Origin of the sequence: Parachitinimonas caeni, from assembly GCF_030129945.1 — a bacterium.
In the GTDB taxonomy this organism is placed as follows: Bacteria; Pseudomonadota; Gammaproteobacteria; order Burkholderiales; family Chitinimonadaceae; genus Parachitinimonas; species Parachitinimonas caeni.
In genome coordinates this window covers 345,045-402,715 of record NZ_JARRAF010000001.1, presented here as the reverse complement: position 1 = coordinate 402,715, position 57,671 = coordinate 345,045, and the positions used below count along the sequence as shown (strand labels likewise).

The 57,671-nt window shown below is 60.5% G+C and carries 46 protein-coding genes (2 of these 46 cut by a window edge); 30 read left to right on the top strand and 16 right to left on the bottom strand.

Going from position 1 to position 57,671, the window contains the following annotated elements; all coding sequences use genetic code 11:
* Positions 1 to 855, bottom strand: the 5' portion of a protein-coding gene (locus tag PZA18_RS01745; protein ID WP_284099043.1) for a hypothetical protein. 543 nt of this gene lie to the left of the window's left edge; the window shows 855 of its 1,398 coding nt (coding positions 1-855); the start codon lies at positions 853 to 855; the stop codon falls past the left edge of the window.
* A gap of 334 nt (positions 856 to 1,189) precedes the next feature.
* Here PZA18_RS01745 and PZA18_RS01740 point away from each other — a divergent pair, with 334 nt between their 5' ends.
* Positions 1,190 to 1,924, top strand: coding sequence for a substrate-binding periplasmic protein (locus tag PZA18_RS01740; protein WP_284099042.1), 735 nt, complete (start codon positions 1,190 to 1,192; stop codon positions 1,922 to 1,924).
* 17 nt (positions 1,925 to 1,941) lie between these two features.
* On the opposite strand, the gene PZA18_RS01735 is transcribed toward PZA18_RS01740, so the two are convergent.
* From PZA18_RS01735 to PZA18_RS01725, 3 genes are all read right to left on the bottom strand, one after another.
* Positions 1,942 to 2,970, bottom strand: a complete 1,029-nt coding sequence (locus PZA18_RS01735; protein ID WP_284099041.1) for a hypothetical protein — start codon at positions 2,968 to 2,970, stop codon at positions 1,942 to 1,944.
* 32 nt (positions 2,971 to 3,002) lie between these two features.
* The gene (locus PZA18_RS01730; protein ID WP_284099040.1) at positions 3,003 to 4,082 is read right to left on the bottom strand and encodes a hypothetical protein; all 1,080 of its coding nucleotides are present in this window, start codon (positions 4,080 to 4,082) and stop codon (positions 3,003 to 3,005) included.
* Between the two features lie 291 nt (positions 4,083 to 4,373).
* Complete coding sequence (locus tag PZA18_RS01725) at positions 4,374 to 5,084, bottom strand: autoinducer binding domain-containing protein (RefSeq protein WP_284099039.1); 711 nt, start codon at positions 5,082 to 5,084, stop codon at positions 4,374 to 4,376.
* 979 nt (positions 5,085 to 6,063) lie between these two features.
* Here PZA18_RS01725 and PZA18_RS01720 point away from each other — a divergent pair.
* The 13 genes from PZA18_RS01720 (at position 6,064) to PZA18_RS01660 (ending at position 24,562) form a co-directional block, all read left to right on the top strand.
* Positions 6,064 to 7,797 (top strand): fatty acyl-AMP ligase, encoded by a 1,734-nt coding sequence (locus PZA18_RS01720; protein ID WP_284099038.1) that lies wholly within the window; start codon positions 6,064 to 6,066, stop codon positions 7,795 to 7,797.
* Positions 7,798 to 7,800: 3 nt separating this feature from the next.
* Positions 7,801 to 8,754 carry an acyl-CoA desaturase gene (locus tag PZA18_RS01715; protein WP_284099037.1) on the top strand — a complete coding sequence of 318 codons (954 nt, stop codon included), beginning with the start codon at positions 7,801 to 7,803 and terminating at the stop codon, positions 8,752 to 8,754.
* 36 nt (positions 8,755 to 8,790) lie between these two features.
* Positions 8,791 to 9,810: an acyl-CoA desaturase gene (locus PZA18_RS01710; RefSeq protein WP_284099036.1), complete on the top strand. Its 1,020-nt coding sequence runs from the start codon at positions 8,791 to 8,793 to the stop codon at positions 9,808 to 9,810.
* Positions 9,811 to 9,842: 32 nt separating this feature from the next.
* Positions 9,843 to 10,121: an acyl carrier protein gene (locus PZA18_RS01705; protein WP_284099035.1), complete on the top strand. Its 279-nt coding sequence runs from the start codon at positions 9,843 to 9,845 to the stop codon at positions 10,119 to 10,121.
* Positions 10,122 to 10,247: 126 nt separating this feature from the next.
* Positions 10,248 to 11,135 (top strand): class I SAM-dependent methyltransferase, encoded by an 888-nt coding sequence (locus PZA18_RS01700; protein ID WP_284099034.1) that lies wholly within the window; start codon positions 10,248 to 10,250, stop codon positions 11,133 to 11,135.
* Between the two features lie 3 nt (positions 11,136 to 11,138).
* Positions 11,139 to 13,268 (top strand): beta-ketoacyl synthase N-terminal-like domain-containing protein, encoded by a 2,130-nt coding sequence (locus PZA18_RS01695; RefSeq protein ID WP_284099033.1) that lies wholly within the window; start codon positions 11,139 to 11,141, stop codon positions 13,266 to 13,268.
* Between the two features lie 24 nt (positions 13,269 to 13,292).
* Complete coding sequence (locus PZA18_RS01690; protein ID WP_284099032.1) at positions 13,293 to 13,550, top strand: acyl carrier protein; 258 nt, start codon at positions 13,293 to 13,295, stop codon at positions 13,548 to 13,550.
* Between the two features lie 19 nt (positions 13,551 to 13,569).
* Positions 13,570 to 14,856: a cytochrome P450 gene (locus PZA18_RS01685; RefSeq protein ID WP_284099031.1), complete on the top strand. Its 1,287-nt coding sequence runs from the start codon at positions 13,570 to 13,572 to the stop codon at positions 14,854 to 14,856.
* A 10-nt stretch (positions 14,857 to 14,866) separates the two neighbouring features.
* Positions 14,867 to 15,628, top strand: a complete 762-nt coding sequence (locus PZA18_RS01680; protein WP_284099030.1) for a thioesterase II family protein — start codon at positions 14,867 to 14,869, stop codon at positions 15,626 to 15,628.
* A gap of 705 nt (positions 15,629 to 16,333) precedes the next feature.
* Complete coding sequence (locus PZA18_RS01675; protein ID WP_284099029.1) at positions 16,334 to 19,396, top strand: type I polyketide synthase; 3,063 nt, start codon at positions 16,334 to 16,336, stop codon at positions 19,394 to 19,396.
* Positions 19,393 to 23,538, top strand: a complete 4,146-nt coding sequence (locus tag PZA18_RS01670; protein ID WP_284099028.1) for an alpha/beta fold hydrolase — start codon at positions 19,393 to 19,395, stop codon at positions 23,536 to 23,538. Before PZA18_RS01675 ends, PZA18_RS01670 begins: the two co-directional genes overlap by 4 nt.
* A gap of 58 nt (positions 23,539 to 23,596) precedes the next feature.
* Entirely contained in the window at positions 23,597 to 24,055 is a 459-nt protein-coding gene (locus tag PZA18_RS01665; RefSeq protein ID WP_284099027.1) for an acyl-CoA thioesterase, read from the top strand.
* Positions 24,056 to 24,064: 9 nt separating this feature from the next.
* Complete coding sequence (locus tag PZA18_RS01660) at positions 24,065 to 24,562, top strand: NUDIX domain-containing protein (RefSeq protein ID WP_284099026.1); 498 nt, start codon at positions 24,065 to 24,067, stop codon at positions 24,560 to 24,562.
* A 245-nt stretch (positions 24,563 to 24,807) separates the two neighbouring features.
* Here the strand turns inward: PZA18_RS01660 and PZA18_RS01655 are convergent, their stop codons facing one another.
* The gene (locus tag PZA18_RS01655; RefSeq protein WP_284099025.1) at positions 24,808 to 25,707 is read right to left on the bottom strand and encodes a LysR family transcriptional regulator; all 900 of its coding nucleotides are present in this window, start codon (positions 25,705 to 25,707) and stop codon (positions 24,808 to 24,810) included.
* Positions 25,708 to 25,834: 127 nt separating this feature from the next.
* Here PZA18_RS01655 and PZA18_RS01650 point away from each other — a divergent pair, with 127 nt between their 5' ends.
* From PZA18_RS01650 to PZA18_RS01640, 3 genes are all read left to right on the top strand, one after another.
* The gene (locus PZA18_RS01650) at positions 25,835 to 26,365 is read left to right on the top strand and encodes a hypothetical protein (RefSeq protein ID WP_284099024.1); all 531 of its coding nucleotides are present in this window, start codon (positions 25,835 to 25,837) and stop codon (positions 26,363 to 26,365) included.
* A 128-nt stretch (positions 26,366 to 26,493) separates the two neighbouring features.
* On the top strand, positions 26,494 to 27,528 hold the full coding sequence (locus tag PZA18_RS01645) for a hypothetical protein (RefSeq protein ID WP_284099023.1): 1,035 nt from the start codon (positions 26,494 to 26,496) through the stop codon (positions 27,526 to 27,528).
* Positions 27,529 to 27,643: 115 nt separating this feature from the next.
* The gene (locus PZA18_RS01640; protein ID WP_284099022.1) at positions 27,644 to 27,838 is read left to right on the top strand and encodes a YqaE/Pmp3 family membrane protein; all 195 of its coding nucleotides are present in this window, start codon (positions 27,644 to 27,646) and stop codon (positions 27,836 to 27,838) included.
* Positions 27,839 to 27,895: 57 nt separating this feature from the next.
* Here the strand turns inward: PZA18_RS01640 and PZA18_RS01635 are convergent, their stop codons facing one another.
* Both PZA18_RS01635 and PZA18_RS01630 read right to left on the bottom strand, forming a co-directional pair.
* On the bottom strand, positions 27,896 to 28,537 hold the full coding sequence (locus PZA18_RS01635) for an NAD(P)H-binding protein (RefSeq protein WP_284099021.1): 642 nt from the start codon (positions 28,535 to 28,537) through the stop codon (positions 27,896 to 27,898).
* A 163-nt stretch (positions 28,538 to 28,700) separates the two neighbouring features.
* A complete protein-coding gene (locus PZA18_RS01630; protein ID WP_308447316.1) occupies positions 28,701 to 29,093 on the bottom strand; it encodes an ArsR/SmtB family transcription factor in 393 nt (130 codons plus the stop codon).
* A gap of 193 nt (positions 29,094 to 29,286) precedes the next feature.
* Here PZA18_RS01630 and PZA18_RS01625 point away from each other — a divergent pair, with 193 nt between their 5' ends.
* The 6 genes from PZA18_RS01625 to PZA18_RS01600 all read left to right on the top strand — a co-directional run bounded on the left by PZA18_RS01625 (position 29,287) and on the right by PZA18_RS01600 (position 36,148).
* Positions 29,287 to 30,306 (top strand): efflux RND transporter periplasmic adaptor subunit, encoded by a 1,020-nt coding sequence (locus PZA18_RS01625; protein WP_284099020.1) that lies wholly within the window; start codon positions 29,287 to 29,289, stop codon positions 30,304 to 30,306.
* 10 nt (positions 30,307 to 30,316) lie between these two features.
* Positions 30,317 to 33,547 (top strand): efflux RND transporter permease subunit, encoded by a 3,231-nt coding sequence (locus PZA18_RS01620; protein ID WP_284099019.1) that lies wholly within the window; start codon positions 30,317 to 30,319, stop codon positions 33,545 to 33,547.
* A gap of 2 nt (positions 33,548 to 33,549) precedes the next feature.
* Positions 33,550 to 33,744, top strand: coding sequence for a YgaP family membrane protein (locus tag PZA18_RS01615; RefSeq protein ID WP_284099018.1), 195 nt, complete (start codon positions 33,550 to 33,552; stop codon positions 33,742 to 33,744).
* 170 nt (positions 33,745 to 33,914) lie between these two features.
* Positions 33,915 to 35,189 carry an NAD(P)/FAD-dependent oxidoreductase gene (locus PZA18_RS01610; protein ID WP_284099017.1) on the top strand — a complete coding sequence of 425 codons (1,275 nt, stop codon included), beginning with the start codon at positions 33,915 to 33,917 and terminating at the stop codon, positions 35,187 to 35,189.
* A gap of 193 nt (positions 35,190 to 35,382) precedes the next feature.
* Positions 35,383 to 35,574 carry a hypothetical protein gene (locus PZA18_RS01605; protein ID WP_284099016.1) on the top strand — a complete coding sequence of 64 codons (192 nt, stop codon included), beginning with the start codon at positions 35,383 to 35,385 and terminating at the stop codon, positions 35,572 to 35,574.
* Positions 35,552 to 36,148: a Fic/DOC family protein gene (locus PZA18_RS01600; RefSeq protein ID WP_284099015.1), complete on the top strand. Its 597-nt coding sequence runs from the start codon at positions 35,552 to 35,554 to the stop codon at positions 36,146 to 36,148. The genes PZA18_RS01605 and PZA18_RS01600 overlap by 23 nt, the downstream gene beginning before the upstream one ends.
* Positions 36,149 to 36,231: 83 nt before the next feature.
* Here PZA18_RS01600 and PZA18_RS01595 read toward each other — a convergent pair whose 3' ends face one another.
* The 3 genes from PZA18_RS01595 to PZA18_RS01585 all read right to left on the bottom strand — a co-directional run bounded on the left by PZA18_RS01595 (position 36,232) and on the right by PZA18_RS01585 (position 38,900).
* Positions 36,232 to 36,585 (bottom strand): hypothetical protein, encoded by a 354-nt coding sequence (locus PZA18_RS01595; protein WP_284099014.1) that lies wholly within the window; start codon positions 36,583 to 36,585, stop codon positions 36,232 to 36,234.
* A 95-nt stretch (positions 36,586 to 36,680) separates the two neighbouring features.
* On the bottom strand, positions 36,681 to 38,258 hold the full coding sequence (locus tag PZA18_RS01590; RefSeq protein ID WP_284099013.1) for an RCC1 domain-containing protein: 1,578 nt from the start codon (positions 38,256 to 38,258) through the stop codon (positions 36,681 to 36,683).
* 159 nt (positions 38,259 to 38,417) lie between these two features.
* Positions 38,418 to 38,900, bottom strand: a complete 483-nt coding sequence (locus tag PZA18_RS01585; protein WP_284099012.1) for a hypothetical protein — start codon at positions 38,898 to 38,900, stop codon at positions 38,418 to 38,420.
* 525 nt (positions 38,901 to 39,425) lie between these two features.
* On the opposite strand from PZA18_RS01585, the gene PZA18_RS01580 reads away from it, so the two are divergent.
* The 4 genes from PZA18_RS01580 (at position 39,426) to PZA18_RS01565 (ending at position 44,360) form a co-directional block, all read left to right on the top strand.
* Entirely contained in the window at positions 39,426 to 40,124 is a 699-nt protein-coding gene (locus PZA18_RS01580) for an aspartate/glutamate racemase family protein (RefSeq protein ID WP_284099011.1), read from the top strand.
* Between the two features lie 7 nt (positions 40,125 to 40,131).
* The gene (locus PZA18_RS01575; protein WP_284099010.1) at positions 40,132 to 40,716 is read left to right on the top strand and encodes a YqiA/YcfP family alpha/beta fold hydrolase; all 585 of its coding nucleotides are present in this window, start codon (positions 40,132 to 40,134) and stop codon (positions 40,714 to 40,716) included.
* Between the two features lie 206 nt (positions 40,717 to 40,922).
* Positions 40,923 to 43,706, top strand: coding sequence for a M16 family metallopeptidase (locus tag PZA18_RS01570; protein ID WP_284099009.1), 2,784 nt, complete (start codon positions 40,923 to 40,925; stop codon positions 43,704 to 43,706).
* A gap of 279 nt (positions 43,707 to 43,985) precedes the next feature.
* Positions 43,986 to 44,360, top strand: a complete 375-nt coding sequence (locus PZA18_RS01565) for a hypothetical protein (RefSeq protein ID WP_284099008.1) — start codon at positions 43,986 to 43,988, stop codon at positions 44,358 to 44,360.
* A gap of 198 nt (positions 44,361 to 44,558) precedes the next feature.
* Here the strand turns inward: PZA18_RS01565 and PZA18_RS01560 are convergent, their stop codons facing one another.
* Both PZA18_RS01560 and PZA18_RS01555 read right to left on the bottom strand, forming a co-directional pair.
* Complete coding sequence (locus PZA18_RS01560) at positions 44,559 to 45,905, bottom strand: DUF1501 domain-containing protein (RefSeq protein WP_284099007.1); 1,347 nt, start codon at positions 45,903 to 45,905, stop codon at positions 44,559 to 44,561.
* 3 nt (positions 45,906 to 45,908) lie between these two features.
* On the bottom strand, positions 45,909 to 47,894 hold the full coding sequence (locus PZA18_RS01555; protein ID WP_284099006.1) for a DUF1800 domain-containing protein: 1,986 nt from the start codon (positions 47,892 to 47,894) through the stop codon (positions 45,909 to 45,911).
* Between the two features lie 312 nt (positions 47,895 to 48,206).
* On the opposite strand from PZA18_RS01555, the gene parE reads away from it, so the two are divergent.
* On the top strand, positions 48,207 to 50,183 hold the full coding sequence (gene parE, locus PZA18_RS01550) for a DNA topoisomerase IV subunit B (RefSeq protein WP_284099005.1): 1,977 nt from the start codon (positions 48,207 to 48,209) through the stop codon (positions 50,181 to 50,183).
* 90 nt (positions 50,184 to 50,273) lie between these two features.
* On the opposite strand, the gene PZA18_RS01545 is transcribed toward parE, so the two are convergent.
* The gene (locus PZA18_RS01545; protein WP_284099004.1) at positions 50,274 to 50,558 is read right to left on the bottom strand and encodes a hypothetical protein; all 285 of its coding nucleotides are present in this window, start codon (positions 50,556 to 50,558) and stop codon (positions 50,274 to 50,276) included.
* A 753-nt stretch (positions 50,559 to 51,311) separates the two neighbouring features.
* Here PZA18_RS01545 and PZA18_RS01540 point away from each other — a divergent pair.
* Positions 51,312 to 52,217 (top strand): hypothetical protein, encoded by a 906-nt coding sequence (locus tag PZA18_RS01540; protein WP_284099003.1) that lies wholly within the window; start codon positions 51,312 to 51,314, stop codon positions 52,215 to 52,217.
* A gap of 192 nt (positions 52,218 to 52,409) precedes the next feature.
* Positions 52,410 to 53,093, top strand: coding sequence for an autoinducer binding domain-containing protein (locus PZA18_RS01535; RefSeq protein WP_284099002.1), 684 nt, complete (start codon positions 52,410 to 52,412; stop codon positions 53,091 to 53,093).
* Positions 53,094 to 53,199: 106 nt separating this feature from the next.
* Here PZA18_RS01535 and PZA18_RS01530 read toward each other — a convergent pair whose 3' ends face one another.
* The 3 genes in view from PZA18_RS01530 to PZA18_RS01520 are tightly spaced (each overlapping or abutting the next) and all read right to left on the bottom strand, a layout consistent with a single transcriptional unit that may run on beyond the window.
* Entirely contained in the window at positions 53,200 to 54,351 is a 1,152-nt protein-coding gene (locus PZA18_RS01530; protein WP_284099001.1) for a response regulator, read from the bottom strand.
* Positions 54,348 to 55,391 (bottom strand): HD-GYP domain-containing protein, encoded by a 1,044-nt coding sequence (locus PZA18_RS01525; protein WP_284099000.1) that lies wholly within the window; start codon positions 55,389 to 55,391, stop codon positions 54,348 to 54,350. The genes PZA18_RS01530 and PZA18_RS01525 overlap by 4 nt, the downstream gene beginning before the upstream one ends.
* On the bottom strand, positions 55,363 to 57,671 hold the 3' portion of the coding sequence (locus PZA18_RS01520; RefSeq protein ID WP_284098999.1) for a PAS domain S-box protein. Its footprint extends 1,711 nt past the window's final position; 2,309 of the gene's 4,020 nt are visible here — the last part of the coding sequence; the start codon falls outside the window, past its right edge — the gene reads right to left on this strand; it ends in the stop codon at positions 55,363 to 55,365. Before PZA18_RS01520 ends, PZA18_RS01525 begins: the two co-directional genes overlap by 29 nt.

Below are 57,671 nucleotides of genomic sequence, written 5' to 3'. Positions count from 1 at the left end.
TGCGCCAAGCCGATAACTTTCTAAAGCAATATCGGGTATTACCTCAGCACTCTGCTGGATTTTTTCATTTACTGCAGCATGATATTGTGATGAACCAAATGCATGCCCCTTGGCGATTGTTTCTGCCACCATTTCAATATACGTAGCGCTACCTTCAACAATATCTCCCCAATGTATCTGTAACACCTCTTCCGGATATTGCTGCTTCCACTTCTGATACCAATAGCTGGCATGTCCTAAATCCGCCAGATTCCCTTGTGCTGCCCTTTCCAAAGACCTGGCAAGATGATTACGCAGAACGCGTGGCTCAACCGCAATCGGCAAACGGGTGCTGCGTGAAGCCTTGTCGCCATCCAGCTGCCATTTATCCTGCAGGTAATAGTGCATTGCCTCATGGGTCGCCAGCGTGAAGATAAAGGGGATTGCGGCCGGCTCTGCCCGTATTTTTGCGAGCTCCGCCTGATCTAAGGTCTCACCAAGACTGATAAATAAAGCAAAACGTCCTTCGCGCCAGTTTTCCAATTTCTGATACGTGCCATATTCATTCGGCAGTTGTCGCGCGCTGATTTTTTCATAAGAAATGGGCCGGCTGCCATCTCGGTCTATCTCCCATGCTTGGCGACCATCCGCCACGACCAAAACAAGATTCCGGTACATGGCGTCTTTTTCATTTACCCCGCCCCATATTGCATCCAATGAAGGCCAGGCTTTTTCGGCGGCAGCAGAGATTCGCTGAATATAATAATCGGTAGAATTCTCTTCCGACTGTTTTCCCTCATTGCAACCTTGAAGAAAAACTGCAGAAGCACATAAAGAAAGCAAAGGAGTAAAGATAGACTGCTTACCATAATTCATATAACTGCCTTTTTAAAACAGGGATTGGTAGAAACCCTAATTAACAGCCCATCCTTCCTTCATAACGAAGAAGCCAATGGGAATTAAAAAGCCAAATGGGATGCCCTACCAACGATTGAATCAAACACCTGGAAAACGAAATGGCGGTTGAGTGACCCGTAATTAAATTAAAAGTTTCAACTTAATGTGGACAAAATCTCGCGAGGCAACGGCACAGCCAGATAGCCTTACAGAAAAAAGACATCGCCAATTCTTGCCGACGCGGCAGAAATTCGCCATAAAAGGTTTATAAATCAAGGATGCCGTTCGCCAAATTTCAGAGGAAAGACACATCATGAGACGCAACCTATTGCTGGCATGCCTGACGGGTTTGTTGTGCCTGTGTCTGGCTGCGCCGACCCTGGCAGACGGTCGAATCATCAAAATTGCGGCCGATGAGGAAAAGCGCGGGGGCCATCTGGCCGAGATCACCGAGGCGGCCTTCAAGAGAGTGGGCTACGAACCGCAGTTTGACTTCGTCCCCTGGGCCAGGGCGCTCAAGGGCACAATCGCTGGCAGCTATCAGGTGTTACTGGCGGCCTATTACAACGAGGAGCGGGCACGCACGATGCTGTACAGCGAGCCGATTGGAACCGTAGAAGTGTATTTCTGGGCACTGAAAGACAAGCACCTGCACTATGAAACCCTTAGCGACATGAAACCCTATTTGATCGGTTTCATTCGTGGTTCCACCGTCAGCCCCGAGTTTGATGCGGCCTTGAATACCACCCTGCAGGTCAACTACACGAGCTCTGCCGAGCTCAACCTGAAAAATCTGCTGACAGGCCGGATTGATGCGTTCGTCGAGAAAAAGCAGCAGGTTGACTACCTGCTGCAAACCACCTTCGCCAAAGACGCCTCCCGCGTCGAGACGGTCGGCGCGCCGCTCAAAGTCGGCAAGTTCCACAACACTGTCTCAAAAGCCATCCCCAACGCCCAGCAAATCCTCGACGACTTCCACAAGGGCCTCAAACTGATTCGCCAGGACGGCACAGAAAAAGCCATCCTGACCAAGCATGGGATGCGTTGAGTTTGGGTCGTGGCATTTCAGGGAATTTCCTTGATGGCCGCGTCATGTCCTTTTGCATATTCACTACAGAGCTTATAGACATACTGGCCACGATCGCCGCCCCACAGCTGGAAATTCACCTGCGTTCCAATCTGGCGCAGCAGCTTGATCAGGTTCGTGCGATCTTTTGCCAGGCAAGAGAAATAGCCATACGCATTGAGATTCCAGATATCCGGATATTGCTTGAGCATGGCATCAAAGCCATCACGCATCGAGGCCCAATTAACGCGCGATTTGGAAAATAGTGAATTACCAAACTCAACCTGGGTTAAATACCAGTAAATTCTTGCATAAATCGCCCAGCCTTCTCCCGATTTATTACGCACGACCGCTTCCTGTGCAAATTTTTCCACCGCCTCATAGCTGCCACCATTTCTTGGCAGTCGTAACTCGGCGATATCAAAATAGAGCGCCTGAAAACTGGGAAATTTCTCAAGCGCTTCATTGATAATCTGCGGCAACTCTCTGGAATTGACGTCTTTGTGATTTAGTACTTCCAGCATCGTCAGATACCATATGGGTGTCGATCTGGCAGCCGGCCCGCCTTCCATCAAAGTTTTGTAAGCCTTCTCGGTATATTGATTGATTTTCAGCCATTCATTCGCCGGAACGGCATTGGACGAACGATCGCCCCTTAATGCGTAAGATCGCTGCAAATACACTCGGGCAAGAAAAACCTGGGCAATGGCTGATTTCGGAAACTGCGTCCGCCAAGTCACTGCCCGGCGTTCCTGATCATTCCAGTATTGGTTGGTATTTTCGCCAGAAAAAATTCGCTCCAAGCCATCCCGAAAGCTGACCATTTTCCAGACACCACTCGGAAAGCGCTCTTTCGTGTCCAGACTTTTCATATGCATTTTTTCCAGCCGGGCAAAATCCTCGTATTCCAGCGCATGCTGGGTCTCTAGAAAGAACCGGCGTCTATCGCCCAACTCGTCAGCGCCGGCACTGATCAGTGGAAAGATCGCCAGCAACAGCCCCACCGCAATATTGGTTGAGATCTTCATCAGGTAACCTGCCTCGCTAAATACTTCACACCCTATTTGGTTGGCAATGACTGGACGATCTTATTCAGAAATTCGGGGAAATTGGTTCCGCCTTTTGCATAGGTTACGCAATCTTTATATACTTTTTCTCCGTCTTTGCTCCCCCACTGTTCATAGATGATATTTTCGCCCACAAGCGGCAAGATTTTCCGCAAAGTTTCATAATCAACAGCAATGCAGGAAAAATAGGCATAGGCATTTCTATTTCGGTCATGTGGATATTTCGCCAGAATATCTTCAAAACCCTGCTTCATCAGCGGCCATTTTATTCTCGAAGTAAAAAACACGGGGTGTCCATAGTGATTCGCCGTTGCATTCCAATAAATTCGGGTATAAATGGAATTACCACTTATCGGTTTCGATAATTCAATCGAGCGCAACGCCAGCTGGTCGATCTTTTCCCAAGAGCCTCCCCATTTGGGTTCAAGAAACCAGGCTGCCATTAAATATAAGGGGTGATAATCTGGAAATTTCTTTATCCCTTGCTGCACAGCTTTATCATAGGTTTTCTCATCGGTACCACTCATCTTCATGACCTTAAATGCCAGCACATACCAGAAAGGATCAACCTGTAACTGTTCCGGGTTCTTGGCGAGCACGTCATAAGATTTATCCAGATATAGTCGTATATATTTGAATGCGGCAGGATCCACCTTGTCGATAAATTCGTCGCCGCGATAAGTCCAGGCATGGCGCAAATGCACATTTGCCAGAAAGAGTGGTGCCAAAGTCGAGCGCGGGTAACGTTTGCGCCACATTGCAATTTTCTTTTCAACGGCTTGCCAGTGACCAGGATCAAGATCCGCACGCAGGATCCGCTCCAGCTGCGCATGCATCAGATCCAGCATCCAGCCACCGCTTTGCGTTCTGGTTTTGGCTGTTAAGTATTCGGCATACATCTTTTCGAGTTTGGCAAAGTCGTCATTCTCGAAGGCATACCTGACATCCAGATTCAAACGCTTGATCTCGGTATCAGACTCTGCAATCGCGCACGGTGGCGTGATCAGGATCGCGACCCAAAGCGCTTGCCAGAGCCAGGTAACGATACGGGCAGTGCGCAGGCATGTTTTCATCGGGCTATCTCCGTCCTCGGGCGGTACGGTCACCCCACAAACAAGAACCATTGATGACGCACCTCACACCAACATAGCACTCTGGCTACGCCGTTACCGGCACCGGCGACCAATGGGCGGTGCCGGCACAGGCTAGATACCGTTAGCGTTTTTGTTTCTGGTAACGCCGGGCCGGGTTTGAGGCAGGACGCGGCAGGGTGCGCGTGGTTGAGCGCGCTATATAAGCGAACCTTAACGGCGCCACGCCCCACCATCGACCCGGTGCGACCAAAGGCAAAACGTCAACAGCATCTAAAGCAAGCCCAATACTGCAGCCATGATGGCGGCGGCGGTTTTGTTGGCGGCGTTGAGTTTGGCGGTGGCGTTGTTGAGGTGGAAGTCGGCCGTGCGCTTGGAAATATTGGCGAGGTCGGCGATTTCGCTGGAGGTCTTGCCTTCAGCAGTCCAGCGCAGCATTTCGATTTCGCGGGCGGATAGTTTGGCGCGCATTTCGGGCAACAGGCGGGGCACGACGCTACGCGCCATGCCAACGTGGGCGGACTGCGCCAACCAGATCATTTCCATCTGCTTGTCAGCCAGCTCGGTGGCATGCAGGGCTTCGGCGCTGCGGGCAAGTGTCAGCATGCCGCTGACGCCCGTGGCGTCTCTGCACGGTTGCGCCCAGCCAAACGCGAGGCCAGCGGCACGCGCCTCTTCCCACAGCTCGGGCGTGCGAGCGAACAGACTATCGGACCAGACCAGCGGTTGTAGTGAGCGCAGGGCATGCTGCACGGTGGGGTCCACCGCGAGGTAGCCACGGTCGCGATAGCGCGCCTGCCAGTGGTCGGGGTAGTTGTTGATCATGACCGTGCGCGGCTGCGAAAACGGATAGGGGGCGCGCAGGCCGTAGGCGCAGTAATCGAAGCCCAGGTCGCGGGCGATGCGTGCCACGCGGTTGAATAGCTCCTGTTCGCTCAGGGCGCTGATGCTGCCTTGCAAAAGTTCTTCCTGCCATGCTTTCACGGCGTTCTCCTGGCTGGGCAGCGATCGCCGCCTGGCTTGATGCGAAAGTTCTGCTGACCTGAGGTTTGCAGTCGCGTTTCACCGGAAAATAGCCTGGCCCGGTGTTGCAGAGCGCTTGCAAAGAATGACTATGCGGCGCGCTCTGTGCCTTGTTCCAGACCGTTTTCCGGCGAAACGCAATCTGCAAACTTCACGTCAGACAGAACCCAGGCTTTTGGTCCAGCCTGCCTGTCAACGTTGACACTATGGCTGGCGGATAAATCCGGTTATCTTGCCTTCCTCTGCGACAGAATGCCGCAGCAAGATGACACCGCCTTTGCCAGCAACGTCTTGCAAGCCCTGTTTTGGGTTGCCCCTCGTTGTCGCTACCCTGCCCTCGCGTCATCTGCATCGGATGACGATCTTTTCGCTCTGGCGCCCAGCGGGCCATGCCAGAAGACGGCCTATTACAATACCAACAATTCATTTGAATATAAATCTGTCCATTTGGTCAGGCAGCCGCACAGCCAAGCAGGCCGTAAACCTGGCACCCCGCCGGCAGGACAAACGTCACTATTTATTTGTTAGACAAAAGAATTGTTACTTTTCACATCGTCTTTTCATCGGGCAAAAGTACAAAAACTGGCAACTTTGACAGTTACATCAGCCAGTTTGTCGCGCCAAACTTCGCCAGATTTTTTGAATACCCGGATCGGCTTATGTGCATTCCGGGTCGGACAAACCGGCAAATTGGCGGCTCGTCTTCCTGACCAGCCCCTCTTTTCAACTTCCGGTACCTAGCCATGCGCCCCCAATAGGCTTAGGCCTCCTGGCTGAACGCGCGCATCGGCGGGACGCTGGTATCTGGCACCGGCTTGTAGACCCCGTTGTCCTGCCCTGTGGCAGCGCAGCATGTGCGGCATCGCCCCATTTGGGCCCGATCCCACCCTGACAGCCGGCTTCATGGCCTGGCTAACCCGCTGCTTACTGGAGCTGCCATATGGACGCCTCGATCCTTGCCCGTCTGTTTCATCACGCCCAAACCTCGCCGTCGAAACGGGTCTATGCCTATCTCGAACGTGGCGAGCGGCTGGCCGCCAGCCTTGATTACGCGCAGTTGCAGCAAAACGTGCTGGCAACAGCCAGCGCCTTGATCGACCTGGGTTATGAGGGCGAACGCGCACTGTTGCTGTACGCGAATCCCTTGGAGTTTGTGCAGAGCTTTCTGGCCTGTCTGGCGGCAGGGGTAACGGCGGTACCGCTGGCGGTGCCATCGGCCCGGCATGCGGCCAGTGTGGCGGCCATTGCCCGCAACGCGACAATCGCCTGCGTGCTGGCTGGCCGGCGCGAGCAGCAGCAGTTGCAGAGCCTGCTGGAGCCGGAACTGGATGCGACGCCCTGGCATTGTTTTGACGGCATGGAACTGGAGACCTCAAGTGGCGCGATCCGGCAGGCGGAAGCGATTGCTTATGGCGGCGGTTCACGGCTGGCGTTTCTGCAGTACACCTCGGGTTCGACCGGCACGCCCAAGGGCGTGATGGTGAGCCACGCCAACCTGATGGCCAATGAAGCGGTCATCGGCGAAGCCATGCGCATGCATCGCGATTCGGTGGTGGTGGGCTGGCTGCCGCATTTTCACGATATGGGGCTGATCGGCAATCTGCTGCAGCCGCTGTATCAGGGGGCTGAGTGCGTGCTGATGCAGCCGGTCGATTTCATTCAGAAGCCCTTGCGCTGGTTACGTGCCGTGTCGGATTACGGCGGCACCGTCAGTGGCGGCCCCAACTTTGCCTACGACCTGTGCGTCGCCAAAACCAGCGAGGAAACCCGGCAAGGGCTGGACTTCAGCCGTTGGGAAGTAGCGTTTACCGGGGCAGAGCCGATCAAGGGCGAGACGTTGCGCCGGTTTGCAGCGGCTTTCGAAGCCCACGGCTTGCGCCGTTCGACGCTCTACCCCTGCTACGGCATGGCCGAGAGCACGCTGTTCATCACCGGCGAGCAGCAAGGCCGCGCTCCGCTGATTGTCAGCCTGCGCAGTGATGCGCTGACGATCGGCGCCGCCGTGGTGCCGGTTGCGGCCGACACCCCGCTGGCGGCCGAGTTTGTCGGCTGTGGCCTGCCCCGGCAGGACGCCCGCATCCGCATCGTTCATCCCGACACCCTGCAAGCCCTGCCAGAGGGTCACGTTGGCGAAATCTGGGCGCAGGGCGGCAGCATCGCCCTGGGCTATTACGCCAATCCACAAGCCAGCGAACACGGCTTTGCTGCACAACTGAGCGGCGAGGCCGGCAACTGGCTGCGTACCGGTGATCTGGGCGTGATGCATGCCGGCCAGCTGTTTGTGGTGGGTCGGCTGAAGGATGTGCTGGTGGTGCGTGGTCGCAACTATTACCCGCAAGACATTGAGCACAGTGCCCTGCTGGCCGATGCCGAAGCGCTGGCGACCGGCGGTGGCGCCGTGTTCCAGCGGCAGGCCCCGCATGATGAGGAAGTGGTTCTGGTCCAGGAGCTGACCCGCCAGGGTGTACGCCAGGCTGACCTGCCCGCCCTGCAGGCCGCCGTGCGGGCGCTGGTGATTGAACGCCACGGCATCGCGCTGGGCGACATCGTGTTCATCAAACCGGGCCAGCTGCCGCGCACCACCAGCGGCAAGGTCCGTCGCAACCGCTGCCGCGAGCTGTATGAGTGCGGCGGCTTTGAGCCGCTCGATGCCGTCGAGCCAGTCGAGGTGTAATCAATGAGTCTGCAATCGTCTTCCCCCCAAACCCCCACCAGTCCGCCCCCCCAGGCACTGGCCGCCAGCGGCGGCCGGTTGGCACAAAAGGCGCACGCCATCCTGATCGTGGCCTTGCCGACGCTGGCCGTCGCCGGTGCCATCTGGGCTGCGCTGCATGGCATGGTCCGGCCCTGGCATCTGGGCCTGATGGGCATCATGTATTTCTGCACGATTCTGGCCATCACGGTCGGCTTTCACCGATTGCTGACCCATCGTGCCTTTCTCACCGGCCCCAAAGTGAAAGCCCTGCTCACCATCACCGGCTGCATGGCGGCACAGGGGCCGCCCCTGTACTGGGTCAGCAACCATCGCCGTCACCACCGCTATGTCGACCGCGCTGGCGATCCGCACTCGCCCGTCAACGACAACGGTCAGCCCTTGGGCCGCTGGCAGGGCTTCTGGCATGCCCATACCGGCTGGACCCTGCGCCACGACTTGTCCAGCTCGCTGCAGTACTGCCCCGATCTGCTGCAGGACGCCACCGTACGCTGGGTGGGCCGCCATTACTTCAAATGGATTCTGCTGGGACTCTTGCTGCCGGCACTGGCCGGGCTGGCCATCACCGGCCATTGGCAAGGCTTGATCGAGGGCGTGTTCTGGGGCGGCTTTGTCCGGCTGTTCGTGACCTATCACCTCACCAACGGCATCAATTCGGCCGCGCATATGTGGGGCTACCAGCGCTTCGATACCGGTGACAGCAGCCGCAACAACTGGTTTCTCGGCCTGTTTACGCTGGGCGAGGGCTGGCACAACAACCACCACGCCGATGGCACCGCCGCCGTATTTTCGCGGGCCTGGTACGAAATCGACATTGGCGGCGGCTTCATTCTGCTGCTGGAAAAGCTGGGGCTGGCACATGCCGTGCGGCGCGGCCACACCCGGCCCGTCAGTCACGAAGCAGACGTCAATCCCTGACGCACAACGAATCCGACCTCCCCAAGGAAAAACACCATGCAAGACGCAGAAACCCTGACCCCCGCTGAGGCGCTACGAGCCCCCGGCATCGAGACGCCCGCCAGCGCACCACCGGCTGAAGCGGAGCGTCCGAAGATGAAGCGCACGGTCGAAAACCGGCAGCTCAAGCGCATCCAGCATATTCATACGGTGGTGATGACCGTCGCCGGGCTGGGTGGCCTTATCAGCGCGATTTGTCTGCACTTTCTGGTGCAGCCGGTTTCGGCGGCGGCGCTTGGCATCTTCGGTCTGTTCTTTTTCAGCGTCGGCATGGGGCTGACGATTGGCTACCACCGCCACTTCACCCATCGCAGCTACAAGGCACCCACCGCCTTGCGGGTGCTGCTGGGCATTCTGGGCTCGATGGCCGGCCAAGGCCCCATCGTGTTCTGGACCGCCCTGCACCGCATGCACCACGAGATGGCCGACAAGCCGGGCGACCCGCACTCGCCCAATCTGCACGGTGAGGGGCTCGTCAACAAAGTGCGGGGCATCTGGCATGCCTACATCGGCTGGACCGTGCAGCACGAAGTGCCGAACGCCAATTTCTACTCGCGCGACCTGCTGGCCGACGCCCCGATCATGTGGGTGAACAAGCGCTACTACCTGTGGATTGCGCTGGGTCTGGCCTTGCCCGCCCTGTTGGGGCTGGCGCTGACCGGCACCGCCTACGGCGCCCTGGAAGGGCTGCTGTGGGGCGGGCTGATCCGCATGTTTGCCCTGCATAACGTGATCTGGTGGATCACCTCGTTTGCCCATGTCTTTGGCAGCCGCGACTACCAGTCACGCGACCTCAGCACCAATAACTTCTGGCTGGCGCTGCCGACCCTGGGCGAGAGCTGGCACAACAACCATCACGCCTTTCCGCGTGCCGCCATCCTGTCGCTGCACTGGTGGCAGATCGACATCAGCGGTGGCGTGGTCGCCATTCTGGAAAAGCTCGGCATCGTCAGCGAGGTCTGTCGCGTCAGTGCCGAAGACAAGCAAAAGCGTCAGGCCAACCCGTCCCGCCACTAACCCAAAAACAACCCAACCCCGAGGAATACATCATGAGTGATACCAGCGTACTCAGCCCCGTCGCCAAGACCGGCACCGTTGCCAACGAAGACCAGATCATCGACTGGCTGCGCCAGTACATCGGCGACGTGCTGGCCCTGCCCGAGGATGAGATCGATATCGACGCCAGTTTCCAGCAGCTGGGGCTCGATTCCTCCGCTGCGGTTGGCATGACTGGTGATCTGGCCGACTGGCTGGGCCGCGATATCGACGCCGCTGCGGCCTATGACCACCCGACAATCCGGGGTCTGGCCAAGGCCCTGGTGAGCTGACAGGCCGCCAAGGCCGAGGGTTTTGGGCCTCCGGGCCCGCCCAGCCACGTCCGATGCCGCGCCACCCCAAACCAATCACTCACCCCGCCGGGACACCTGCCGCGGGATGTGAAAAGGAATCACACCGTGACACTCAGTACACCGCATACCGGCGCCTCGGCCGAAGCGATCCAGCACCACTACGACGTGGGCAACCAGTTTTACGCCCTGTGGCTGGACCCCGGCATGACCTATTCCAGCGCGCTCTGGTATTACGACAGCGAAAGCCTCGAAGCCGCCCAGCGCAACAAGCAGGACTGGCATCTGGACCGCGCCGGCCTCGACAACGCCGAACGGCTGCTTGATGTGGGCTGCGGCTGGGGAGGACTGATGCGGCGCGCCCTGGAGCGCAAGCCGGACTGCCACTGCACCGGCCTGACCCTGAGCGAAGCCCAGGCGGCGTATATCAACCGCTTGTCCGCACCCAATATCGAAGTCCGGCTCGAAAGCTGGGCCGACCATCAGCCCGATGAGCCGTATGACGGCATTGTCTCGGTCGGCGCCTTCGAGCATTTCGCCCGGCTCGACCAATCGGTGGCCGACAAAATCGCCGGCTATCGCCAGTTCTTTGAATTCTGCCGGCGCAATCTACGGGCGGGTGGTCAGCTGTCGCTGCAGACCATCAGCTACGAAAACGCCAGCCGCAGCCAGTTCAGCCAGTTTTTTGCCAACGACATCTTTCCCGAATCCGACCTGCCGCATCTGGCTGAAATCGCCGAAGCCTGCCGTGGCATTTTCGAGATCGTCGAGCTGCGCAATGACCGTCACCACTACGCCAACACCCTGCGGCACTGGCAGAAAAACCTGCGCGCACACAAGGACGAAGCCTTGGCCCTGGTGGGAGAGGCCAAGTATCGCGATTACGAAAAATATCTGGCGCTGATGGTAGTGGCCTTCCACACCGGCACCATGAACCTGAGCCGGCTGGCGCTACGTCGCCTGCCCGAGTCCACGCCGTTTACGAGTGCCAGATAAATCATGGCTGCGCAGCGTCCCATTGCCATCATCGGCATCGGCTGCCGCTTTCCCAGCGCAGACGGGCTGGAAGCGTTCTGGCAGAACCTGATCGACGGCCGCGACTGCGTGGGTCCGGTGCCGGCAGAGCGCTGGGAGGCCAGCCGCTTTGGCGGCGAAAAGGCCGGCGAACCCGGTACCACCTATTGCCCCAACGTCGGCATGGACGCCAGCGGCGACTGCCATGACGCCGCCTTCTTCGGCATCGACCCCGAGGAGGCACGGCGCATGGACCCGCAACAGGGCAGCGTACTGGAAATGGCCTGGCACGCCTGTGAAGACGCCAATCTGCCGCCCGACAGCCTGGCTGGGCGCGATGTCGGGGTGTTCATCGGCGTCAGCACCCGCGACTTCGATCGGCGCATGTCGGGGCTGTGGCAGCACGTCGATGTCCGCACCAGCACCGGTGCCGCCGGGGCGATTGTTGCCAACCGCCTGTCCTACCTGTTCGGCCTGACCGGCCCCAGCGTGGCCATCGACGGCGCTTGTGCCTCCTCACTGGCATCGGTGCATATGGCCTGCCGGGCGCTGGATGATGAGGAATGCTCGCTGGCGCTGGCTGGCGGTATTCAGTTGATCCTGTCGCCGGCCAACATCATCGCCTTCTCGCAGGGCGGACTGCTGGCCAAGGACGGCCACTGCAAGCCGTTTTCTGCGCAGGCCGATGGCTATGTCTGTGGCGAAGGTGGCGGCCTGCTGCTACTCAAACCACTGGAGCTGGCGCTACGTGATGGCGACCCGATCCGGGCCGTGATCCGTGGCAGCGCCATCAACCATAACGGTCGCAGCAATGGCATGGCCGCCCCGTATCGGGCCGGACAGCTGCAGGTGCTGTGCAAGGCGCTGGCGCGCGCGGGCATCGAACCGGCATCGGTGGATTATGTCGAGGCTCATGCCCCCGGCACCTTGATTGGCGATGCCATCGAGCTGCAGGCAATCCGTGATGTCTACGGCGCGCAGCGACCGGCCGGGCGGCCCTGCTTTGTCGGCTCGGTGAAATCGAATATCGGCCATCTCGAAGCCGCTGCCGGCATCGCCAGCCTGATCAAAGCCAGCCTGGCCGTTGAGCGCGGCATCTTGCCGGCCAGCCTGCACAGCCAGCCGGCCAGCCCCCTGCTGAAGCTTGGCAGCGACGAGGCGCCCGGCTCGGTCTGCCTCAGCAGCCACACCCGGCTCTGGCCACTGGGCAGCGGACCACGCCGGGCCGGCGTCTCGGCCTTCAGCTTTGGCGGAGGCAATGCACATCTGCTGGTCGAGCAGGCTCCCGACCCCACCGCCACCACACCGAACGCCTCACCTCCGCTCTGGCTACTGGCCGTCAGCGCCCGCAGCGATGCCGCCTTCCAGCAGCTGTGCGCCGACTACGCCGAGCGACTGCAGCAACTGCAGCAACAAGCCGCGCCGCTGGCGATGCTGGGCGACTTCTGCCGCAGCAGCCTGCTGGGGCGCCAGCACCATAGCTGGCGTCAGGCCTGGGTGGTCAGCAGCTGGAGCGAAGCGATTCACGCCTTGCGTCAGGCCAGCCCCTTGGTCGCCGGCAATCGCCAGTGCCGCATCGGCGTCATCGCCGCGACTTCTGGCGGTGCACTCAGTCTGCCGGGCCACTGGCATCACCTGCTGGCCGATCTGGCGCCGGCCCGGTCCGGACCACCCGAGATACTCTGCCTGGTGGCCTTGCTCAAGCGCCTGGGCCTATCGCGCCTGCATCTGGCCAGCAGCAGCCCCTTGCTCGGTCAGCTTGGCGACTTTGCCAGCCAGATCGGCTTGAACGTGATCGGGCCGGACCAATCGCCCCCCCGAGCCGGCGACTGCCCAAGCCTGATCGACGCCAGCCAGAACGACAGCACCGGCGATCTGCTCTGGCAACCGGCCCACGGCCTGCCCACGGCTGCCTTGCAGCTGGCCTGCCAGCTCTACCAACGCCACTTCAAGCTCGACTGGCAGCCATTTGTTGCGCTGAGTGGCCGGGGCAGCCATCGCCTGCCTTTGTATCCCTTCGAGCGGGCGCGCCATTACCGGATTGCCGACGCCCTGAGCCTTGATGCCGATGCCAACGCCGATGCGCTGCCTTATCTATTGAAACCCCGTGATTAAAAGCCCTTTGGAAGACAACCGACCATGACCACAACCGAACTCCTGCAAGGCCACGAAGCCATTGAAGACTGGCTGGTCCAGCGTTTTGCTCAGCTGGCCGAAGTCAGCCCCGACGACATCGACCTCGACCGCCCGTTTGCCGACTACCAGCTGGATTCCGCCGTCGCCGTCACCGTCAGCCGCGAATTTGGCGCCTGGCTGGGTAAAGAGCTGTCGATCACCCTGTTCTGGGAATACCCGACCATCCGCAGTCTGGCTGCCGCGCTCGACGCGGGTTTCTGATCGCTACCGGAGCCTCACCATGTCCTTCGTCGCAGAAGCCAACGCCCAAACCATCGTCCGCCCGGCACCTGCCAAGGCGGCACCCCTGTTTTTCAACCCGCGCGACCCCGAGTTCAACAAGAACCCCTATCCGCACTACCAGCGCCTGCGCGACGAAGACCCGGTACACCGCAGCCCCTGGGGCGTCTGGTTTCTCGGCAAATACGAGCATGTGCGCGGTGTGCTGAAAGACCGTCGTTTCAGCGTGCAGGACGTGCCGGGCCAGCTGCGCAAGAAGAACGAGCTGCTGAAAACCCGCCGCATCTCGCCCAACCAGCCCGACAACCTCGACGCGCTGATCGCCAACTCGGAAAACTGGTTCGCCTTCCTCGAAGCGCCCGACCACACCCGGCTGCGCAAGCTGGTATCGGCCGCCTTCCAGAAACGGCAGGTGGAAAACATGCGCGCCCGCATCCGCCGCTGCGCCGAAGATCTGCTGGCCAAGGTGGAGGGGCAAGACGGTATGGATGCGATGGTGGATTACGCCAACCTGCTGCCCCAGAACGTAATCGCCAGCCTGCTGGGCCTGCCCGCCGAGGGTTTTGGCCAGTGCGTGGCCTGGGCCAATGTGATCGGCCGCATCTTCGATCCGCTGGTATCGCTGGAGGAATACAAGGCGCTCAACCAGTGCTCGATCGAGTTCATGGACTATCTGCGCGGCCTGATCGCCGAGCGCCGCGCCCACCCGCAGGATGACCTGATCAGCGGCCTGATCGAAGCCCGCGACGAAGAAGACCGCCTGAGCGAAGCCGAGCTGATCTCGATCATCATCCTCAACTTCGGCGCCGGCGAGGAAACCGTGGTCAGCCTGATCGGCAATGGCGTGCTGGCACTGATGCAGCACCCCGAGCAACGCCGCCATCTGATGGCCCACCCCGAGCTGATGCCAAACGCGGTGGAGGAGATCCTGCGTTACGACGCGCCACTGCAGATGACCTCGCGCACTGCCCTCACCGATGTCGAAATCGGCGGCAAGCTGATCCGCAAGGGCGATCAGGTGTACGTGGCGCTGGGTTCGGCCAACCGCGACCCGGAAGCGTTCGCCAACCCCGACACGCTCGATCTGGAACGGCCGCGCCCTCACCATATGTCGTTTGCCGACGGCCACCACTATTGCGTCGGCGCCCAACTGGCGCGGATCGAGGCGCAGGAGGCATTTTCAGTGCTGTTCGAGCGCTACCCGAACCTGACCATGCTGCCGCAGGAACTGACCTACCGTGACCACACGGTACTGCGCTGCATGAACAATCTGCACGCCAGGTTCTAGGAATCGGCAGATGAATTCGCCCTGGCTGATCGGACTCGATGCCAAACCGGAGGCTCGCCTCACGCTGGTCTGCTTTGGCTCGTCCGGCAGCGGCGCCATCCAGTTCCGCGCCTGGAACCGGCAGACGCCGGACTGGCTGCGGGTGGCCGGAGTGCAATTGCCGGGGCGGGAGGCCCGTTTCCGCGAGGCGCCCTGGCACGACCTCGGCGCGCTGGCCACTGCCATTGCCGATGCCCTCGGCGAGCAGCTCACCGGGCCGTTCGCTTGCTATGGCCACAGTTTCGGCGCCCTGCTGGCGTTCGAGGTGTGTCGCCAATTGCGACGGACCGGCTCGGCGTTGCCACAGCTGCTGGCCGTCGCCGGCCGCTGGGCCCCACAGTTACCGCACCCCTATCGCAAGACCTATCACCTGCCGGATGCCGAGTTCATTGAGGTATTGGCGCAATACGGCGGCACCGATCGCCGCATTCTGGCCGATGCCGAGCTGATGCGCCTGTTCCTGCCCGGCATCCGTGCCGATCTGGAACTGAATACCGAGTACGTCTACCCGCCGGAGCCGCCCCTTCCCCTGCCGCTGATCGCCTTGCGTGGCGACGCCGACCCAGTATGCAGCCCGCCCGAACTGGCCGCCTGGCAGGCCCAGACCACGGCCGGTTTCAGCCTGCATACCTGGCAAGGTGGGCATTTTTTCGAGAAGGCAGGGCAGGAGTTGGTGTTGGGGGTGGTGGTGGAGGCGTTGGGGAGGGGGATGGTGGAATTGGCATCAGGATGATGCTCAGGTTTTTAGCGCCTTACGGCGCGTTGGTTTGTGAGCGGGGGGCGCCCCGCATGCGCCCTTCTTTCTTTGCTTTGCCAAAGAAAGAAGGCAAAGAAAGGCAACCCGACTTCACCGCCCTTCGGGTGCCCTGCGCTCCTCGCCCTGCGTGGCCGGTGCGTAAACTCGCCCGCCCTGCGGCCGGACTCAGACAAACGCCCCGGACGACCCCACTCCGGCCTGCGGTGCTCGGCGGTTCAGATGGGAAGGGGGCGCATAGCAACCGTTTTGGGACTGAAGTCATGGCGTGCGGAGAGATTGAATGTACTCACAGCGGTTTGCAGTTTGTGGCCGACCACAGCTCTAACCACAGCGAGCCCCTACCGCCCTCTAAGCCGCCGAGGACCGGGTCACTGGACGGGGGTAGTCGGCGGCAGCCTGTCTGAGCACGGCCGAAGGACGGGCGAGTTCTGCCGACGCCCGGCCAGTGGCCCGGACCGAGGGAAGTTGCGCAGCAACCGGTGCAGGGGCTCGCCTTTCTTTGCCTTCTTTCTTTGGCGAAGCAAAGAAAGAAGGGCGCATGCGGGGCGCCCCCCGCTCCCAAACCACCGCGCCGTATGGCGCTAAACACAGAAAGAAAAAGAAGAAAGAAGCAGAAGCACAAACCCCGTGAGCCCCTGCCGCATGGCTCACCCAACCAACCATCCCCCAAGGGGCCGCCCCATGAATACGCCTCAAACCCCGATTGCCGTCATCGGCATGGCCTGCCGGCTACCCGGTGCGCCCTCGCTCGATGCCTACTGGCAGCTGCTGAAAAACGGCGTGGACGCCATCAGCGAGGTACCGCTCGAACGCTGGTCGCTCGACGAATTCTACGACCCCGACCCGACCGCCAGCGGCAAAACCACCATCCGCCACGGTGGCTTCATTGAAGGCGTCAACCGCTTCGATGCGGCCTTCTTCGGCATCTCGCCGCGCGAACTGATCGGCGTCTCGCCCCAACAACGGCTATTACTCGAAGTGGCCTGGCATGCAGTCGAAAACGCCGGCCTGTCGATGGTCGAGCTGTCGGCCAAACACGCCGCCGCTGGCCGTCGCACCGGTGTGTTCATGGGCGTCGCCAGCTTTGATTACTACGACCGCGTGACGCAAGACCCAGCCCGTATCGACGGTTACTCGCTCACTGGCAATGCCTATAGCGTCACCGCCAACCGCTTGTCTTATCTGTTCGACCTGCGCGGCCCCAGCATTGCGCTTGATACCGCCTGTTCTTCGTCATTGGTCGCCATCCACCTCGCCTGCCAGAGCCTCGCGACGGGTGAATGCACCACAGCACTGGCGGGCGGCGTGCAGCTGATGCTGTCGCCGTGGGTGACGGTTGCGGCATCGAAAGGCGAATTCCTGGCGCCGGATGGCCGCTGCAAGACCTTCGATGCCAGGGCCGATGGCTATGCCCGGGGCGAAGGCATCGGCGTGGTGGTGCTCAAACGGCTGGATGAAGCCTTGCGTGACGGTGACCCGATCTGGGCGGTGATACGCGGCAGTGCGGTGAATCAGGATGGCCGCAGCAATGGCCTGACCGCCCCCAACCCGGCCGCGCAGGTCGATGTGGTCGCCACCGCCTGGCGGCGCGGCCAGATCGCGCCGGATCAGGTCGGCTATATCGAAGCCCACGGCACCGGCACCAAGCTGGGCGATCCGATGGAATTGAACGCCATGGCCAATGTGCTGGGACCACGGTCGCAGAAATGTCTGGTCGGCTCGGCCAAGACCAATTTCGGCCATCTTGAAGCCGCCGCTGGCGTGGCCGGCTTTATCAAGGCTGCGCTGTGCGTGCATCACGGCGAGATTGCCCCGCATCTGCATTTCAACACACCGAATCCGCTGATCGACTTTGAGCGCCTGCCACTATCGGTGGCCACCCAGCACCAGCCCTGGCCCACTGGCCTGCCCCGCATTGCCGGGGTCAGCTCGTTTGGTTTTGGCGGTACCAATGCCCATGTGGTGCTTGAGGCCGGCCCCGCGCCGCGCCAGAGCGCCATCACGTCCTCAGCGGCCTTGTTCTGCCTGAGTGCCCGCAGCCGGCCCGCCCTGGCGGCCCAGGCCGAGCAACTGGCCAGATGGTTGCAGCATCACCCGGCAGCCTCGCTGTCGGCGGTTGCCAGTACCTTGGCAATGGGCCGCATGCGCTTTACCGAGCGACGGGCGTTGGCGGTGACCGATACCGCCAGCGCGGCCCGGAATCTGACACAACTGGCCACGGAACTACGGACCCAACCGGCCGGCAGCCGCCGTCCCAGCAAACCAAAGCTGGCTTTTGTGTTCACCGGCCAAGGCGCGCAGTACCCCGGCATGGGTCGGGGTCTGTACGAGCACTTCCCGGTATTCCGCGACACCTGGCGTGAAGCCGACGCCATTCTGGCCAATCAACTGGGCGGGCCGCTCAGCCAGCTGGTCTATGGCCACGATGCCAACGCCGCCACCCTGGCACAAACCCGCTACACCCAACCGGCACAGTATGTGTTGCAGGTAGGGTTGCTGCGGGTGCTGGCCGATTGCGGCCTCAAGCCCGCCCTTCTGCTGGGCCACAGCATTGGTGAGTTTGCTGCGGCCCACTGCGCCGGCGTGCTGAGCTTTGAGCAGGGATTGCGGCTGGTGGCGCTACGCGGTGCCAGCATGCAGTCGTGCCCGGCCGGTGGGGCGATGCTGGCGGTACAGCTCGACCGCCTGACCGCCACCGCACTACTGCGGCAACGCAATTCGCAAGCCGTCATTGCGGCCGTCAATGGCCCGCGCAGCATCGTGCTGTCGGGGCCGGAAGTGGACATTGTCGAGCTGGAACAGGCGCTGGCCCAACAGGCTGTCGGCCATAGGCGGCTACAGGTGTCGCACGCTTTTCACAGTGGTGCGATGGCACCCGCCGCCCTCAGCTTGCGCGACTACGCCAGCCATATGCCGCATGGCAAGCCAGCCCTGCCACTGATTTCGTCGCTGACCGCCGAGCCCGTGGGGACTGATCTCGACTGGCCCAGCTATTGGGCCGAGCAGATATTGAACCCAGTGGAGTTCGAACGGGCGGCGGCCCGGTTGGCACAGGAAAAACCAGACCTGTTGCTGGAGCTGGGACCACAGCCAGTGCTCAGCCGCCTGCTGCAACAGCAGTTGGGCGGGGCCTATCGCATCCACGCCACGCTCGATACCAAAGTGGACGATCTGGCGCAGCTGCTGACGGCCATCGGCGCCGCTTACGATTGTGGCATCGAGCCCAATCCCGCCGGTCTCTTCACCGCAGATGGCGGTGCAAGGCCGCGCCTGCCCGGCTACCCCTTCGAGGTGCAGGCTCACCCGCTGTACCCGCCGGTTTCGCTGCCGCAAGCAGGCCATCTGGCCACGCCGCATGCCTGGTTGACCGATGCCACGGTCGAGCAGCACGGCAAAGGCGAGTTCAGCGTCAGCCTGCCCTTGGGCAGCCGCCGCTTTGGCTGGCTGGGCGATCACACGGTCTTCGGGGCCGATGTGCTGCCGGCCACCGGTTATATCGAGCTGGCGCAGGCCGCAGCTTTCCGGATTACCGGCCGGCGGCGTTGGCAGCTGGAGGGGCTGGAGTTCCGCCGCCCTCTGGTCTTGAACGAGGACGACCGCCGCGTGCGGATTGATCTGGCCGCAGAGGGGGATGCCTGGCGCTTTACCGTCTGCGATGACGACAACCAGCCCACACAGAGCCGGGCTGTGTATTCCTGCGGCTTGCTGCGCAATCTGCCCGCTGTGGAGGGACACCAAGCATGAATCACCCCGATTTCCGCCCCGGCACCTGGTCGGGCAGCGAGCGTTATGAGTGGGATGCCGAGCTGAAACTCAGTGGCATCCGTCTGGGTCGGCGCAGTCGCGACAATGGCGAGTCCGACTATGTGCTGGGCATCGACGATAGTCAGGGCAGCCGGCTGCTGTCACTCGGCACCGCCAGTGCCGAGGGGTTTTCACCGGAATTGCGGCTGCTGGCTTTCGAGCAGCTGGCCAGTCTCGATCCCGACCCAACCCGCCATGCCTTCTGGGCAACCCGCGCCCGCTGCCGGCGGGCGATTGCGCCGGCAGCGTTTTATGACCAGGTGGCCGCCCTCAGCATTGTCTTTGGCCCGAATTTTCGCGCCGTGCGGGAAATCTGGCGGGGGGACGGCGAAGCCATCGGCCGGGTCGAGCTGGGTAGGGCGATGCACGGTGAAACCCCGGCTTATATTCATCACCCGGTATTTCTGGATGCCTGCCTGCAGCTGTTTGGCGCCACGCTGTTCGACGAAGCGAGCCGCAAGACCTTTCTGCCGGTCGGCATGGAATCGTTCCGCTTCGAGCCCGGCCCGGTCAGCGCCGCCTGGAGCCATGTGCGCTTGCGGCAGGCCATTGCGATTGCCGACACCACGGCGCTGGCCGATCTGACTTTCTACGACCTGCAAGGCCGGCCGATTGGTGAGATCTGTGGTTTCTCGTTACGGCTCAGTGACCGTAGCCAGCTGATGGAGCAAGGCGCCCGCCTGGGCGGCCCGGCCAGTTATCACCTGAGCTGGGAAGCGCAGGACCTGCGCCCCAGCCAATCACCCCACGCATTGGCTGCGATACTGGGTGGCGGCAAGCTGGCCGAGGCGCTGCGCCAGCAACTGGAGGTCGGCCAAACCCTGCCAAGCGGCGCCGAAGCGGCCGCCATCGTGGTGGACAGCAGCCAGCCACTGGCCGCTGCCAGCCTGCTCGACAGCGCCCGTCAACTGCGGCAGGCCGTGGCTCAGCTAGGGCTGGATCAGCCGGAGGCGCGCTTGCGCCAGCTGTGGTTTATCACCCGCTCGGCGCAGCAGGTGAGCGGCCATGACAGCATCCGGCCGCAGCAGGCGCTGATCTGGGGGTTTGCCCAGAGTCTGGCCCGCGAATATCCGCAGCTGCGGGTGCATTGTCTGGACGAAGCCGACGAGCATGCCGGCCAGGCTGCCGCCACGGAAATTCGCGGTGGCAGTGTTGAAACGCTGGTGGCCTGGCGCGGCCGACAGCGCTATGTGGCACGCCTGGCGCCACTGGTCACCCCAGCCGTCAGCGCGCTGCCGGCGGGCAGCCCGTTTACCTTGCGGACGTCGGCCTATGGTTCGCTCGATAACCTCTATCTGGCCGCCTGCGAGCGCAGTGAGCCGGCCGCCGGCGAAATCGAGATCCGCGTTCACGCCACCGGCCTCAATTTCAAAGACGTGTTGCACGCGCTCGGCATGCTGGCCGAAGGCGGCCAGCAATCGGGGGTGGGCTCGGCGGCCAGCATGCTGTTCGGGGGCGATTGTGCCGGCGTGGTCAGCCGCGTCGGTGCGGGTGTCACCTCGGTCGCAGTCGGCGACAGCGTGGTGGCGACGATGGCGTTTGGCTGCTTTGGCAGCCATGTGGTGGTGGGCGAGCACTTTGTGGCGCCACTACCCAGCGGGCTAGGTTTCCACGAAGGCGCGGCGATACCCACCGCCTATCTGACGGCCTTCCACGCGCTGATGCGGTGCGGCGGCCTGCGGGCCGGCGACCATGTGCTGATCCACGCGGCGGCGGGCGGTGTCGGTCTGGCGGCCACCCAGCTGGCGCTGCGCTTCGGTGCCGTGGTCTACGCCACCGCCAGCCAGAGCAAGCATGCGTTCTTGCGCTCATTGGGGGTTCAGCAGGTCTACGACTCGCGCAGTCTGGACTTTGCCGAGGCCATCGGGCAGCAGCGGCCACAAGGCTTGCAACTGGTGCTCAACTCACTCAATGGCGAATTCATCGAGCGCAGTCTGGCCCTGCTGGCGCAGGGCGGCCGCTTTGTCGAGATCGGCAAGATCGGGGCCTGGACCGCACCGCAGATGGCCGCAGCCCGGCCCGATGTCGGCTACAGCCTGTTTGATCTGATGGACGTCGCTGCCGAGCAGCCACAGCTGCTGGCCGACGAATTCCGCGCTGTACTCAAGCTGATGTCGGATGACGGTCTGCGGCCGACACGGGTGCAAACCTTCCCGATTGAGCGGGTCAGCGATGCTTTCCGTTGCATGGCTGAAGCCCGGCATATCGGCAAGATCGTGGTGACCCAGCCTACGCATGAGCAGACCCGCACCGTGCGGCCGGACCGATGCCATGTCATCGTCGGTGGTCTGGGGGCGCTAGGCCGGCAGCTGTTGGGCTGGCTGGTGGCGCAGGGTGCCCGGCAAATTGCGCTGATCAGCCGTCGTCAGCCCGATGCGGCACTTTGCCAGCAGTTGCAGACCGGGCTGGCCCAGGGCGCCAGCCTGCGTTTTGTCAGTGCCGACATGGCCGACCGGCAGCAGGCGATCACTGCGCTGGAGCAAATCGCCAGCGAGGGGCTGCCGCTGGGCGACATCTACCATCTGGCCGGTGTGCTGGCCGATGGCTTGGTACGCAATCAAACCGATGCCAGCTTTGCCACGGTCCTGCAAAGCAAGGCGGAAGTGGCGCTGAATCTGCATCTGGCCAGCCAGCGCCTGGCGCATGATCGGCTGATTCTGTTCTCGTCGATTGCCAGCGTGTTTGGCTCGGCCGGCCAATCCAACTACGCCGCAACCAATGCGGTGGTCGATGCGCTGGCGCACTACCGGCGACAGCTGGGCCTGCATGGGCTGAGTATCAATTGGGGGCCGTGGGCCAGTTCGGGCATGGCGGCCGAGCTGGATGCCGCCGACCAGGCGCGATTGGCCGATGCGGGCGTGCAAGCACTGCAGGCCGACGAGGCCTTCGACTTGATGCGCCAGCTGCTGGTGAGTGAGCAGACGCAGGCCGTGGTGGCCGACATCGACTGGTCACGCGCTGCAGCCGCCTTCCCGCCCGGCCAGATGCCACCCTGGCTGGCGCCGCTGCTGGGTGGTCATGGCAGCCATGAAGACATCGGCAATGTGCTGGAAGACTTGCGCACGCTGCAGGGGGAAGCCCAATGGCAAGCCATGACGGCAGCCGTCTGCCGCTGTCTGGCGCAGGTGTTGCGGCTGGCCGGTAGCGACATCCAGCCCGAGCAGACACTGGGCGAGCTGGGGCTGGATTCGCTGATGGGGGTAGAGCTGCGGCACAAGCTGGAGAAACTGATCGGGGCCAGTGTGCCGATTGCCACCTTGGTACGCAGCCCCAGCGTGGGCGAATTGGCCACCGAGCTGCTACAGCGCGCCGGCCTGGGGAGTGGCAGCAGCCAGTGCAGCGGCGATGGTGCCGCGCTGCTGCGGCTGGGCGGCCCATCGGCCGCGCCGGCCCGGCTGATCTGTTTTCATCATCTTGGCGGCAGCGCCGAATTCTTCCGCCGCTGGGCCGAGCCACTGTATGAACAGTATGAGGTCTATGCCGTGCAATTGCCGGGGCGCGGCCAACGGAGTGAAGAGGGCTACGCCACCGATTTCGACAGCCTGCTGCACAGCCTGCTACCCACTCTGGCAGCTCTGGGCGACAAGCCGCGTGTGCTGTATGGCCACAGCATGGGCAGCCATCTGGCGTTTGAAAGCGCACGACGACTGGCAATGCAGGGAGCCGCGCCCCAGCATCTGGTGCTCAGCGGCCTGTGGGCGCCGCACGATCACTCCGCCGAGAAACATTCCGACTTTCTACGCGACAGCGGCTGGAACGAGCTGGAGATTCCCGCAGCGCTACAGCAGGACGCGAGCTATATGCAGAGCCTGCAAAAACTGATCGAAGCCGATGCCCGTCTGCTACAAAGCTATGGCGGCGTGACAGCCGATAGCAGTTTGCCTATCCCGCTAACCCTGTTCTCGGGCCTGGATGACGCCATCGCCCCGCCAGACAAGGTGGCACGCTGGGCTGAGCTTTGCCGCGAGCGCTTCGAGCACCATCGCTTGCCGGGGCGGCATATGTTCATCATTGCGCAACAGACAGCCCTGCTGGCTGCGTTGCGGCAGGCGCTGCAGGGCTGTGTTTCATGTGAAACATAGCCTGGGACAGCACAGGCCAATAAAACCAATTTCAGTCAATTCACCAAGAGGAAACAGCATGTCCACCCACACCCAATACAAGCAGATCATCACCACCCGCTGGGCTGATGTCGATGCCAACCGCCACCTCAAGCACAGCGCCTACGCCGACTGGGCCACCCACACCCGTGTCGAATGGCTGAACTCACACGGCTTCACCCTGAAGAAGTTCACCGAGCTGCAGATTGCGCCGATCATCTTTGAAGAGACCACCAAGTACTTCAAAGAAATCTATATGAGCGAGCAGATCACCATCGACCTGATGCTGGTTGGCCTCAACCACGACGCTTCACGCTACCACCTGCGCCAGTATTTCCGCCGGGGCGATACGGTCTGCGCGCAATATGAGATCAAGGGTGCCTGGCTTGATGTGGCCAGCCGTCGCATTGCGCCGCCACCGCCCGGTTTGCTTGAAGCCACCACCAATCTGCAACGGGCCGACGACTACGCTGAGATCGTCAGCCAGACCCGGCAATAGGCCACGACCATGCGCTACCACTTCTGTCCCTGTTGTGCCGCCGCGTTGGCCGATACCGATCTGGACGGCCAGACACGGCAAACCTGTTCGCAGCAATGTGGTTATGTGAACTGGAACAACCCCGTACCGGTAGTGGCAGCGCTGGTCCTGCTGCGGGGAGAGGTCATCCTGGTCCGGCAGGCCAACTGGCCCGCCGGCTGGTTTGGCCTGGTGACCGGCTATCTGGAAAAAGCCGAAGAGCCGCGCAATGGCGCAGCGCGTGAAGTCGCCGAGGAGCTGGGCCTGCGCGCCGTGCGGGTGGAGCGCATTGGCGAATATCCTTTTGTCGAGCAGAACCAGCTGATTCTGGCCTATGCCATCGAGTGTGAAGGCGACATCGTGCTGTCGGATGAGTTATCGGAGTACAAGCGGGTGCCAATCAACAAGCTGCAAGCCTGGCCCTTTGGCACCGGCCGCGCAGTGGCCGACTGGTTGCGGCAGCAGGAGACCCGCACCGCCGTAGCCTGAGCCAGGCACGATGACGTTTTGTTTCCGGTCGCGCCGGATCGAGTGGTGGGGCAGGCCAAGGCAGAAAACGTCAACAGAACCTAGCGGCCTGTCGGACTTTCGGGCACGCCGGCGAAAACGCGGGAGAACGAGACCAGTTTTGCTGGTTTTTGAGGCGCATAGTGAGCCTATACAACGAAAAAGCCAGCAAAAATGGGCTGTTCAACCCGCAAATTCCACCCGTGCAACGAAAGTCCGACAGGCTGCTAAGCCCCCTGCGCCCGAAACGTCCGTACATGCTCAACCAGCGCACGCAGCTTGGCCGGCTGGTTGTGTCGGTTCGGAAAGTACAGATAGAAGCCGGCAAAGGACGGTAGATAGTCATCAAGCAGCGAGACCAGCTCACCCCGTTCCAGATAGCGCGCGAAGCAGTCTCTGGCAGCAAAGGTGATGCCCCCACCAGCCAGCGCCAGACGGATCATCAAGGAAAGGTCATTGGTGGTGACGGCGGGCTGTACATCCACACTGAACGGGCGGCCCTGCTCGGCGAATTCCCACCGATACGGCGCATGCGCGGGCGTCACCCGCCAGCCGATGCAGCGATGCCCCACCAGATCTCGCGGATGGACCGGCGAGCCAAACCGTTGCAGATAGGCCGGCGCCGCAACCGTCGCTTCTCGCTGCGGGCCGGATAGTGGCAGGGCAATCATGTCCTGATTGATCACCTCACCCAGCCGTACGCCTGCATCAAAACCGGCTGCCACAATGTCGATCTCTTCGTCGATCACCGTGACATCCAGGGTTATCTGCGGATACGCCTCGATGAAGGTGCTGATCAATGCCCCCGACAGAAAACTTTCTGCAATCGACGTCACCGCAACGCGCAGCAGGCCGCGCGGCGCGCCCTCCTCGCCCGCTTCTTCCAGCGCGCCGCCAATCGCTGCCAAAGGTGCAGCAATCTGGCCACATAGGCGCGCCCCGGCCTCGGTCAGGCTGACGCTGCGGGTGGAGCGATGTAGCAATGCCACGCCCAGCCCATCTTCGAGCTTGCGCAGGCTCTGGCTGACGGCAGACCGGGTCACCCCAAGGCGCTGCGCGGCTTTTTGAAAGCTGCGCGTTTCGGCAACCGCCATAAAGACCGATAGCAGATTCAGATCAGCTTGCATTTTGGTTAGAAATTCTAACGAATGTGTTGACCGGAAGAGTAGTTCTCTAACCAATATAGCGTCAATAAGATGGCAATCCGGCGGCGGCAAGGTGCCGCCATCGCTTATTCAGTCACGGAGCCATTTCATGAAGACCTTACTGCTCGCTGCCTGCCTGTTGCCTGTCTCGGCCACGGTCTGGGCCAAACCCTGCCCCCAGACCGGCAACGAGGCGCCACTGGCTCTCCACAAATCGTGGATTCTGCAGGGCTGGGAGCGCAAACCCGGTGACCCGCCCTTTGTCTTTGCGCAGAAAATGCGGCGCTACTACGACCTGGCATCGCCGCAAGGGGTGTTCTACGACAATTTTGCGCCCGGCCAGACCCAGCTGTTCCACAATGCCGGCCTCTACGGCGCCAACTGGGAGGCGCTTCAGAACAACGCACGATCCATCGCACACGCACTGACTGGTGGACACGACCAGATAGCCGGCAGCAAGGTGGCTTCGACCACTCTGGGGTTTGTCGGCAAACTCCATCGGCAGGATGACGAGATCATCGCCTTCGATGGCCGTTCGCAGCTGGGCTGGGTTTGCCAAAAGGGCCACTGGAAAATCCGCCACGAAATGAACTACGCCTGGCTGGTCAAACCCGAGGCGATTGCGTCTTACCTGAATTGATCCGGCGTTGTTGGCGTCCTACCAACAGTATGTTTGGCACGGCTGTGCGGTAGCGGGCTTGTCTGGCTGACCGGTGCATACTCAGAGGGCAAGCCTGCAGCCCGCAGGCCAAACTCTCAGGAACCGCCATGTACAGCGATGATGATCTCGACTCAGCGGTACAGGCCGGCGTCATGCCGCCAGCCACCGCCAATGCCTTTCGCCAGTTCGTGGCCCGACGCCACGCCACCCATCTGGTCGATGAAGAAAACTTCCGGCTGGTCAGCAGCTTTAACGACTTTTTCGTTGTCATTGCCTGCGGCCTGCTGCTGTCTGCGCTGGCGGGTATCTTCGCCAGCATCGCCCCACTATTGATCGGCCCGGTGATGGCCGCCACCGCCTGGGCGCTGGCCGAGTTCTTCACCCGCAAACGCCGGATGGCGCTGCCCTCCATCATGCTGTTGCTGGCGTTTTGCGGTTCAGTCGCCTTTAGTGCCGGCTATCTGGTCAGCGCCTTCACGGCTGGCCCGATGATGGCCAAGTCCGGTCCGCTGGTGGCCGGCAGCGCCGCCGTCGCCGCAGCGCTGGCTGCCTGGGCACACTGGCAGCGCTTCCAGGTACCGATCACGGTGGCAGCCGGCATGGTCGGTCTGGCCACCCTCGCCTTGCAGATTCTGCTGGCCGTGGCCCCCCACTCGAAGGACTACCTGCTGTTACTGGCACTGGTTCTCGGGGTGCTGACCTTCGCGCTGGCGCTGTACTGGGACATGAGCGACCGCGAGCGCAAGACTCACCGGTCAGACGTCGCCTTCTGGCTGCACCTGCTGGCCGCACCGATGATCGTCCACCCGATCTTCGCCTTGCTGGGCATCAACAGCGATAGCGAACTGGTCGGCCTGTCACAGGCGCTGACCGTGATTGCGCTCTACATCGGCCTGGGCGTGGTCGGACTGGTGGTAGATCGGCGTGCCTTGCTGGTCTCTGCCTTGATTTACGTGCTGTGGGCACTGAACGCCCTGTTCAAACAGTTTGGCGCCGTCAGCCTGAACGTTGCGCTGACTGCACTGGTCATCGGCTCGGCCCTGCTGCTGCTCTCCGCCTTCTGGCATTCGGCACGCGGCCTGCTGGTACGCCAGCTGCCGCTGGAACTGCGCACCCGTCTGCCCGCACAGGAGGCCGCCTGAACGACGACCCGCAACGGTGGCCGGGCACCGCTACGGCCCCCGTTGCCCACCGCAATTGACGTTTCAGGCCGGGCCGGTTAAATAGCCGGCCGGAACTCTCTCAAGGATTCACACCATGCGTCTGCTGCTCGCCCTACTCTTGCCCTGGCTGCAGTTCTTCACGATAGGACGGCCATTTGCCGGGCTGTTCTGCCTGATTCTGCAATGCACACTGATCGGCTGGGTGCCCGCCGCCATCTGGTCGGTGTATGCACTGAGCCAATACAAAACCGACAAGAAAATCGAGGCCGCATTGTCGCAACGACACTGACACCGGCCCACACCGCTCGCCGACGCTTACCCGCGATCTTCGTAGGTAAGCCCCCGGTCAGCGCATGGCCCCGGAGCGTAAAACCGTTTTGCCGCTCGCCGTCGGCACGGTCTGCAACAGCGCCTTGGCAACCGCCTGAGCTTCGATCGGCTTGTAATCGGCGGGAATCAAAAAGCCGAGCGCTTTGCCCAGCCGGTAGCCCAAAGTCTCGCCCGGCCGGACCGGTTGCCCCAGCGCTTCTCTATCGCCCACCAGCAAGGATGGGCGGGCAATCACCAGACCTTCAAACGCCATCTGGCTCAAGGCGTCTTCCAGCTCGCCTTTTACGCGACTATAAAAGACCTTCGAGCTCGCATCGGCCCCCATGGCACTCACCAGCCCTACCCGTTTGGCGCCTGCCACCTGTGCCGCCCTGGCCACTGCCAGGTTCGCGTCGAAATCCACGGCACGGAAGGCGGGTTGGCTGCCAGCAACCTTGATGGTTGTCCCCAAGGCCAGATAAACCTCGTCAGCTTTTGGCAAAGCCGGCAGGTCTGCAAATTCAACACTATGCGCCTGCAGCTTGGGATGCTGCATGGCCGGCGCCCGGCGCCCCAGGCTATGCACGGTGGCCACCGTGTCATCTGCCAGCAGGCCTGCCAGAATCTCTCTTCCTACCAGACCGGTCGCCCCGGCCACGATGACGGTTCGTTTTGTCATGTAATTTGGATGTCCTTTTGCCAAGTCAGTGATTGAAGTTCTGGCGTCTTGCCCGGCTTACCGCAAGGGATGAGGTCGCTGCGCTTGAGGATGGCTATCGCCTGCGAAGCGGCCGGCGCTCACTCACGCCCCTCCGCACGCCCGAAGGCTCGACCAGCCAGGCTCATTCAACCGCCGGGACACCCCCCAGCTGCTGCCTGACGACCGCCATCTGCTCGTACTGGCGGGCAATATTGCCGCAGACCAGATCACACAGCGCATAAATCGCCGGGTCGGTGATCCGGTAGTACACCGCCGTGCCGCGCCCTTCCCGTGTCACCATGCCATGCCGGGCCAGCAAGGCCAGATGGCGTGACACGTTGGCGGTGGACGAGCCACAGATCTCCGTCAACTCCCCGACATTCCGCTCACCCCCACGCAGCGCATTGAGAATGCGCAGCCGATTGGGCTCGGCCAAAGCCTGAAAATATTGCGCCACCTGCTGCAGCGCCTGATCGCTCATTGCTTCCATATCAGGGCATTCCTTCCAGATCCATTCCACTTCGAGACGCAACATACCACCGAATCCCGCCTGCTCCAGGCTCTATTGATATTTGGCACCGCGCCGCGCCCGGTCAAGCTCCGGGCTGGCCCATGCGGCTTTTGGCAAGGCCGCTGACCGACCTCAACATCATTTATTGACTATTTGCGTATATATGCAAATAATAAAACAAGCGCGTCCACGACGCACCCTCTGCCTGGAGTCCATCATGTTGCGAATGTTTACTTTACTGATCCTGCTTGGGCTGGGTCTGCCGGCCACCGCCGCCAAGCTTGCCAGCACCCCGGTCAGGGTCGCTCAGGACAGCCGGCCACTGTTGCTGGATGGCGTTGTAGAGGCCGTTCGCCAGAGCCAGATTTCGGCCCAGGTGGCCGGCAGCATCCTCCGCTTGCCGGTTCGGGCGGGGGATACGGTCAAAGCGGGTCAGTTGCTGGCACAGATCGACGCCCGCAGCGCCAACCAGACCGCCAGCGCCAGCCGGGCACAGACTGAAGCCGCCCGCGCCACGCTGGATATCGCCCGCAAGGAGTTTGAACGCCAGCAACAGCTGTTCCGCCAGCGTTTTATCAGCCAGGCGGCGCTGGATCAGGCCGAAGCCCGGTTCAAGGCGGCACGGGCCGAGGTCGAGGCGCAGACGGCACAGGCCAGTGCCGCCCGCACCCAGAGTGATTATTTCAGTCTGACCGCCCCCTATGCCGGCGTTGTCGCCGACGTCGCCGTCAGCCAGGGCGACATGGCGCAACCCGGCCGCCCTCTGCTGACGCTGTACGACCCAACCGCGCTACGGGTAGCCCTCAGCGTGCCAGAGGCATGGCTGACGCAGCTGGATGCCAGCCAACCGGTGCGGCTTGAATTGCCGGGCTTGCCGGTCGGCCAGAACATCCTGATCAGCCGCCAGATCAGCCAGCTTCCTGCCGCCAACGCCCAGACCCACAGCCGCATCTGGTGGCTGAGCTTGCCGGCCGGCAACAGTGCCCGCCCCGGCCAGTTCGCCCGTGTCTGGCTGCCCACGCGCGCAGAAGGCCGGCAGCGCTATTACCTGCCCAGCCGCAGCATCGTGCAGCGCGCCGAATTGAGTGCCGTCTATGTCATCGACGACAAAGGTCAGCCGCTGCTGCGACAGGTGCGGCCGGGCCGCAGTCTCGGCGACGAAACCGAGATTCTGTCTGGCATCGCAGCCGGTGAGCAGGTCGCACTGGACCCTCTGGCCGCGACAGCAGCCCGCTGAGGACATCGCCATGAACCCGTCTCTCCGCCTTGCGGGCCGTCTCGCCGCCCGTTTCCAGACTGATCGTCTGACTCCGCTGCTGGCGCTGGTCGCCTTGCTGCTGGGCCTGTTTGCCGTGCTGGTCACCCCGCGCGAAGAAGAGCCCCAGATCAACGTGACCATGGCCAATGTGCTGATTCCCTTCCCTGGCGCAGCGGTGAAGGATGTCGAACAGATGGTGGCCACGCCAGCCGAACAGGTACTGAGCCAGATCGCCGATGTCGAGCATGTCATGTCGGTATCGCAGCCCGGCATGGCCATCCTGACCGTGCAGTTCAAGGTGGGTGTGCCGCGCACCGAAGCGCTGGTCCGGCTCTATGACACGCTGCACAGCCATCGTGACTGGCTGCCGGCCGGTCTGGGTGTGGGAGAACCCCTGGTCAAACCCAAGGGTATCGACGATGTGCCCATTCTCAGCCTGACCCTATGGTCACGCGAGCCTGGGCAGGGTGGATTTACCCTCGAACGCATTGCCCATAGTCTCGAAGCCGAATTGAAGCGGGTACGCGGCACGCGAGAGGTCAGCAGCATTGGCGGACCCGGCCGGGCGGTGCAGGTGGAACTCGACCCGACACGCCTGGCGGCGCAAGCGCTGACGGTGGCTGACTTGCGTCAGGCACTGCAGGCTGCCCATCAAGCCGCACCAGCAGGCGAGCTGATCAGCGCCAATCGTAGTATCGCCATTGAGGCCGGCCCCTATCTGCGCGATGCCGATGAGGTCGCCGAGCTGGTAGTGGCAGTGCGCCAGAATCATCCGGTTTTCCTGCGGGATGTGGCCGACGTGCGCGATGGCCCACCCCCGGCCAGCCGGAGCGTATGGATCGGCTTTGGCGGCAGCCAGCGGGGCGAATACCCGGCCGTCACCCTCACCCTCACCAAGCAACCGGGCCAGAATGCAGTGGCAGTGGCCGACGGGGTGCTGCGTCAGGTCGAGCTGTTGCGCAATAGTGTGATTCCGGCCGGGGTCGAAGTCACCATCAGCCGCAATTACGGTGAGACGGCCAATGCCAAAGCACAGAAGCTGATCCAGAAACTGCTGTTCGCCACCGCGTCGGTGGTGGCGCTGGTGTTTGTAACGCTGGGCCGGCGCGAAGCCGCCATTGTCGGCACGGCGGTGATCCTGACCCTGACGGTCACCCTGTTCGCCTCCTGGGCCTGGGGCTTTACCCTGAACCGGGTCTCGCTGTTCGCCCTGATCTTTTCTATCGGCATTCTGGTAGACGATGCCATCGTGGTGGTCGAAAACATCCACCGTCACCAGCAGCTGTTTCCGCAGCGCAGTCTGGTCGACATCATCCCCGGCGCGGTGGATGAAGTGGGCGGACCGACCATCCTCGCCACCTTCACCGTAATTGCCGCGCTGTTGCCGATGGCCTTTGTCAGCGGCCTGATGGGCCCGTATATGAGCCCGATCCCGATCAACGCCAGTATGGGCATGCTGTTATCGCTGGCGATTGCGCTGGTGGTCACCCCATGGCTGGCAAGCTTATGGCTGCATTCACATCCCGCCACCCACCATGACCGCCCGCAGTGGCTGGGTCGCCTGTTCCAGCGTGTTTTCCGGCCGTTTCTGGCTGCCGAAACCGGCGGACGCTCCCGCCGCAAGCTGGGGCTCGCGGTCGCGGCGCTGGTCGGTTTATCGGCCGCCCTGCCCGTCATCGGCTGGGTACAGCTGAAAATGCTGCCCTTCGACAATAAATCGGAATTCCAGCTGGTGGTCGATATGCCGGCCGGTACACCGCTGGAACACACGGCAGCCGTCTTGCGTGAACTGGGCGCCTATCTGGGCACCGTGCCGGAAGTCGCCAACTATCAGGCCTATGCCGGCACCGCCGCCCCGATCAACTTCAATGGCCTGGTCCGCCAGTACTACCTGCGTGCGAGCGGCGAGCTGGGTGAGATGCAGGTCAACCTGCTGCCGCAGCACCAGCGGCACGAGCAAAGCCATGCCATTGCCAGCCGCCTGCGGCCGGCCCTGCAGCAGATCGGCCAGCGTTACGGGGCCAAGGTCAAGGTCGTGGAAGTTCCGCCCGGCCCACCGGTGCAGGCGCCCATCGTGGCGGAAATCTATGGCCCGACCGAAGCCGGTCGCCAGCAGGTGGCCACCGCCGTACAAGCCGCCTTCCGCCAGCAGACTGGGGTGGTGGATGTCGATAGCAGCCAGATTGCCGCCGCGCCACGCAAGTTGCTGCTGGTTGATCGACGCAAGGCGGCGCAGCAGGGCGTCAGCCAGGCTGACATCGTGGCCACGCTGCGCGCCGGCCTCGCCGGGGAGGCCGTGAGCTGGCTGCACGACGCCAGCAAGTATCCCGCCGCCGCCACCTTGCGCTTACCGTCGGCAGATTTGGGCAATCTCGATGTTCTGCTGCAGCTGGGGGTAAAGAACGCCAGCGGCAAAGTGCTGCCCCTGCGTGAGCTGGTCACCTTGAGCGACAGCCAGCGCGAACAGCCGCTCTATCACAAGGACGGCCTGCCCGTGGTGTACGTGGTGGGGGACATGGCCGGCAAGGTCGATAGCCCGCTCTACGGCATGTTCGGCATGCGCGGCGCCATCAGCCGCATCGCCACGCCGGGGGGCCTGCCACTGACCGAATATTTCATCCGCCAGCCGCAGGATAGTTATCGTGAGTTCGCGCTGAAATGGGACGGTGAATGGCAGATCACCTACGAAACCTTCCGCGATATGGGCGCCGCCTATGCCGTGGGCCTGATCCTGATCTATCTGCTGGTGGTGGCGCAGTCCGGCTCGTATCTGACGCCCCTCATCATCATGGCGCCCATCCCGCTGACTCTGGTGGGCGTGATGCCGGGCCATGCGCTGCTGGGCGCCCAGTTCACCGCCACCAGCATGATCGGCATGATCGCCCTGGCCGGCATCATTGTCCGCAACTCCATCCTGCTGGTCGATTTCATCCGGCTGCAGCAGGCTCAGGGTGTGCCGCTGGCCGACGCCGTGGTGCAATCGGCCATCACCCGCGCCCAGCCGATTGCCCTCACCGGTCTGGCCGCCATGCTGGGCGCCCTGTTCATCCTCGATGACCCCATCTTCAACGGCCTCGCCATCTCGCTGATCTTCGGCATTCTGGTTTCGACGCTGCTGACCTTGGTGGTGATTCCGCTGCTGTTCTTCGTGGCCTACCGGCACCCCGCTGCGGCCACCGCCCCCGTTCCGACAGGAACCCCGCAAACAGAAGGAGCTTGAACATGACATCCTGGCAAATCGTCCGCATCTTCGCTGGCCTGATGGTGCTTGCCTCCATCGGCCTCAGCCTGACTGTCAGCCCGTGGTGGCTGGCCCTGACGGCTTTCGTTGGCCTCAACCTGCTGCAAAGCGGCATCAGCCGCTGGTGTCTGCTGGAAAACCTGCTGCGCCGGTTTGGCGTGAAGTCGGGTTGCTGAATCGCCCCACTGTCGGCAGTTGAGCCGAGCCAGCTTGCTACGATGCCCCCGGCGGTGCGCCCTGCACCGCCGCTGCGGCGCCAACTGGCACCGTAGCCCGCCAAACACAACATCAAGCTTGCCATTGCGGGCAGCCGACTTGCCCGTCGTGGCAGACAAGGACATCCGTCATGGCACATATCGTGGTATTGGGCGCCGGAACAGGAGGCATGCCGGCCGCCTACGAATTGCGGGAGACCCTGGACCCGCAGCATCGCATCACCGTCATCAACGCTGTCGATTACTTTCAGTTTGTCCCGTCCAACCCCTGGGTGGCCGTCGGCTGGCGCGAGCGTACCAGCATCACCTTCCCGATCCGGCCCTATCTCGAACGCAAGGGCATTGCCTTTATCGCCCAGGCTGTCCAGACCATCGACGCCTCCGCCAATCGGCTGTATTTGGCCGACGGCACCCCGGTGGATTACGACTACCTCGTCATCACCACCGGCCCGGCGCTGGCATTCGACGAAGTACCGGGCTCCGGGCCGCAGGGCCATACCCAGTCGATCTGCAGCATCGACCACGCCGAGAGCGCCTACCGCGCCTACCAGCAACTGCTGGAAAACCCCGGCCCCGTCATCATCGGCGCCATGCCGGGCGCCTCCTGCTTCGGTCCGGCCTACGAGTTCGCCTTCATCCTCAATAACGACCTGAAAAAGCGCAAGCTACGGCACAAAGTCCCCATCACCTTTGTCACCAGCGAACCGTATATCGGCCATCTGGGGCTGGCCGGCGTGGGTGACTCGAAAACGGTACTCGAAAGCGCCTTGCGCCAGCACGACATCCGCTGGATCACCAATGCCCGCACCGAAAGCGTGGAACCCGGCGTGATGCACGTAGCGGAAGTCGATGACCTGGGCGCCGTGCGCAAGCAACACGCCCTGCCCTTTCACTACAGCATGATGCTGCCAGCCTTTCGCGGCGTCGCGGCGGTAGCGGCCGTCGAAGGGCTCTGCAACCCACGCGGCTTTGTGCTGATTGATGAATTCCAGCGCAGCCGGACCTATCGCAATATTTTTTCGGCCGGCGTCTGCATTGCCATCCCGCCAATTGAGCCCACACCGGTCGCCACCGGCGCACCCAAAACCGGCTACATGATCGAAACCATGGTGGCCGCCATCGTCCGCAATATCGCCGCCGACCTTGCCGGCGAACCCGCCACCGCGCGCGGCAGCTGGAACGCCATCTGTCTGGCCGACATGGGCAACACCGGCGCCGCCTTCGTCGCCCTGCCCCAGATCCCGCCACGCAATGTGAACTGGTTCCGCCAGGGCAAATGGGTACATCTGGCCAAAGTCGCGTTTGAACGCTACTTCATGCACAAGATGAAAGCCGGCACCAGCGAACCGATTTTCGAGAAATATGTGCTGAAGTCGTTGGGGATTGAGAAGTTGGAGCAAAGCTAGCCGGCTCTTGAGGAAGACTAGCGGGCACAGGGGGCGCGCCAGCAAGAGACACGTCGGGTAGGGTCTCGGGTGGGGACACCGCCCCCGCCAACCAGCTAGCCAGAACAGCTGTCAACCATTGAAAAGGGCAATCAAGTTCCCGCCAATGCGCTAAAATTCAGTATTGAAAGTCACTTACTTGGCAGGGTATTCGATGCGAGAAATCACCAGAAGGTCAGCGGCAGAAAAATCGCTGGATAATGTCTTGGCCTCGTTGAAATTTGAAATGCTGCAACCCAGCCCCGAAACGGAAGCAGGCTTGCGCAAATGCCAGGAGGGTGAAGAATCGACTGCCAATCTCCTGGCCAATCTCCAAAAGCACTATGAGCAAGTACGAAGGGGCTGATTGCTATACCTATCCCAACTCGGATGTACTGAAAAACAAGCTGGCCATTCAGGACCAGGCCGAACTGGACATAGCCGAGGCAAACTTCACCGCTATCCGGCTATTTGAACTTACCCGCAATCCCATAGCCGGCAATTACGATCTGACACATTTACAAGCCGTTCATAAGTACATCTTTCAGGATGTCTATGATTGGGCCGGCCAATTTCGAACGGTAGACATTAGCAAAGGCAATTCCCGATTTTGCAGTTGGCAACACATAAACCGTTATCTTGAAAAAGAGCTAAATAATATTGCGAAAGACTCTTTTTTAAAAAATCTCCCGCCTAAAATCTTCATTCACAAACTGGCGCATTATCTCTCGGAAATCAATGCTGCCCACCCATTCAGAGAAGGCAATGGCCGTAGCCAACGCGCATTCTGCTATCAACTGGCTTTCGAGGCAGGGTACTCTATTGAATTTGAATTGGCGACACGCGATGAAATGATAGGGGCAATGATTGCCAGTTTTCATGGTGACCAAGATACCTTGGAAACTCTACTAGACAGGATCACCAGTCAACTGATTCCTTGAAGCCATCACTCCACAAGGCCCACCATCAAGAATCAGATCCTATCTATAAGACAGATGACAAATAGAGATCTGGAAACTCCCATTCAATCAGAGACAAGATCTCTAATTTTTTGGATTATTTCAGCATAGTCAGGTCCTTTAGAACTGATTTTTTTCAACAACCATTTATCACTCTCCTCTCCCGGCGACAAAACCTTTTCAATAAATTGCCCTATATCAGTACCTCTCTTGTATAGGCGAACTAATTCATGCTGGTAACTTGGAAGCTCTCTGGGCACATGAGCAAGTCCAACGCCTTCCAATGCACGACTTATCTCTTGTCTAACATGAGATCCTAATCTTCCTGCCCCATGAATATCCTTCAATTGTTCCATGCTAACCGTTAGCACATTTCCATTTTTTTCAACTTGCTCTTTAATTGCATCCATATCTTGCATCACATCCTCCCACCCCAATTTATATTAGAAATACCAGTGGCTATCTAAGCATAGTATGTAAGAAATAATACAATGCGAATTGTATTCACCCCCCCTCACTGCACCTCAAACTCCCCCATCGACAACCCACCCACCCAATTGGCGGAATTGAGCGGGCTGTTGCCGGTGGCGACGACCGTAGTGAGTAGCCGGTAGCTGCCTTTGGGCAGGGCGGGGAGCGGGAAGGCGCTGATCAGGGTGCCTTCGCGGTCGGTGGTGGCGAGGTTGGACTGATAGGGTACGACGCTGGTGTCGAAGGCCGGGGCGCCGAAGAGTTGGGGCGATTTCATGAACAGCAGCGAGCCATCGGTCAGCTGTACAGCCACGTAGAGGTCAACATTCTTGCCCGCGAGGCTGCTCTGGCTGGCCAAGCCATTGAGCGCCAGCCGCACGTCGAGCATGTCGCCAGCCTTCTTAGTGCGGCTGCCTGCCACCGCCAGGGTGGCACAGCCTTTGGCGCAGAACAGGCCCAGGTCGAGTGTGCCGGTGCCGCCCACACCCACCACAGGTGTCGGACTGGCGCGGTTGGCACTGGCGCCATCGCCCATCTGGCCGGCATCGTTCTTGCCGAAGCCATAGACACTGCCATCGGTCTTGATGGCAAACGACTGAAAGCGGCCGATGCCAATGGCGCCCACTTGGCTCAGCGCGGTAATGGCCACAGCATTGGGCCGGTCTTCAGGCTGGCTGGCGCCATTACCGAGCTGGCCGTGGATATTGCCACCCACACCTTGTATGGCTCCGCTGCTATCGAGCACCAGGGTGTGATATAGCCCGGCCGCCACGGCTGCACTGTTGGTAAAGCCCTGCATCGGCGCAATGGACGGGCGGTATTCGATGGTCTCGGGGGGAATGTAGAGCGCCTTGCCATCGGCCAGCTGGCCATGATTGTTGCGCCCCCAGGCCAGCAGGCTGCCATCGCGGCGGATGACCGCTACATGGCCGAAAGCAGCGGCAATGGCGACACCGTCGCTCACCCCGGCGACCTGCTTCGGCTCGGCGCGCTCGGTGGTGGTGCCATCACCCAACTGGGCGTTGTCGTTGATGCCCCAGCTCCAGACCGTACCATCCGACTTCAAAGCTGTCGCGTAGTAATAACCGGCCGAAATGGCGCTGATGCCGCTCAGGGTCTTGATTTGTACCGGTGTGCTGCGCTGATTTTTGCTGCCATCGCCCAGCTGGCCGTTGCCGTTGTCGCCCCAGCTCCAGACTGTGCCGTCCGCCTTGAGCGCCATCGAGAAGAAATCCCCGGCGCTGACGGCAATCACGCCGCTCAATCCATTTATCTGTTTGGGGGCGCTTCGGCTGGTGGAAGTACCGTCGCCCAGCTGGTTCAATCCGTTATTGCCCCACGCCCAGACCGTGCCATCCGCTTTGACAGCCAGGCTGTGTGACTTTCCGGCTGCGATCGTCACCACATCACTCAGCCCGCTTACCGCAACCGGTGTCAGACGACTGGCGGTGGAACCATCGCCCAGCTGGCCATCGGCATTGCCGCCCCAGGCGTAGACGGTGCCATCACTTTTCAACGCCAGGGTATGTTGCTCGCCGCCTGCGATCTGGGGCTTGGCGGCCCAGGACATCAAAGGCAGGAGCAAGCTCAGGCTGCATGCGAGTTGACGTGGGGTATTCATGATCACCTCTGCCGGCAATTGCCGCTAAACCATTGATAGATCTAGCGTAGCGCATGCCAGGCAGAGTGCAATCCAGTGCGCCGGACGGCGCGTCGGGGCGGGGGATGAACACGCGGCAGGCCACGGCAGCCAAACCGGCTTGCCGTTGCGGGCGACGGTTCAGGCTGTTGCCAGGGCGGGGGAAAGGTTGGTCGGCGCAGGCGTCGGGTTGATCTGGCAGAAGATGTGCCAAGCCGCCTGGGTCGCATCGTTGGCGTAGTGGCCGGGCGTAAGGCGGGAGCGTGTGGTGTCGAGCTGCTGGCTGGCCGCCAGCTTTTCAAATTCGCTGCGCAGGGGGTCGTGCGCTTCGTCATTGGCGCTTTGTGCGTGGACGGTTGCGGCAAACAGGGCTTCAAACCATTGCTGGGCCGACCACTCGTGCTGGTTATCGGCGGGCAACAATAAGCTGGCCAGCTTGAGGGCTGACTGCTTCCAGCCCAGTAGTTTTTCGATCTCACTGGCGGCCAGATCGAAACGTCGTGCATCCACCAGCGCTTGCTGCCCTTCGATGCTATCGCCGTGGCTGGCAGCCTGTTGCAGCTTGATCGCCTGCCAGTCTCGTGGCGTGCAGTGCGGGTTGAGGTGGTATCGGTGGAATTTCATGAATATCTTCTGTAACAGATTCTTTTACGAACAACTTGGAGCCATCACTTTTTGATCAGAAAGTACTTCTAATTTGCTGCATTGCATAACAAACCAAGATACTCGCCCAGGCACTCCCCGGCCAGGCAGACTAGCTCCCTTGCGGAGGAAGCCAAATATACCATATGCATAAATCAAATAAGCATTGACTGATAGTCATGAAATATTACCATGATTTTTCAGCATTTAGGCCTATAAACCCACCTGTGGATATGTTTTGTAACACAATCGCCACACCCAACCGCCTGTAGGGGATTCCCTACACCAACACCAAGCCGACACCTCAGCAAACACTGTGTTGAGGATTCAAGCCATTTTGCTTATCGCTCGGCGCTTTGCTTATTTGGTTAAATTGAATATGTGGACCGACAAGCATTCTGGCTCGGCCGGAAACCCGGGCTTGCCAGCGCAGTGTGTCGCGCGCAACTTTTCCGGCAAGAGGCCAGTCCTACCGCCTCGACGATGACAAGGAAAGGGGCAAACACGATGGAAACCATGGGCCTTTTAGGGGGTATGAGCTGGGAATCAACGGCCGGCTATTACCGGCTAATCAACCAAGCCATTCGCCAGCGCTTGGGCGGACTGCATTCAGCCAAGCTCGTCATGCATAGCGTGGATTTTCACGAGATTGAGCAGCTGCAGGCTAAAGGAGACTGGGACGAAGCCGGACGACAGCTCGCCCTGGCAGCGCGCTCGGTCGAAGCCGCCGGAGCCGACTTCATCATCTTGTGTACCAACACCATGCACAAAGTGGCACCCGCGATTGAGGCTGCCGTGTCGATCCCGCTCCTGCACATCGTCGAACCCACAGCGGCCGCCATTCGCGAGGCAGGGATCAAAAAAGTCGGCTTGCTGGGCACCCGCTTTACCATGGAGCAGCCGTTCTACAAGGGTCGGCTCAGCGAGCGCCACGGCATTGAGGTGCTGACGCCGGACGACGCCGATCGCGAAGTCGTTCACCGCATCATTTATCAGGAGCTGTGTCTTGGTCAGGTAAAAGACGATTCTCGCGAAGCGTATCGGCGCATTATCAAGCAGCTGGTGGCAGACGGTGCGGAGGGCATCATTTTCGGCTGTACCGAGATTTCGATGCTGGTTGGTGCGGCCGATTCACCCGTGCCAACCTTCGATACCACCGAGCTGCACGCGCTGGCCGCAGCCGACGCTGCCATCCGCTATCGGTGATTGCGTCATGTACATCGTCTACCTTCACGGATTCAACAGTAGCCCGGCCTCGGTCAAGGCACGCCAGACCCAGGCTTTTCTGAACGCCCACGGGCTGGGTGACCGCTTTGTCTGCCCCACCTTGCCCGCCATGCCCGATGAAGCCGAAGCGGCCATCATCAAAGCCGTGCATGGCCTGCCCGAAGTCGGCTTTATCGGCAGCTCACTGGGCGGCTTTCACGCTACCTGGGCTGCGGAGCGATTCGGCAGCAAGGCGGTGCTGGTCAACCCCGGCGTCAAACCTCAGCACCTGTTGCGTGATTACTTGGGCTGGCAGCAGAACCTGTACAGCGGTGAACGGTATTTTCTTGATGACAGCCACGTTGCCGCCTTCGCCCGGCTGGAGCCACCCACATTCACTGCCGGGCGCTACTGGCTGATGGTGCAAACCGCCGACGAGACGCTTGATTACCGGCAGGCAGTGGATTACTACGCCGGGGCACGGCAGACCGTCGAGGCAGGCGGCAGCCATAGTTTTGAGCATTTCGAGCGCCATTTGCCCGAAATTTGCGCATTTCTGGGTTTGCCATTGCCAGTCGCGCCCACAAATTGACGATTGGCGCCCGCGAAACCGGCTTTCATCTCATGAGTGCTGCCCAGCGTATCGGGAGCGGCGTATGCTGCTGGCGCGGTTGAGCCTGAGACGCGCGGTAAAGAAGCCGTCAACAGCCGTCGAGGAAGCGGCCGGATTCCGGTGCCATGTACACCGGTGCCGGCCATTGCCATTGTTTGTCTTGAACAATAGGAAATTGGGAAGAGATGCAGATCAAACCTAGTGTTGCAGCCATCCTGGCTGCGTTTGCCCTGGCAGGATCGCCTGCCGCATTTGCCAACACCCCCGCTGCCACAACGACAGCCAGTAGCGCGTCCGTGCAGAAAGTCACCACGGTAGAAGGCATTACAGAATATCGCCTGGCCAATGGCCTGCGTGTCTTGCTGGCGCCCGATGCCTCGAAAGCCACGACGACGGTCAACCTCACCTATCTGGTGGGTTCGCGCCACGAAAACTACGGCGAAACCGGCATGGCCCACCTGCTTGAGCACATGACCTTCAAGGGCACGCCCAACCGCGGCAACATCATGCAGGAGCTGGGCAAGCGCGGCATGGATTTCAACGGCACCACTTTCTTTGATCGCACCAATTACTACGAAACCTTCGCCGCCTCTGACGACAACCTGCAGTGGGCACTCGAAATGGAAGCCGACCGCATGGTCAACAGCACCATTGCCCGCAAAGATCTCGATACTGAGTTCTCGGTGGTCCGTAATGAGCTGGAGATGAACGATAACAGCCCGAAAATGGCACTGTGGTCGCGCCTCAGCTCAGTCGCCTACGACTGGCACAACTATGGCAAGCCCACCATCGGCTCACGCAGCGATGTTGAAAACGTCAGCATCGACCGCCTGCAAGCGTTCTACCGCAAGTATTACCAGCCTGATAACGCAGTGCTGGTGGTGGCAGGCAAGTTTGATGAAGCCAAGACGCTGGCGCTGATCGAAAAGCAGTTTGGCGCCATTCCCAAGCCGAGCCGGGCACTGGAACGCACCTATACGCAGGACAGCGTGCAGGACGGCGCGCGTGAAGTAACGGTCAGCCGCGTAGGCGAAACCACTTTGCTGGGCGCGCTCTACCACACCTCGGCCGGCGCACATGCCGACGCCGCAGCCATGGCAGCGCTTTCGGAAATCCTGGCCAGCACCCCCAATGGCCGCCTCCACAAAACACTGGTCGAAGGCAAGAAAGCCTCTGGCGTGGAGTCGTGGAACGTCGCCCTGACCGAGCCAGGTTACATCCTGTTCTGGGCGGAGTTGGCCAAGACCCAGTCCAGTGCCGAAGCCCGCAAAAAGATGCTCGACGTGATCGAGAACATCAAGCAAAAACCCATCACCGAAACCGAACTGAAGCAGGCCAAAGCCAGCTTGCTCAATGGCATCGACAAAACCATCAACGACCCTCGCACGCTGGGCGTGGAACTGTCTGAAGCGATTGCCAAGGGCGACTGGCGTCTGTTCTTCCTGCAGCGCGACCAGATCGAAGCCCTGAGCGTCGCCGAGGTGCAGAAAGTTGCCGAAAACTACTTTAAAGAAAGCAACCGTACCTTTGGCCAGTTCGTCCCAACCAAGACGCCTAACCGCATCACCATGCCGGCCACGCCGGACGTGACCAAACTGGTTGCCGACTATAAAGGCCGCGCTGCTGCAGTAGAGGGCGAGAAATTCGACTCCAGCCCGACCAATATCGACCAGCGCACCCAGCGCTTCACCCTGGCCAATGGCATGAAAGTCGCCTTTACGCCCAAGAAGACACGCGGCGAAACCGTCAGTGGCGCCATTCGCCTGCAATTGGGCGAACTGGCCAGCCTGAGCGGCCAGCGCAGCTACGCCGCCGCCACCGCAGAAATGCTGAGCCGGGGGGCCGGCAAGCTGAGTCGCCAGCAACTGCAGAGCAAGTTTGACGAACTCAAGGCCAAAGTCAGCATCAGCGGCCGTGGGCAACACGTTGATGTTCAGTTCGAAACCGTGCGCAAGAATCTGCCCGAATTGCTGACCGTGCTGCGGGATGTACTACGCGCCCCCACCTTCCCGGCCACCGAGTTGGAGCAGATGAAAACCGAGCAGATCACCAGCATCCAGCGCGATAGCGTCGAGCCGCAGCCGATTGCCCTGCTGGCCTGGCATCGGCATTGGAATGACTACAAAAAGGACGACATCCGCTACACCCCGGACTTCACCGAATTGCTGGCCGAGACCAAGGCACTGAGTCTTGGCGGCGTCAAAGGCTTTTACCAGAAGTTTTACGGTGCGCAGGACGGCGAGCTGTCTCTGGTAGGCGATTTCGATGCCAAAGCCAGCGAAGACCAGATCAAGAGCCTGTTTGGTGACTGGAAGGCCAAGAACCGCTATGCGCGGATCGCCGACCCGGTCAACGAACCCAAGGCCGACAGCAAGTCGATAGAAACGCCGGATAAAGCCAACGCCTTCTACGTCGCCAGCCTGCCGATCAAGCTCAACGACCAGGCGGCCGACTACCCGGCAATGTTGCTGGTACAGGAAGTTCTGGGTGGTGGGATCAAGTCACGCCTGCTCGACCGCCTGCGTCAAAAAGACGGCATCAGCTATTACGCGGGCAGCCGGCTCCAGGTATCCAGCCATGAAACCGCCGGTACCCTGCTGCTGATTGCCATTTACGCCCCGCAAAACCTGCCCAAGCTGCAAGCCGGGGTGAAGGAAGAGCTGGAACGCTTTGTCGTCAACGGCATCAGTGCCGAGGAGCTGGCCGACGCCAAGAAGGGCCTGCTGCAGCAACGGCAGATCAGCCGCGCAGAGGACAGCACACTGGCAGCGATGCATCTTGACCAGCTCGACCGTCACCGCACCATGAAATTCACAGCAGAACTGGACGCCCGCATCGAAACGGTGACACTGGACGACGTTAACGCTGCCATCAAGAAATATATTGATCCTGCACGCTTCGCCCATGTCTACGCCGGTGACTTTGCGCAGGCCGCCAAAACCACCAAGACTGCGGCGCAGGGTCAGTAGTCACGACTCGATCTGCATCAAGTCATCCCGTCAGAAACGGCGTCCAGACTTACACTGGACGCCGTTTTTCATGGGGGAACAAGTACTTGCCAACACGCACCCGGCACACTCCGAGTTTTTACTGACAGCCCCGGAAAAACTCACTGGATCGGCCTTGCGCCAAAACCACATCCCCACTATCATCGCCTTGCATTTCATTTTTTTGAATTTGAAATGCAGATCATCCAGATTAGCTATTGATCTGGATATTTTTTAGCAACCACTATTTAAAAGAAAACAATGAATAAAATTATCCTTTCCCTTTTGTCTACCTTTGGCCTGATGACTGCCGCTCATGCAGGCTCTGTACATTGCTACACGGTAGTCACCCAGACGCTCAGCTATGGCAGCAACAGCAATACGCTGACCTTTACATACGATGACATCCTGGGCAGCGACGAAAATTACGCCGTATTGGGCTTCTTGCTCGGCATTCAGTGCAAAAACCTGGCTGAGCAGCACGGGCGTGCTTATACCAGCCCGGTTGTAGGCCCCCCCGCAAATAGCATGCACGTTTCAGCCCATGCATATATGGGGGCTGGCGATTCCGTGGAAAGCATTGTCAGAACAGGCAACTATATGGACTATGGCGTGGTATTTAATTACTCGCGATAAATGTTTCATGAAAAATTCAAAGAAAATCATCAAATTTAAATAAGACCTTAATATTTGATCAGGTTTTGTGTTTTATTTAATTTTTGCCAATAGATTCTTTGAAAAAAGCCGAATTCTTTTACAGAATCCGGCTTTTTGACATCGACGCCTGAGCTTGTCATCCAATCAGGCGGCACCCACAAGAACGACGTTCAACCTTTACAGAAACCCCAGATTCGGCGTCGCAAAGCGGGAAAGGTTGGGCAACACACTGCCGATATCCCCCAGCGCCACACCGAACCAGTTGGCCAGTGTCGCAGCGTACTGATCGACAGACGTCGTGGGAATCCAGCGCCCGGCGCCGTCGACATCGTCCGGCCCTTTCAGCTCCAGTTTCGGGAAAGTACCGTAAAAGTCGCCGCCCTTTACCGGACCGCCCATGACCAGCTGGTGATTACCCCAGGCGTGATCGGTCCCACCGCCCGAAGCAGGTTTGAGCGTGCGCGAGAAATCCGAACCGGTAAACGTCACCACCGAGTCGGAAACGCCCAGCAAGTCGGTCGCTTTTGCAAAGGCAGCCATGGCCTGCCCCAATTGCGTCAGCAGATTGGTCTGGGCATTGAGCTGGTCGCTATGGGTGTCATACCCCCCCATCGAACAGAAGAAGATCTGCCGCTTGAGGCCGGTAGCCGCCCGGTTTTCGATGATGCGAGCCACGGCATACAACTGCTTGGCAATGCTGGAATTCAGATTGGCAAAAGCTGGCGCCGCAGCCGAAGTCGTGCTGTTGATAATGGGGTTCATCAACGCGCTGTTATCAATCGCCTGCAGCATGACCGCACTGGCGGCATCGACCATCTCGTTGCCACGGTCCAGCCCCAGCAATTTGCGCACGGAGTCCAGTCGCGCTGTGCCAGCGGTGCCGGTAGTGCCAGACAGGCCGAAAGTCCCGGATGTTGGCAGCACCAGCGGTGAGCGTTGGGCGCCAATCGAGAACAGATTGGAACCGGACAGCGACATCACCATGGGTACCGCAATCCCGCCATTCAATGCATACGCCGCATCGGCAATCCGCCCCCCCCAGCCACTGCGGGCAATGCCTTGCGATTGCGAGGTCTGCCACTGGTTGGCCTGGTCGGAATGCGAGTACAGATTGGAGGGCCGCAGGCTGCGGGTGGCGTACTGCGCCTTGGTCATGGGTGCCAGCAAGGTGCCGACGTTACACAACACCGCCAGTTTTTTCTGCTGGAACAGCGGCGCCAGATCCGCCATGCCGGGATGCAGGCCGAAAGTCCGCCCACCCAGGCTGGTTGGCGCACCAATCGAGGCCAGGCTGTCCTTGGCCAGGGCCATGCCGGCACGCGCCGTGGCATAGCTGCTGTATTCGGCAGCCTCCATCGGTATGACCATATTGTTGCCGTCGTTTCCTCCGAACAGGAAGATGCAGACCAGCGCTTTGTAATCGTTGGCAGGCGCTGCCAGCGCCTCCATCCAGCGTAGCGGGCCAAAGGTTGCGGCGAGGCCAGTGGCCGCGCCCTGAAGCAATTGTCGGCGTGAAAGGGCCATGGTTTATCTCCGAACCTGGAATTGGGTAGATGTGGACACGAGGTAGACCGCAAGCCGGGTCCGGCCGATGGCATCGCTGGCGGCCACACCGTTGACGGCAGTAATGAGCTGATTACGCATATCGGTGGACATGGTGCCGTGCAACAACAGTATCGACAGGCGATCAACCAGCGCCGCCGGATCGCCGGCAAGGGTGCTGAGGCTGGTCAGATCAAGCGTGGTACCCACCGCCCCGGTCACCGAGGTATCAGGCTTGGCACCACCGCCATAGACCATGTTGTAGACAAAATTGGCCCGAGCCAGCGCGGTCGAGGTATTCAGGATGGCGTATTCAGGCCCGAGCTGACCGTTTGGCAACACATAATCCGGCGGGTAGAAGTTGAACACCGTCGGTGAATTCAACACGTTCTGACCCATTACGCTGGTCTGGGTACGCAGAGAAACCCCATCGCTGATGCCACCCAGCGCCCTCAGGAAATGCGTCGTAAACAGCACCGGCTCTTTCAGATGCCCAAAGCCCGGGTCGGTATTCATGCCGCCACGCGCTTCCGGATCGAGCAAGATGGCTTTGACCACGGCTTTCAGATCGCCACGTACCCCCGCGCCATTATTGTTGAACACAGCAGACACTCGCGACACATAGCCGGGGCTGGGGTTGCTGGTCACCAGATGCTGGATCAGTTGCTGGCCGATGAAGGGGCCGACATTCGGGTGGTTGAATACATTATCGAGAGCGGCTTCCAGATCGGCATCCGGCGTCTGGCCGGCAGGCAGCGTCACGCCATCCAGCAAGGTCTTGGCCGTCGTATCGTGGTTGGTTGCCACCACTTCCATCGGTCCGATGTAGTAAGTCGGGTTGTAGGTCTTGCGGGTCTGGCCAGCCTGGGTCGGGAAAGTCCAGCCCGTCAGCGTCAGGGCAAAACCTTTGATCACCGCTTCATCGTATGTCGGCACCGGCTTGCCAGCGGCATCCGTCTGCACAGTGCCGTCCGGATTCAGCTTCCATAAGCCAACCGAGAACAGTTGCAGCAACTCCCGCGCATAGTTTTCGTTGGCCTGCTGGCTGGCATTGGTGGGTTTGCCATTGTTGACCATGTCCAGATAACGGCCCATGGCAGGCGAGAGCGTCATCTCCTTCAGGATGGTGCGGAAATTGCCGAAAGAGTTGTTGATCAGCATGTTCTGGTACGGCGCCATTGCATAAGCCTGATTGATGGTCGCCCCCGACACCACAAGGATCTGTGACAAGGCAAACGCCACGCGTTGCCGCAACTGATCCTGCGCGGTCATCGCGTTCTGGAAGAAGCGCAATTGCAGCTGGAAAGTACTGTAGTTGTCGCGCTGGCAAATGCTGTTGCAATCGGTCGGTGCTGAAGTCGGGTAGTAAGGATAATCGCCCAGTGTTGAAGCAGGCAGGGCGAATTGCTGCTCCAGCCATGCCTTGATACCGATACGCTTTACTTCAGCAATCTGCGTGGGATTCGGGCCAAAAGTGGCTTGTTCCAGAAAACGGGCAATATCGGCATCCGCCATTGTGCTGCACGGCAACGGTGTGGTGCGCTGAGCCTTGGCAGGCACCTGATACACCGCACCGTAGGTGCCGGAACCAAACAGATCAGCCTGATCGCGACCATAGCCTACCAGCACCTGCGCACACTCCAGCCCCGAGACATTGATGCCGTTCAGAATCGGCACCGTCTGCTGCTGGATCGGGCCATTGGAAAAAGCCGGCAGCGGACCCGACGCGGGGACGACCCAGCCCTGTGGCGTCAGCATGAACACCTGATTACCAAACAGCGCCCCCACCCAGACCGAGCCATTGGCACCCAGATCAGCCGGTGCAGGATTCAGAGTCGCCGTCAGCGCCAGGTTACTGGGGTTATCTGTGGCATTGCCAATCACGCTGAACTGGTCTGCCTTGCCGGCAGCCTGTGCGCTCGTGGCAGCCAAGGCCAGCAAGGTAGTTATCCACAGCTTGCGAAGTTTCATCGTATCGTCTCCCATTGCGCCAGTCGCAGCGCTATCAGGCAAGATTATTAGCATAAGCTTATGACAAATGGGAGGCCTCTTATCCCCCGGAACCAACCGTTCACATGCCAGAAGCCTATAAATAAAGGCTTTGAGCCTGAAGCTGTTACATCTCGCAATACTTTTCTGCCGGGCATGCACGCGCTCGTCATGAACCGCCCCACTTCCCACCCATACCGGCCACCCCAACCCGGCCCGGCAATTCCTGATTACCCCGATGGCGGGCATGGCCTGTGCTAGACTGCGGACCGTTTTTGCATTCCCGAGTGAGCCATGGCGCAAGCTAATCAGTACGACGAATCCTCGGTCAAAGTCCTCAAGGGCCTGGAGCCGGTCAAGCACCGGCCCGGCATGTATACCCGCACCGAGAATCCGCTCCACATCATCCAGGAAGTCATCGACAACGCGGCCGACGAAGCCTTGGCCGGCTTTGCCAAGACGATTGCCGTCAAGGTCTGGGCCGATGGCTCGGTATCCGTGGCGGACGATGGTCGCGGCATTCCGGTAGGCATTCACCCTGAAGTGGGCAGACCGACGGTTGAAGTGGTGTTCACCCAGCTGCATGCGGGTGGCAAGTTCAACAAGAAAGATGGTGGCGCCTACAGCTTCTCCGGTGGCCTGCACGGCGTGGGGGTATCGGTCACCAACGCGCTTTCGACCCGACTCGAAGTTCGCGTCAAACGCGAGGGCACCGAGCATGCGCTGGCCTTTGCCGGCGGCGATGTGATTGAGCCGCTGGCAACCGTCAACGAAGTCGGCAAGCGCAATACCGGCACCTGGGTACGCGCCTGGCCTGACGCCAAATACTTCGACAGCCCGACCATTCCGCTGGCCGAGCTTGAGCACATCCTGCGCTCCAAGGCGGTGCTATTGCCCGGCATACGGGTAACACTCACCCTCGAAAAGCGCGATGGCAGCTGCGATGAGCGTGCCTGGCATTATCCGCAGGGGCTGGCTGGTTATCTGGACGAGATGCTGACCGGCTACACCACCGTCGTCCCGCTGTTTGCTGGCGAAAAATACATCGGCAACGACTCAGAAACCTTTGCTCCGGGCGAAGGCGCTGCCTGGGTCATCACTTGGACCGAAGAAGGCCCGGTCGCACGCGAATCCTATGTCAACCTGATCCCGACCCCGTCAGGCGGCACCCACGAGAACGGACTGAAAGATGGCGTCTTCAACGCCATCAAGAACTTCGTCGAGCTGCACAGCCTGCTGCCCAAGGGCGTCAAGCTACTGCCGGAAGACGTGTTCGCCCGCGCTTCGTTTGTGCTCTCGGCCAAAGTGCTGGACCCGCAGTTCCAAGGTCAGACCAAGGAGCGGCTATCAAGCCGCGATGCGGTACGGCTGGTGTCATCCATGCTGAAAGACCCGTTCGAGCTATGGCTGAACGAGCACACCGATTACGGCAAACGGCTGGCTGAATTGGCCATCCGGCAGGCACAGAGCCGGATGAAATCGGCGCAGAAGGTCGAGAAGAAAAAATCCTCCGGCGTAGCGGTATTACCGGGCAAGCTGACCGATTGCGCCAGCGATGAGTCGGAGCGTTGCGAGCTGTTTCTGGTGGAAGGTGACTCGGCCGGTGGCTCGGCCAAGCAGGGGCGCGACAAAGACTTTCAAGCCATCCTGCCTTTGCGGGGCAAGGTGCTCAACACCTTCGAAGTCGATCGCGACCAGATCTTCGCCAACAACGAAGTCCACGATATTGCGGTGGCCATTGGCGTCGATCCGCATGCCGCCGATAGTCCGGCTGATCTATCGGGCCTGCGTTACCACAAGATCGTGGTGATGTCGGATGCCGACGTTGACGGCTCGCATATTCAGGTACTGCTGCTGACACTGTTCTACCGGCACTTCCCCCAGCTGATCGCCCACGGCCACATCTACGTGGCCCAGCCACCGCTGTATCGGGTGGATGTTGCGGGCAGCGGCAAGAACAAGCCGCCGCGCAAAGCCTATGCGCTGGATGAGTCGGAGCTCGAAGCGATTCTCGACAAGTTGCGTTTGGAAAAGGTGCGGGAAGGCAGCTGGCAGATTTCGCGCTTCAAAGGCTTGGGCGAAATGAGTGCCGAGCAACTGTTTGAAACCACCATGAACCCGGATACCCGCCGGCTGCTGCAGGTCAAGGTAGCGCCGGACGTTGCCACCAACACGCAGGACATGATGAAAATGCTGATGGGCAAGAGCGAGGCATCCAGCCGTCGCGCCTGGCTCGAAGCACGCGGCAATTCGGTCGAAGCCGACATCTGACCGAATCCGCTCAGCACCGACGCCATCAACAACAATGGCCGGCATCACACTCAGGTGATGCCGGCCATTGTTGTTTCAAAGTCTGGTGGCTTACTGGCCCTGATCGGCCTTCAGCTGGGCTGCCACGGCGTTGTACTCGTCAATGGCAGCCTGGGCAGCATCCTGTGCCACTTTGATGGCTGCGTTCTGCTCAGAGATGAACTTGTTGATGCAGTCGCTGTATTCTTTCCAGTTTTTGTTGAAGCGGCTGGTCTGAGTGGGCGACGCCAGCTTGCCAGGGTACTCAGGCTTGGTGCAGCCGTGCTTGGCCGGCTCGGCAGCCAGAACGGAACCGGCGCAAACAGTGGCAATCAGGCTCAGAACGAATTTTTGCATGGTAGGTCTCCTCAGGTAGAAAGCCGGGCATTGTAGTACCCGGCTCTACACAACAAAAGACCGAAAGCGCGCAATGCATTACGAAAGAACGTGCCGTGAAGCCATTCGGCGTTTTACCCATTGGGGCTGACCAAACTATCTAGCCCGATAGAGCGGCCAGCTGCGTCGTGGAATGGAATCTGGTGGAACCCAACGCCTAGGCTGCCAAACTTGGGCGGAAAGTTAGTTCTTACTACTGGTTTGACTCCCGTTGCTATCGCGACAGTCATTTCTAACGGTGAAGAAGTAATCTGAGTTCAGTCGACCATCATGAGCACCTTAGGGAGTGACAAAGCTTCAAGAATTGGCGTGACCCCCTTCTCAAACTGAATCAGCAGACCTTACGCATAAAAAAGAATAGAGGGCAAAGCCTCATCAGCTGGCCAAACGCGCTCCTCCATCGTTATCCCCATCCCGCCGCCGGTGCCAGCCTGTCTGGCCCGGCTTTTTGCGTGTGCAGTCTGCCAGCCGATCAGCACACCAACAAAATATCTGATCCTGTCTTACACCAATCTACTGAAAAAGCTCCAGCCTTGGTACTTGGCTGGGTATTTCTTGACCACCCAGTTAGGCCATTGGTCGTATTAAAATCCTAACTACATTGGATGGTAAGGGTTATCCTATATTGCATTCTATGCACGGCTCAAAAACTTTCTGTTTTCAATATTTTTGACCATATGCTAGATTTTTGCCTCTTCCTGATACGAGGTGCATATGGGCCGAAACGAAGAAAATTTACCGCCCACCAGTAGTCATGAGGTACTGGTGCAGCAGGTCGAGCGGGCAGCCAAGCCGCATTTGCGGCCCACCCAGGGTGCGGCGGGTTGGTTGGCCGAGCAGCTGGGCAACCAGCCTTCCCGCTCGTCACTCTCGCGCATGCTCAGTAACCACACGCCCATTACGCTGGAAATGCTGGATCGTATTGCTGCGGCCTGCCAGTTATCGCCGACAGATGCTGTCAATCCGCAACGTGTAGGCAAGCGGATTGAGTCGGGAGTCCTGATTATTCACGGCCGTGCTTACCCTTGCCGCTTCGAGCTGGGGCCTGAGCTGCCCCCGCAGCATCTGGGCCGTCAGGATGTGCTGATTGCCCGGCGGCACAACGACAGCTGGTTTATTGGCACGCGCCAGCTTCCGCTTTTTGGTGAGTGTGACCATTCGGCTTGTTTGCTGGATGTTTCGAGCACGCCGCTACCGACGCATCATTATTCGGTGCATTTGTTCTCGTTGAATGAAGAGTGGCTGGCCAGCGCGGTTGCGGGGCTGGCTGAGTGTGGCTACGCGGTGAAGGGCCACACGTCCCACGGGTCGTTGATCGACGCCACCGGCAAGGGTTTGCATGCGCTGGTGATTGAAGGCAGCCCGCTGGTCAGTCGCGCCGCAGAGTTGTTTGTTAAGCGGGTGCGCATGCGCGTTCGTTCACATATTCCAGTTATCTATGCGGCGCTCGAACATTCAACACTGGGCGAATTTGGCCGTGCGTTGCCAGGCGGTAGTAATGAATATGCCGTCGATCTGTGCCCAGATGCGATTCAGGCCGTTCTGTCGCAGTTGCTGACCTTTGACCCGACCGCCAAGCCCTTACCGTATGCCCACTCTATGGAGGTAGCCATTAAATGAAGCTGACAACCCATCAAGTCGTAACCCTGAGTCTTGAGCAACTCGCATTGGTGGCAGGAGGGGGCAGTGAATCCGACGCCAGCGCCGTTGTGGATTCAACCAGCGGGCCATATCCCGTTGCCAAATCTGATGGACCGTACCCTGTAGCCAAAGCCGACGGGCCATATCCCGTAGCGTAAAGAGGGAGTAGGTATGACTTACAACTTCCTTGTCGATCTGGTTCAAGCAAAAAACGAGCAAGACATCCGGACGGCATTGACCAGGGTGATGGAGCACGCGGGTCTTTCGAGCTATGCGCTGGCTTATCGCTGTTCCGGGACAATGACGGTCTGGCACAATTTTCCGAATGGCTGGGATGGGGTGGGCGAGCCCGGCATGCGGGAACGCGATCCGGTTGCCCTCCGAGTACTCCAACCCAATGCGAAACCAGTCATCTGGGGTAAGCAGTTTTATGAAGAAGAGCGAGCTATTGATCATTGGGATGAATTCAGCTCGAAGGGGATTCGCTCCGGGATTGATTCGGTTGTGGCCAATCCACATGGGAACCGCCTGGTGCTAACGCTGGCGGGGGATCAGGATGATTTGCCGCGTGGCGAAGAATTGATACGCCAGCTGAATACAACGATGACAGCGGCGAGCTGCTTCAGCGCGGTGGTGCCCGGCATCGTGACGGCCGAGCAGTTTGTGGCCGATCTTTCAGTGGCGCATTTCGACCTGCTGCGCTTTCTGTTTGAGGGCCAATCGCTCGAAGCCCTGGCCCGGCGTTATCACCAAACCGAAGCTTTTATCGGCCGGCAGCTGGCCAGTCTGGCGCAGAGGGCCGGCTTTCAGCATCCGCTCTCGACGGCACTGTTCGCCATACGCGGCGCGGCATAATCGGCCAACACTCCAACCCGGAGGCTTCCCACTGCGGGTGGGGAGCCTCCATCAAACCGCCGAGGGGTAGAGACTCATCACCCGGCGCCTGGACGTCGGTCTGTTGTCATGGGGTGCTGTGATGAATGGCAACCAGCACCTCGTTGGTTTCACTCAATGAGGCTTCGATCTCGGCACTGCGGCTGAGCAGGCTGGTCATTTCTTCTGCATAGCCACTGATCAGGCGGGCAAGCCGGTCTTCCTGCTGGTCGGTCAACCCCAGCCGCACCAGCTCCTGCGTCAGTCGGTCGGATAAATCCTGCGTCAGCACCAGCGCGCTGCGCCGGACCTCCTGCGACACCGAGCGGAAGGTGTCGATACCCAGCCCCAGCGTTACCAGCGCCCGGCTGATGCCGGCCGCCTTACGATCACGATCTTCTTCGGCCAGAATCGCATCCAGCCGGTGATCGGCGCCTTCGACAATCAAGGCCAGATGGTCGCGCAGACGGCCACAGCGGTCGGCATCCTGGGTGGGCATATTGCGCAGGAACAAGGTGGTATGGCCAATATTCACCACCATGCGGCTTTGAAAAGAGAAGATCCGGTCTTGCGTTTGCATCTTGTCGAGAATCGACGATTCGAGTGGCGAGCAAGGCCCCCCTTCGAAACTGAGATCAAGATTCTGCCCACCTTCACCGCGAAACCGCACAGCGCCTTCCAGCCCGTATTCAATCGCCGGCGTCACCAGCGCCCGTGCCAGTTCGTGCACATTCTTGGCGTTCAGAAACTGTCGCATCGCAGTCAGAACGGTACCCAGCTCGCCGGCATTGGTCATGGCCAGGAAGGCCATATCGCGCAGCTGGCCCGCATCGTCGGTCAGCGAGCGACGGGTGTTGTACAGGCGCTCGGCCACCTGCACTTTGTAAGTCAGCACTTCCAGATCAACCGGCTTGCTCAGAAAATCATCGCCGCCGACGTCATACCCCCGCATCTGGGTTTCGTAGTCGGTCGAAGCGGAGATGAAAATCACCTGAACCTGATTGTGCCCATGCAGCGCCCGCAGCTGCTGACAGACGGTGAAGCCGTCGATCTCGGGCATCACTACATCCAGCAACAAGAGGTCCGGCTGGCAGTCTTCGAGCACCTGCAGCACCAGCTTGCCGGATTCAAACTGCCTGACCTTGTAGCCACTGGCGATCAACTCGTCTGAAATCAGCTCACGCTGCAGCGCGTCGTCGTCCACCACCCAGATTGAAAATCCAGAATCTTTTTCAGTCATTTTTCCCCCTCCTCCTGATGATCAGGATCACGCAAAGTATTGATGGCATCGAGCATGGCCGGCAGCTCTCTGACAAACAGATCAACCAGCTTGGGGTCAAACAGCACCCCGGCATTGCTGGTGATGAAGTCCATGGCTTTTTCCAGCGGCCAGGCCGCCTTGTAGGGTCGTGCATGGATCAGGGCATCGAAGCAATCGACAATGGAAACGATCCGTCCCGCCGCCGGAATCTCGGCACTCTGGGTGCCGACTGGATAGCCTTTGCCATCCCAGCGCTCGTGATGGTTCAGTGCAATGGTTCGCGCCATGTCGATCAAATCGCAGCGGTTCTCGCCAAGAATGGTGGCGCCAATGACGGTGTGCCGCTGCATCTGCGCCCGTTCGTCAGCATCCAGCGGTCCCGGCTTGAGCAATATCGCGTCGGCGATGCCGATCTTGCCGACATCGTGCATCGGCGCTGCCAGCTCGATCAGGGCACTGAAGCGCTCGTCGTAACCGGCGGCTTCCGCCAGCAGGCGGGCCATGCGCCCCACGCGCAGCACATGCATGCCAGTCTCGTTATCCTTGAATTCTGCGGCCCGCCCCAGGCTTTCGATGATGGCGCGCTGCGTCTCCATCAACTCGCGGGTCCGTTCGGCGACCTGCCGTTCCAGCAAGCGTTTCTGGTTGTAGAGCGCCAGGTGGGTCTGCACCCTGGCCTCCAGAATCGCAAAGCGGATCGGCTTGGTCAGGTAATCGACCGCCCCCAGAGCCAGGCCTTTGGCCTCATCCTCGACGTCGTCGAGTGCGGTAATGAAAATCACCGGAATCGACTGGGTTTCCGGCATGACTTTGAGTTTGCGGCAGACTTCGTAGCCATCCATCGCCGGCATCATCACATCCAGCAAGATCAGATCCGGCAGCGGGGGCGTTGCCGCCAGCCGCAGGGCGGTTTCGCCATTGATGGCCACCTTGATGTGGTAGCGCGGCTCCAGCCAGCCACCCAGCACTTCGATATTGTCCGGGGCATCGTCAACGATCAGCAGGGTCGGCTTGTCCATGTTCCCTCTCCTTCCTGACAGGATCCGCACACAGCTGGGCCGCCAGCTGACCAGCCCGTTCCCGGGCTTCTTCAAAGGCAAAGCGATGGACAGCCGTCGCCAGCTCCTGCGCCAGCGGGGCCAGGGGCGAGGGGGCACAACAGCTAGCCAGATCATCAACCAGCCGGCACGACGCAAAGTCGCCGCGCCGCAATGCCCCTTCCAGTTCGGCGATCAAGCGGACGGCGGATGGCTGGTCGAATGGCAACATCACCGGCCCGACCCCTGCGGGTGACGCGGGCCTGCCATCTAGCGGTGTTGCAGGCAGGCTGGCAGCAGGGTCGAAATAAGTGCGGATGCGGGTCATGGCATCAGCCAGCCCGGCCAATACGGTCTGCGTGGCCTGGTCGATGCGGGTACGGTCGGCCTGATTGCGGCACAGCGTCTCCAGCGCAAATGCGGCCGCCGTCAGCGCCTCGGCGCCAACTGTCGCCGCGCTGCCCTTGAGGGTATGCGCCTGCCGCTCCAGCGTAGGCCAGTCGCTGGCGCCCAGCGAGGTCTGCATCGCTTCCTGGTCTGCCGGCCAGCTCTTGCCGAGCATGGTCAGCAGCTTTTCATAGCGCCCCAGATCTCCCCGCAAACGGCCCAGCGCGGCATCCACATCAAAGCCCAGCACGCTACGGGCACGCTCGACCGGCGAAGTCGCCGGCAGGGCAGGCGCCACTGCCACAACCGGCTCAGCCGCCACCGGAGGCATCGGGGCCGCGGGTGGCGGGGCTTTGCGGGGTGGCAGATGGCGTGCCAGCTTGGCTTCGAGGTCGGCACTGTCTATCGGCTTGGTTACCACATCGTTCATGCCGGCTTCGGCACAGCGGGCTTTGTCTTCTTCCCTTGCATTGGCCGTCATCGCCAGAATCGGCAGGTTGACGAAGCGGGGGTCGGCCCGCAGGCGGCGGGTTGTGTCGTAACCATTGAGCCCCGGCATCTGCACATCCATGCAGATCAAGTCAAAGGTCTGCTGGTTGACCTTCTGCAGGGCCATTTCCCCATCGTCGGCCACGCTGACCTCGATGCCCAGATACGCCAGCAACTCTGAAGCCACCTGCTGGTTGAAAGGGTTGTCTTCAACCAGCAAGATCCGATAACCATGAAAATCGTGGCTTTCCGTCCGCTCGGCCGCAGCCTGCGCTACCAGCTGGCCATTGGCCAGCGGCAGCACCAGCCGTACCTGGAAGCACGATCCTTTGCCCGGCTCGCTGCTGACGCTGACTTCGCCCTGCATCAGATCGCACAGGCGTTTGACGATGGCCAGCCCCAGGCCGGTTCCGCCGTAATGCCGGGTCGTCGAGGTGTCGGCCTGAGTAAACGGGCTGAACAGTTTTTGCAGCACTTCCGGTGTCATGCCGATGCCGGTATCGCGGATTTCGATCTGCAACAGGCAATGCTCGGCCATAGCAGCCGGCTCGGACGCTACCCGAATGCTGACGCTGCCACTGCGGGTGAACTTGATGCCGTTGCCAACCAGATTGGTGACGATCTGGCTCAGGCGCAGCGGGTCGCCTATCAACGCAGGAGGCACATTGCCGACAAAATCCAGCGCAAGCCGGATGTGCTTTTCTTCGGCCCGATCGTGCAGCAGGGAGACGATATGGCGCAGGGTTTCTTCTGGCGAGAAAGGAATGGCTTCGAGCGTCAGCTTGCCGGCTCGGATCTTCGAGAAATCGAGGATCTCATTGATGATGCCCATCAAATGCTGAGCCGAAAGCCGGGCTTTGCTCACGTAATCACGGGCCTTGCTATCCAGCGGGATGCGCAGTGCCAGCTCGGTCAGACCCAGAATTCCGTTCATGGGGGTGCGGATCTCGTGGCTCATGGTCGCCAGGAATTCATCTTTGGCCACGTCGGCCGCCCGTGCGTCATCCAGCGCCTGCCGCAACTCCAGGGTGCGTGAATCGACAATGTCCTCCAGGTGGTTCTGGTAGAGCAGCAAAGACTGCTCAGTCTCTTTCTGCTCAGTCAGATCGGTGTGGGTACCGATGACCCGCAAGGCTCGACCGTCTGGCCCGCGCTCTACCACCATGCCCTGATCGAGAATCCATTTGTATCCCCCATCCTTGCAGCGCAGGCGATGCTCATGTCGATAGGTGCCAATCTTGCCGGAGAGGTGCGCTTTCAGCTCCAGCCGATACGACGCCATATCTGCGGGGTGTACACAGTCGATCCAGCTTTCGACGTTATTGCCGATCTCATTCTCTGCATAGCCGAGCATCGACTTCCAGACCCGTGACAGAAACACCTGCT

Coding starts and splice junctions, on each gene's coding strand:
- PZA18_RS01610 (WP_284099017.1), top strand. CDS start 33,915: ATGGCACATATCGTGGTATTGGGCGCCGGAACAGGAGGCATGCCGGCC.
- PZA18_RS01720 (WP_284099038.1), top strand. CDS start 6,064: ATGGACGCCTCGATCCTTGCCCGTCTGTTTCATCACGCCCAAACCTCG.
- PZA18_RS01695 (WP_284099033.1), top strand. CDS start 11,139: ATGGCTGCGCAGCGTCCCATTGCCATCATCGGCATCGGCTGCCGCTTT.
- PZA18_RS01675 (WP_284099029.1), top strand. CDS start 16,334: ATGAATACGCCTCAAACCCCGATTGCCGTCATCGGCATGGCCTGCCGG.
- PZA18_RS01665 (WP_284099027.1), top strand. CDS start 23,597: ATGTCCACCCACACCCAATACAAGCAGATCATCACCACCCGCTGGGCT.
- PZA18_RS01705 (WP_284099035.1), top strand. CDS start 9,843: ATGAGTGATACCAGCGTACTCAGCCCCGTCGCCAAGACCGGCACCGTT.
- PZA18_RS01530 (WP_284099001.1), bottom strand. CDS start 54,351: ATGACTGAAAAAGATTCTGGATTTTCAATCTGGGTGGTGGACGACGAC.
- PZA18_RS01690 (WP_284099032.1), top strand. CDS start 13,293: ATGACCACAACCGAACTCCTGCAAGGCCACGAAGCCATTGAAGACTGG.
- PZA18_RS01715 (WP_284099037.1), top strand. CDS start 7,801: ATGAGTCTGCAATCGTCTTCCCCCCAAACCCCCACCAGTCCGCCCCCC.
- PZA18_RS01630 (WP_308447316.1), bottom strand. CDS start 29,093: ATGTTGCGTCTCGAAGTGGAATGGATCTGGAAGGAATGCCCTGATATG.
- PZA18_RS01595 (WP_284099014.1), bottom strand. CDS start 36,585: ATGCAAGATATGGATGCAATTAAAGAGCAAGTTGAAAAAAATGGAAAT.
- PZA18_RS01730 (WP_284099040.1), bottom strand. CDS start 4,082: ATGAAAACATGCCTGCGCACTGCCCGTATCGTTACCTGGCTCTGGCAA.
- PZA18_RS01585 (WP_284099012.1), bottom strand. CDS start 38,900: ATGAAATTCCACCGATACCACCTCAACCCGCACTGCACGCCACGAGAC.
- parE (WP_284099005.1), top strand. CDS start 48,207: ATGGCGCAAGCTAATCAGTACGACGAATCCTCGGTCAAAGTCCTCAAG.
- PZA18_RS01655 (WP_284099025.1), bottom strand. CDS start 25,707: ATGCAAGCTGATCTGAATCTGCTATCGGTCTTTATGGCGGTTGCCGAA.
- PZA18_RS01575 (WP_284099010.1), top strand. CDS start 40,132: ATGTACATCGTCTACCTTCACGGATTCAACAGTAGCCCGGCCTCGGTC.
- PZA18_RS01590 (WP_284099013.1), bottom strand. CDS start 38,258: ATGAATACCCCACGTCAACTCGCATGCAGCCTGAGCTTGCTCCTGCCT.
- PZA18_RS01650 (WP_284099024.1), top strand. CDS start 25,835: ATGAAGACCTTACTGCTCGCTGCCTGCCTGTTGCCTGTCTCGGCCACG.
- PZA18_RS01545 (WP_284099004.1), bottom strand. CDS start 50,558: ATGCAAAAATTCGTTCTGAGCCTGATTGCCACTGTTTGCGCCGGTTCC.
- PZA18_RS01600 (WP_284099015.1), top strand. CDS start 35,552: ATGAGCAAGTACGAAGGGGCTGATTGCTATACCTATCCCAACTCGGAT.
- PZA18_RS01710 (WP_284099036.1), top strand. CDS start 8,791: ATGCAAGACGCAGAAACCCTGACCCCCGCTGAGGCGCTACGAGCCCCC.
- PZA18_RS01740 (WP_284099042.1), top strand. CDS start 1,190: ATGAGACGCAACCTATTGCTGGCATGCCTGACGGGTTTGTTGTGCCTG.
- PZA18_RS01615 (WP_284099018.1), top strand. CDS start 33,550: ATGACATCCTGGCAAATCGTCCGCATCTTCGCTGGCCTGATGGTGCTT.
- PZA18_RS01670 (WP_284099028.1), top strand. CDS start 19,393: ATGAATCACCCCGATTTCCGCCCCGGCACCTGGTCGGGCAGCGAGCGT.
- PZA18_RS01570 (WP_284099009.1), top strand. CDS start 40,923: ATGCAGATCAAACCTAGTGTTGCAGCCATCCTGGCTGCGTTTGCCCTG.
- PZA18_RS01645 (WP_284099023.1), top strand. CDS start 26,494: ATGTACAGCGATGATGATCTCGACTCAGCGGTACAGGCCGGCGTCATG.
- PZA18_RS01735 (WP_284099041.1), bottom strand. CDS start 2,970: ATGAAGATCTCAACCAATATTGCGGTGGGGCTGTTGCTGGCGATCTTT.
- PZA18_RS01535 (WP_284099002.1), top strand. CDS start 52,410: ATGACTTACAACTTCCTTGTCGATCTGGTTCAAGCAAAAAACGAGCAA.
- PZA18_RS01620 (WP_284099019.1), top strand. CDS start 30,317: ATGAACCCGTCTCTCCGCCTTGCGGGCCGTCTCGCCGCCCGTTTCCAG.
- PZA18_RS01680 (WP_284099030.1), top strand. CDS start 14,867: ATGAATTCGCCCTGGCTGATCGGACTCGATGCCAAACCGGAGGCTCGC.
- PZA18_RS01635 (WP_284099021.1), bottom strand. CDS start 28,537: ATGACAAAACGAACCGTCATCGTGGCCGGGGCGACCGGTCTGGTAGGA.
- PZA18_RS01560 (WP_284099007.1), bottom strand. CDS start 45,905: ATGGCCCTTTCACGCCGACAATTGCTTCAGGGCGCGGCCACTGGCCTC.
- PZA18_RS01625 (WP_284099020.1), top strand. CDS start 29,287: ATGTTGCGAATGTTTACTTTACTGATCCTGCTTGGGCTGGGTCTGCCG.
- PZA18_RS01580 (WP_284099011.1), top strand. CDS start 39,426: ATGGAAACCATGGGCCTTTTAGGGGGTATGAGCTGGGAATCAACGGCC.
- PZA18_RS01640 (WP_284099022.1), top strand. CDS start 27,644: ATGCGTCTGCTGCTCGCCCTACTCTTGCCCTGGCTGCAGTTCTTCACG.
- PZA18_RS01605 (WP_284099016.1), top strand. CDS start 35,383: ATGCGAGAAATCACCAGAAGGTCAGCGGCAGAAAAATCGCTGGATAAT.
- PZA18_RS01685 (WP_284099031.1), top strand. CDS start 13,570: ATGTCCTTCGTCGCAGAAGCCAACGCCCAAACCATCGTCCGCCCGGCA.
- PZA18_RS01565 (WP_284099008.1), top strand. CDS start 43,986: ATGAATAAAATTATCCTTTCCCTTTTGTCTACCTTTGGCCTGATGACT.
- PZA18_RS01525 (WP_284099000.1), bottom strand. CDS start 55,391: ATGGACAAGCCGACCCTGCTGATCGTTGACGATGCCCCGGACAATATC.
- PZA18_RS01660 (WP_284099026.1), top strand. CDS start 24,065: ATGCGCTACCACTTCTGTCCCTGTTGTGCCGCCGCGTTGGCCGATACC.
- PZA18_RS01555 (WP_284099006.1), bottom strand. CDS start 47,894: ATGAAACTTCGCAAGCTGTGGATAACTACCTTGCTGGCCTTGGCTGCC.
- PZA18_RS01540 (WP_284099003.1), top strand. CDS start 51,312: ATGGGCCGAAACGAAGAAAATTTACCGCCCACCAGTAGTCATGAGGTA.